The sequence below is a fragment of the Flavobacterium sp. GW823-FHT06G12 genome, from assembly GCF_058794775.1.
Genome location: NZ_JBXAHE010000002.1, coordinates 675,089 through 732,759, shown reverse-complemented (window position 1 = coordinate 732,759; position 57,671 = coordinate 675,089). Strand labels below are relative to the sequence as shown.

Here is a 57,671-nt window from a genome sequence, read left to right as displayed (position 1 = left end):
ATTGTTGTCGAAACCTCACTTGTTTCATTAGAAAACAAATTCTGGAAATCATTTGTACTCACAGAAATGATTTCATTTTTATTCTGAATTAAATTCCAGGAAACAGCCTTTTCTTCATCATAATAATAGAATCTCGAAAAATTTGCTTCACCTTCCTTAGTTTGAGCATGGATCTCGTGTTTGCTCTTACTTAAGTTGATTGGAAGGATTTTATTAATAAAATAAGCCAATCTATAATCTTCTAATGAAGTATGAATTGCCATTAAATAATAATCAATTTCGTCAAATTCGTCTAAATCCAATTTATGAATAGCCATGTCTTGAAAAATCAAGTTGTAAATATACTATTTCTAAACGGAGCATCAACAGTAATGACGCGCTTGTTTTGTTAAATTATAAACGAAAACGTTGTAGGCTTGTGATAGTTACAACATTTTTGCAGCTATTTCTTGTCAATTTTCTCTTGAAATGCAAAATAAGCTCTTTGAGATGCTTTTTCTTCTGCTTTCTTTTTTGAAGTTGCACGCGCTCTTGCGACAACTTTATCATCAATGCTCAATTTGACACCAAATAAACGCTGGCCGTCTATACCATTATCTTCGAAAATGTCATAATGAAAAACTCTCTTTTCTTTCTGACACCATTCGATAACAAGACTTTTATAACTAATAACTTTACCTTCTAGTCGAGCAATATCGACATAAGGAGTTACTACTCTTTTTTGGATAAATTTCTCGCAAAAAGCATAGCCTTTATCTAAATAAATTGCTCCAATTAAAGACTCAAAAATATTACCATGAATGTTTTCTCCAAAGTGCTGAATTGGCACTTTGCTCTCTACAAACTGTACTAAATTTAAATCTTTACCTAACTCGTTCAAATGCTCTCGGCTCACAATTTTCGAACGCATTTTAGTTAAATAACCTTCGTCACCATTTGGAGCTTTATTAAATAAATGTGCAGCAATCACGGCACTTAACATAGCATCTCCTAAAAACTCTAAGCGTTCATAATTTATAGGATGCCCATTTTGATCTAATTTATTTGAAGAGCGATGCGTGAAAGCTCTTCGGTAAAAATCAACATTTGTAGGCGGAAAACCAAGAATTTTCTGAATAGTGTCAAAAAAAATCCCGTCTTCTAGAGAACGGGATTTAGAAAATATTTTTTTGATAATATTCATATACAGAAAATTAATCAGCTAGTTTTTTAAACAATACGCAAGCATTGTGTCCACCAAAACCAAATGTATTACTCATAGCAACATTTACTTCTCTTTTTTGAGGCTTGTTTAGAGTAAGGTTTAAAGATGGGTCAATGTTTTCGTCAACAACTGTGTGGTTAATCGTTGGAGGAACAATTCCGTGTTGCATTGCCAAGATAGAAGCAATAGCTTCGATAGCTCCAGCAGCACCAAGTAAATGTCCTGTCATAGATTTTGTAGAGTTGATGTTGATATTTTTAGCGTGATCTCCAAAAACTTTACTAATTGCTTTTAACTCAGCAACGTCTCCTAATGGAGTAGAAGTTCCGTGAGTATTAATATGATCAACCTGATCAGGTGTCATTCCAGCATCTCTCAATGTGTTTTCCATTACTGCGATAACTCCAATTCCTTCTGGATGTGGTGCCGTTAAGTGATAAGCATCTGATGACATTCCGCCACCGCCAATTTCACAGTAGATTTTTGCACCTCTAGCTTTAGCATGTTCGTAATCTTCAAGAACCAAAGCTCCTGCTCCTTCTCCTAAAACGAAACCATCTCTAGTTGCATCAAAAGGTCTTGAAGCTGTTTCTGGACTTTCGTTTCTTGTAGATAAAGCATGCATTGAGCTAAATCCTCCCATACCTGCAATTGTAACAGCAGCTTCAGAACCACCAGAAACAATAACATCGCACATTCCTAAACGAATGTAATTGAAAGCATCGATTAACGCATTTGCAGAAGATGCACAAGCAGAAACCGTTGTATAATTTGGTCCCATGTACCCGTTACGCATAGAAATATGCGCTGGAGCGATATCGGCAATCATTTTAGGAATAAAGAAAGGATTGAACTTTGGAGTTCCATCACCTTTTGCATAATACAATACTTCATCCTGGAAAGTTTCTAAACCTCCAATTCCTGCTCCCCAGATAACACCAACTCTTTGTTTGTTTACGTTATCATTTGTGATTCCAGCATCTTTAATAGCTTCATCACTAGCAGCAATTGCATATTGTGCAAACTTATCTAATCTACGAGATTCCTTGCGATCCATGTAATCTTCAATATTGAAGTTTTTTACTTCGCAGGCAAATTTCGTTTTATGTTTCTCGGTATCATAATATGTGATCGGAGCGGCTCCGCTAACTCCATTCACAAGTGCGTTCCAATATTCTTGGATATTATTCCCGATAGGAGTAAGTGCACCTAATCCTGTTACAACAACTCGCCTTAATGCCATAAATATGTGTTTTGTACTTTAAACAAATAAAACCCACGCTTTCTTAACTTATTGTTATTTAAGAGCCATGGGAATTACAATAAAATATATCTTGTTTGATTGAAAATCAATCGAAATTTAAATTTTAAAAAAATAATAACACCCGACTCTTAAAAATTTCAAAAATCAAAAATCAAATTCCAACTGGAATTTGGAATTTCAAAAATTGGTACTTTTAGAAATCGGGTGTGGTATTATTATTTTTTTGCTTCTTCGATATAAGAAATAGCTTGACCTACAGTAGCAATGTTTTCTGCTTGATCGTCTGGAATTTGAATATCAAATTCTTTTTCGAATTCCATAATAAGCTCAACAGTGTCTAATGAGTCAGCTCCTAAATCATTAGTGAAGCTTGCTTCTGTTACAACTTCGTTTTCGTCAACACCTAATTTGTCTACGATAATCGCTTTTACTCTTGATGCAATGTCTGACATAATCTTTAATTTTAGAATTTAATTTGTTGGCAAAAATAAAAAACTTTATTTTAAAACAACTATTTAGTTTATAAATGTGACACTAATTTATAAAATTAATTTCAAGAAAGGTCTTTTAAAGCTATTTATTTTCGATTTTTATTCCGTTTTTTGCAGTCTTAAAACACACAACTTTATGAAAAAAATTATCGTTTTCGCCTCAGGATCAGGAACTAACACAGAGAACATTATAAAATATTTTTCGAACACCGAAATTGCGAAGGTTGTTTCGGTCTTTACAAATAATGCTTCGGCAAAAGTGATTGAAAGAGCAAAAAATCATCAAATTCCGGTCGAAATCTTCTCAAAAAACGAACTTTTAGAAAGAAACGTACTACAAAAAGTGCAAGAAATCGACCCAGATTTGATAATTTTGGCTGGCTTTCTATTAAAGTTCCCAGAAAACATAATCGAACAATATCCGAATAAAATAATCAACATTCATCCTGCCCTTTTACCAAGTTATGGAGGTAAAGGAATGTACGGAATGCACATACATAGAGCAATTGTAAATAATAAAGAAAAAGAAACCGGAATCTCTATCCATTATGTTAATGAAAACTATGATGAGGGCGGTATTATCTTTCAGGCAAATGTGGCACTAACCGATGAAGATACTCCAGAAAGTGTTGCAGAGAAGATTCATGAGCTGGAACAAAAACATTTTCCAGAGATTATTCATAAATTGTTAGATTCAAATTTCAACTAATCAAATCTCAATTTAAACAATCTACAATCTAAAATAATTAAATGTCTCACGAAGTACATATATATACAGACGGCGCAGCAAAAGGCAATCCAGGAAATGGCGGTTATGGAGTCGTAATGGAATTAGTCGGAACACCACATAAAAAAGAATTTTACGAAGGTTTTCGTCTCACTACCAATAATAGAATGGAACTTCTAGCAGTAATTGTAGGTTTAGAAAAACTGAAAAAGCCAAACATGAAAGTCCTTGTGGTTTCAGATTCCAAATATGTGGTCGATTCTGTTGAAAAAAAATGGGTTTTTGGTTGGGAGAAAAAAGGATATAAAGACAAGAAAAACCCCGACTTATGGAAACGTTTTTTAATTGCATATCGAAAACATCAAGTAGATTTTAAATGGATTAAAGGACATAATAATCATCCGCAAAACGAACGTTGCGATCAATTGGCAGTTATGGCATCGATGCAACCGAAACTTTCTGTAGATGTCTACTATGAAACCATTGGTTCTAAAGAATAAAAAAAAACGCATCAAATAATTGATGCGTTTTTTTGTACTAACTTAAATTTCTTATTTACTCTTTATCTAAATCTTTTGCTGTTTTAAATCCAGTCAAAAGTCCGATTCCTGCCATTATAAAAATAATTGAAGGATAAACGGCTCCATCATCTAGAGAAGTATAAGTTGTAATTAACAACGCTAGAAAAATTCCAACTCCACTACCTATTAATAAGAAAGCTATATTGACAACAAATATTTTCCATGCTGGAACTCCGTTACCTCTTCCCTGCAAAAAAATACTAGCATCTACTCCTTTTTCTATAAGAGCCAATCGCTCTCTGTTTCTTGTTGAATAAATTAAATAAACGATCCCGAAGATCATTAAAAAAAGACTTAGCGGTACTAAAACTTGTGGTCCCATAATTTTATGTTTTTATAATTGATTGATACTCCATATGACGACACCTTTTAAATTGAGGTTACAGCTTTTTTGAAAAATTTTTAAATTTTAAATTCAAAAATCCAAAAATCACTGATTATCAGCTATTTTTGAATATATTTTTCGCAAACAAACCTTGTCAAAGTCTTAAATTTTGACAAAGTATTATACTCCTATATATGTACATATAACAAAATTGGAATTTTGAATTTGTATTTAGAATTCATGCTTAAAAAAAATAGAATTTATTTTCGAATTTCTTGTAACCTAAACAAACAAACGGTCGTCCTATATAATATGAGCACAATACAAGATCAACATTATATCGATAAAGTTTTGCGGGGAGACACCAATGCATTTGGCGTTCTTGTAGATCGTTATAAGGATATGATCTTTACTTTGGCTCTAAAAATGGTTAAAAACCGTGAAGAAGCAGAAGAAGTTGCTCAAGACACCTTTATAAAGATTTATAATTCGCTGACAAAATTTAAGGGAGATTCCAAATTTTCGACTTGGATTTATAAGATTGCTTATAATACATGTCTAGACCGTTTGAAAAAAAATAAAAAAGAAGATCTGAATATTTCTATTGATGATTTTTCTTCTCATTTAATTAAAACCATGGACAATGCTTTGAGCGCATTAGAAGAAAAAGAACGAAAGCAAACCATTCAGAAATGTTTAAATTTATTGCCAAGCGATGAAAATTTTCTTTTGACCTTATTTTATTTTGATGATCAAAATTTAGAAGAAATTGGAAAAATCATGAATATATCGGCCAACAATGCCAAAGTAAAGTTATTTAGGAGCCGACAGAAATTAGCTGTGATTTTAAGACAGCAGTTAGAACCAGAAATAATAGAATGTTATGAAAGAGAGCGATAAAAATATAGAACAACTTATTGAGAAAATGATGGCTGAAGAAAAACTGCAGTCGCCATCAATAGATTTTACTTCTAAAATAATGGCTGAAGTTCATCTTTTAGAAGAGAAAAAACTCAAAGCATACAAACCTTTAATTTCTAAACCAATCTGGATTTTAATGGGATTGGCTTTAATTGCTTTGGTGATTTATGTTTCTCTATTTACTGCATCACAAAACAATTTGGAAATTGGCAAACAGTACGCTGATCAAGTGGCAAGTCTATTTTCAGGAATTCATTTTTCCAAAAATATCTTGTATGCCATCTTAATTGTTCCAATTATGATTCTGCTTCAGGTTGGAATTTTGAAGAATTATTTTGACAAAAAGTATCAATTATAAATTTAAAGATGAGAAACAATACAACAACTTTTAAGCAAGTTCTAAAAGCAAAAAGAATACCTATATATATTCTCTTAATGTTGCTGTTTTTTATCACTACTCATACATCAGCAACTCCATCAAACTTTACCAGTAAAGACGTAAAATTTGTTAGCGAAGGCATTTCACTCGCTGGAACTATTTTTACGCCTAACAACATGCAAGCTGCTGTTGTGATTGTTCACGGATCTGGACAAGAAAAAAGAATGATAGACTTTGCTACAACTCTAGCCAATAATGGAATTGCAGTTTTAACGTATGACAAACGTGGAGTCGGAGAATCAGGCGGCGTATATGCTGGACCAGAAGTAGGAACTAATAATGTCGATTTCTCAAATCTAACTCTTTTGTCTCTAGATGCAAGTATGGCTGTAAACACTTTGTCAAAATATTTATCAAATGACAAAATATCAATTGGTCTTATAGGCGGTAGTCAAGCTGGATGGATAATTCCATTGGCTGCAGAAAAAAATAAGAAAGTCAAATTTATGACCATATTTAGCGGAGCTCTTATCACGGTTAAAGAACAATTGAGATTCCAATTTTATACAAATGGGAATCAAGATTTTTGGAATACGCATTCAGAAGAAGAAGCAAGAAAGCACGTATTCAATGATCCAGACAAATATGAATTTGTTGATACAAATCCTAATGACGCTCTTTCTAAATTATCAATTCCAGGATTTTGGATTTTTGGAAGCAAAGACATTCAAGTGCCAGTGAAACTATCAATTGAATACCTTGATAAATTAAAATCTAAAGGAAAGCATTACGAATATAAATTATTTCCAAACTTGGGTCACAATACAGCATTTTCAAACTCCGAAGAGCCTATGAAGGATACAATCAATTGGATTAAAAACATAAAATAATTTAAGAATCATACGCAAAGATTTTTTTTGTCTTAATCAAAAAAAGAAAATCTTCTTCATTTAAAAAAACAAGACAGAAGAATGAGTTGTAAATTATTCGCAATTATTTTCAAAAAAGTTGCATCTTAAATTCAAAAAACCTATTATAAACACTGCGAAAAATAAATTTTAACCAATTCATTTACAATAGTTTTACTCCGAAATCGTTGTCATTTTTTTAAGAAAATTTTGAGAACCTAAACCGTTGCAAGATTGTAACTTATGAAGTATCTTTGCACCCTAATTCGAAATTCATAAAATGAATAAACTATTGATTGTTGGAACAGTTGCTTTCGACGCGATTGAAACTCCTTTCGGAAAAACAGATAAAATATTAGGTGGTGCTGCAACGTATATTGGTTTATCAGCTTCATTTTTTAACTTGCAATCGGCCATTGTTTCTGTAGTTGGCGACGATTTCCCTCAAGAACATTTAGATCTTTTAACTTCAAAAAATATTGATATCTCTGGTATCGAAATTGTAAAAGGAGGAAAGACTTTTTTCTGGAGCGGTTTATACCACAACGATTTAAATTCTAGAGACACTCTTGTAACGGAGCTGAACGTTTTAGCTGATTTTCAGCCAAAAGTTCCTCAAAACTACAAAGATGCTGATGTTGTGATGTTAGGAAACTTACATCCACTAGTACAAAGCAGTGTTTTAGATCAGATGGAGAAAAAACCAAAATTAGTAGTTTTAGATACTATGAACTTTTGGATGGATTGCGCTCTTCCTGAATTATTAGACGTTATTAAACGTGTAGATGTTATTACAATCAATGACGAAGAAGCAAGACAACTTTCTGGCGAATATTCATTAGTAAAAGCAGCTGCGAAAATCCAAGATATGGGGCCAAAATATGTTGTGATCAAAAAAGGAGAACACGGAGCACTTTTATTCCACAACAGAGAAGTTTTCTTTGCACCAGCTTTACCATTAGAAGATGTTTTTGATCCGACAGGAGCAGGAGACACTTTTGCAGGTGGTTTCTCTGGATTTATTGCACAGAGCGAAAACATTTCATTCAACAACATGAAGAATGCAATTATTTACGGTTCAAATTTAGCTTCGTTCTGCGTAGAAAAATTTGGAACTGAAAGGATGGAATCATTAAGCAAAGCCGAAGTAGCGATTCGATTACAGCAATTTAAGTCGTTAACTCAGTTTGACATAGAAATATAATGCCTAAGAGCCTCGATAAAACGGGGCTTTTTTATTACGAATACACACAACTTACAACAACACACAAATAACAAAAAACAATGAGCGACGCTTTAAAACACGAATGTGGTATAGCCTTAGTTAGACTACTAAAACCGCTTGAATATTATAAAGAAAAATACGGAACTGCGTTCTATGGAATTCAGAAAATGTATTTAATGATGGAAAAACAGCACAACCGCGGACAAGACGGCGCTGGTTTTGCTAGCATTAAATTTGATGTTGAACCTGGACAGCGTTATATCAGCAGAGTTCGTTCTAATCATTCGCAACCAATCCAAGATGTTTTCAAACAAATCAATGAGCGCGTTAGCGAAGAACTAAAAGCTCATCCAGAACTTGGAGACGACATGAAAGAACTAAAAGCAAACATTCCTTATGTTGGAGAATTGTTTTTAGGTCACGTTCGCTACGGAACTTTTGGAAAAAACAGCATCGAAAGCGTTCACCCATTTTTGCGTCAAAGCAACTGGATGCACCGTAACTTGATTTTGGCAGGAAACTTTAATATGACAAATGTTAAAGAACTTTTCGAAAATCTAGTTGAATTAGGACAGCATCCAAAAGAAATGGCCGATACTGTTACAGTAATGGAAAAAATTGGTCACTTCTTAGATAAGGAAGTAATGCAACTTTACCAAGACTGTAAAGCTGAAGGATATTCTAAAAGAGATGCTTCGCCAGTAATTGCAGAACGTTTGGATATTGCTAAAATCTTAGCTCGTTCTGCTAAAAACTTAGATGGCGGTTATGCTATGGCTGGTTTATTAGGTCATGGTGATGCTTTTGTTTTTAGAGATCCAGCAGGAATTCGTCCAGCTTATTTTTATCAAGATGACGAAGTTGTCGTTGTAGCTTCTGAAAGACCTGTTATTCAAACTGTATTTAATGTTCCTTTTGAAAGCGTTCAGGAAATTGATCCAGGAAATGCTTTGATTATCAAGAAAAACGGAAAAGTTACCATGAATCAAATCTTGGAACCAACTGTTAAAAAAGCTTGTTCATTCGAAAGAATTTATTTCTCAAGAGGAAGTGACGCTGAAATTTATCAAGAACGTAAAGACTTAGGAAAATTAATTTTACCTGCTGTTCTTAAAGCAATTGACAGCGATACAGATAACACTGTTTTCTCTTATATTCCAAATACAGCTGAAACTTCATTTTATGGTTTAGTTGAAGCTGCTCAGGATTTCCTAAATCAGAGAAAAAACAATTATATTCTAGAAAATAGAAATACGTTAACCGCTGAAACACTTCAGGAACTTTTAGCTGTAAAAATACGTACAGAGAAAGTTGCTATTAAAGATGCTAAACTTAGAACCTTTATTACAGAAGATAGCAGCCGTGACGATTTAGTGGCTCACGTTTACGATGTTACATACGGTGTAATTAAACCAGAAGATAATTTAGTAATTATTGACGATAGTATTGTTCGTGGTACTACATTGAAAATGAGTATCATTAAAATGATGGATCGTTTGAAACCAAAACGTATCGTAATCGTTTCATCTGCTCCACAAATTCGTTACCCAGATTGTTACGGAATTGATATGGCAAAACTAGAAGGTTTAGTTGCTTTTAGAGCAGCACTTGCTTTATTAAAAGAAAGAAACCTTTACCATATTGTAGATGAAGTTTATGCAAAATGTAAAGCTCAAGAAAATTTCCTTGATAAAGATGTTGTAAACTATGTAACAGCAATTTACGACCAATTTACACCAGACGAAATTTCAGATAAGATTGCAGAAATGTTAAGCTCACCGGAAATCAATGCTGAAGTAAAAATTATTTTCCAAACAGTCGATGACCTTCATAAAGCTTGTCCTAAAAATTTAGGTGACTGGTATTTCACTGGAGACTACCCTACTCCAGGTGGAAATCGAGTTGTAAACCGTGCTTTTATGAATTTTTACGAAGGGAAAGACGCTAGAGCGTATTAATAAAATACTAATAAAAGGTTAAATTGTGCATTTCGTCGGTTTTTTTTGCCGTTCATCCTATTTCTTTGGTGAAATTGAAAAGCTATGATACTTTTGAGATACCATAACATTAGTAGGTTAAGTTTATGGTAGATTTGGGGCAAAAAGGGTGGAAGCAATTCCACCTTTTTTATTGGAATTAACTCAACCAATTTATAAACAACCTATTACATCTCTTAATCGGATATACTTACCTTTCATCTGAAAAATTTTCTTCACAATATTATCTGCCATACATTTACTAAACCATAACATTAGTAGGTTAGTTTATGGTAGATTTGGGGCAAAAAAGGCGGAGTAACATCCGCCTTTTTTATTTCATTAAGCTAAAAATCTATAAATCAGACAATTAAAAACATTTCATCGAGTATAATTGCCTTTCATCTAAAAAATTTTCTTTATAAAAATACCTGCCATACATTTACTGAACCATAACATTAGTAGGTTAGTTTATGGTAGATTTGGGGCAAAAAAGGCGGAGTAACATCCGCCTTTTTTATTGAAATAAATTCATGATTTTCAAAAACAAGCTTTATACGTCTTTAATCGGATATTGTTGCTTTTTATCTGATAAGTTTCTATGAAAAAAATATCCACCATACATTTACAAGACCATAACATTAGTAGGTTAAGTTTATGGTAGATTTGGGGCAAAAAAGGTGGAAGAATTTCCACCTTTTTTATTTTTCTTTTTTTGAGAGAATAGATGAAAGAAAATAGAACAAAGATTATAGACGAAATATGTACAGATAAAAAAAAAAGACGAGCACAGCGCTCGTCTTTTTTCTTTATTCTTCACTCTATTTTCTTATTTGTCTAAAGCAAATCTTCTAGCAACTTCTGTCCAGTTAATTACACTGAAGAAAGCTTCAATATAATCTGGTCTTCTGTTTTGGTAGTTTAAGTAGTAAGCATGCTCCCAAACGTCCATTCCTAAGATTGGAGTTCCACCGTGACCAGCAACTTCTGGCATTAATGGATTATCTTGATTTGGAGTACCTACAACTTCTAATTTTCCTCCTTTTTGAACTGTTAACCAAGCCCATCCAGAACCAAATTGTGTTGCGCCAGCTTTAGCAAATTTTGCTTTAAATTCTTCGAAAGATCCGAAAGAAGCTTCAATTGCAGCCAATAAATCTCCTGTTGGCAAACCTCCTCCGTTTGGAGACATTACAGTCCAGAACAAGTTGTGGTTGTAGAAACCTCCACCATTGTTACGAACTGCAGCGTTAGATTTATCTAAGTTGATTAGGATATTTTCGATAGTTTTTCCCTCTAAATCTGTTCCAGCGATTGCTGCGTTAAGATTTGTAGTATATGCATTGTGATGCTTTGTATGGTGGATTTCCATTGTACGTGCATCAATATGTGGTTCTAATGCATCGTATGCATATGGTAATTGTGGTAATTCAAAAGCCATGGTATTATGATTTTTATGGTTTATAAATAATTTATCCCAAATTTAGACATTTAACTTTGGAATTGAAAATACTATTTCGTTATAATTGAATTTAATTAACTGATAATTTACATTTTCATCGCATAAACACCTGAAAATCTTTATTTTCCATTAAAAGTTGTCATAGTGTTTTCTAAACCTGCTGTTCCAAAAGTTCTAATTATTTCGGCAGAGGTTTCTAAACGTTCTGGCAGTTTTGCTTCTTCTTCAGCATTCCATTCTCCTAAAACATAATCCACCTGCTGTCCTTTTTTGAATTGATCGCTGATCCCGAATCTAAAACGAGTATAATTTTGCGTATTTAAAACCAAATTGATGTTTTTAAGTCCGTTATGACCTCCATCACTTCCTTTTGGCTTGATTCTAATTGTTCCGAATGACAGGTTTAAATCGTCTGTAATGACCAAAATATTCTCTAGAGGAATATTCTCTTTATCCATCCAATATTTTACCGCTTTACCGCTTAAATTCATGTAAGTGTTTGGCTTTAAAAGAAAAAAGGTTCTTCCTTTAAATTTGTATTCTGCCATTGAACCTAATTTTACGGTTTCGAATGAAAGGCTTTCTTTTTTAGCTAAAAAATCAAGCACTTTAAATCCGATATTATGTCTCGTGTTTACGTATTCAGCTCCGATATTTCCTAATCCTACGATTAAATATTTTTTACTCACGTTTTTTATATTGTTTTTTTTGTGTTCGTGAACCTCCGGTTTCATAATGTCTTCTGCGTTCTCTTCTTTTGGTATTGATGAAAACAGTTTTGTTATCCATTTTATCATTAGGCAAAAATAAGACTAATTATTTTTAACCGCAAAGAGCGCGAAGGATTTACGCTAAGAAATAGTTTCTATCGAGATGTGCAAAGAACACAAAGAGAGTTCTCTCGCAGGGTTAGTTGATCATACCGATTTATCTTAATTCCTTATTTCGTGTTGTTAGGCTGAGCGAAGTCGAAGCCTAACAAGAAACTCGACAATCTAAATTCCATACTTTGCGCGGGCTTCGACTTCGCTCAGCCTGACAACGATGAAAAAAACTTAGTCTCTCAGCATCTTAGAAACTTAGAATCTTCAAAAAAAAAGCCCCAATCGTAAGATTGAGGCTTTTTGTATTGAGTGAAAAAAATTATTTTTTCTTTCCTTTTGCAGGAGCTTTTGCAGCTTTTGCAGCTTCTTGAGCAGCTTTCATAGCAGCACGAGAAATTCTCACTTGACAAACAACTGTGTTGTCTGGGTGCATAATTTTGTACTCTGGTTTTCCAACTTTAGTAACGTATAATTTGTTACCCATTTCAAGTGGAGTGATGTCAGCTTCAACGAAATCAGGAAGATTTGCTGGTAAAGCTTTAACTTTTAATTTACGTTGGTTCAAACGTAAAACACCTCCCGCAAGAACACCTTTAGATGTACCAACGATTTTCACAGGAACTTCCATAGTGATTTCTTTATCATCAAATAATTGGAAGAAGTCAATGTGTAAAATTTTGTCAGTAACTGGGTGAACTTGGATATCTTGCAAAATTGCATTGAATGATTTTCCTTTTCCAAGCTCAATCACAACTGTGTGTGCATTTGGAGTGTAAACCAAGTTTTTGAACGCTGCAGCGTCTGCTGAGAAGTGTACTGCTTGATTTCCTCCGTATAACACGCAAGGAACCGCTCCAGCATTACGTAAGGCTTTAGTTGACACTTTGCCCACGCTTTCTCTTTCTGATCCTTTAATTGTAATCGATTTCATTGTAAAAAAATATAGTTATTAAATAAATATTCTATTTTGTTGAAGCTTTAAGCAATATGCTTTAGGCTTTTTTATGCAAAGTAAATAAGCTTACGGCCTAAAGCCTGCAGCCTACTGCTTTTACATAATGAATTTTCCACTGATGGAATTGTTGTGGTGAACCATCTGCATTACCTCAGCAAATAAAGGCGCACAGCTTACCACTTTTATTTTCTTTGATTCTCTCTTTAACGGAATTGAATCTGTTACGATTAATTCTGTTAGTTTTGAGTTTTCAATTTTCTCGTATGCTCCGCCTGATAAAATAGCGTGCGTACAAATTGCTCTTACACTTAGCGCTCCTTTTTCGATCATTAGGTCTGCCGCTTTCGCTAAAGTTCCTCCTGTATCGATCATGTCGTCTACTAAGATTACGTTACGTCCTTTTACTTCACCAATAAGCTCCATAGTGTCGATAACGTTGGCTGCTTTTCTTTGTTTGTAACAGATAACTACATCTGATGCTAAAAACTTAGAATAAGCATATGCTCTTTTTGAACCTCCCATATCTGGAGATGCAATTGTTAGATTTTCTAAATTTAAACTTTCTACGTATGGTAAAAAGATCGTAGATGCAAATAAATGATCTACTGGTTTTTCAAAGAATCCTTGAATTTGGTCTGCATGCAGATCCATTGTCATGATTCTTGTTGCTCCTGCAGCTGTTAGTAGGTTTGCTACTAATTTAGCTCCAATCGGAACTCTTGGTTTGTCTTTTCTATCTTGTCTTGCCCAACCAAAATAAGGCATAACAGCTGTAATATGTCTTGCTGATGCGCGTTTTGCTGCATCAATCATTAACAACAATTCCATCAGATTATCTGCACTTGGAAAAGTTGAACACACGATAAAAACGCGTAAACCTCTGATTGATTCTTCGTAAGATGGCTGAAATTCTCCATCACTATACGTTGACATCGTTACTTTTCCTAACGGAATCCCGTAATCTTTTGCAATTTTTTCTGCAAGATAAACACTTTGTGAACAAGCAAAAATTTTAGCTTCTGGTTCTAGGTGCGACATTGTAATTTGTTGTTTTATTCCGTTACTTTTAAAAAATTCAACTTTATATTTCAATAAAGTGGAATGTGTATAAATGTCTCGGATGTAGTTAGTTGTGTGTGCTTCGTTTTAACGAGCTGCAAATTTATAAAATTTATTGAACACTGAAAGCAAAAATTTAAGTATTTTTAGTAGTTCGTTTAAAATTATTTTTTACATTTGCACCGTGTTAAAGGAATGACGCCATTTATGACTTCATTCTATTGCGTTAAAATAACTGATTTATCATTTATTTTTTCGTCTGCTACGCCCGGATGGCGGAATTGGTAGACGCGCTGGTCTCAAACACCTGTGGGAAACCGTGCCGGTTCGACTCCGGCTCCGGGTACTTAAAAACCTCTTCTTAACGGAAGAGGTTTTTTTATTACCTTATTTCAAAACAACACTCCTGTGTCTAATCCTTTGGTTTATGGATATGAGGTTTTAGAATTGGATGTTTTGGTTGATTTGGAGGAGTGACCCTTCTTCTTTCATCTGGTGTCCCGTCTGGTGTTTTAGGTTTTGGGCCTGGTTTAATTGCTTGAATTGCTTCCATAATTTAATTGTTTTAAAGTTAAAAAATCTTTCGTCGAGATTTAATAAATCTCTAAAGCAAATAACCCGAATAGTCCCTTTAGAATATTACGGAAAACCATATTGATTTTTATTTTTTAAACTACTTTACAACTCGCCTCATGCAAAACAGGAAAATTGCATGAATTAGCAATAAAACATAGTTGGTTTGCTTTTTTATGAAGTTCTAAAGCCAATTCTATTTTATCTGAGTTTCCAATCGTAACATTTGGATTCAATCTAACTTCTGTAAAACTTCCACTTCCATCTGCATTTACTTCAAGAATGGCTTCAGCGTTATCTGAATATTCTAAAACTTCTATTCCGTTTTGGGAGCAGACATATAAGTATGACATCATGTGACAAGAAACTAAACTGCTTAACAATAAATCTTCTGGATTATATAATGACGGATCGCCTTTGAAAGCTTTTGCTGCCGAAATATCTAAAACGGGTTTTCCTTCAATTTGAATTTGATGGTTTTTGGTGTAAATTTTTGAAGTTGTATTTTCTGAACTTTTGTTTGAAATCCAATTTAATGATGCTTTAAATAGATGTTTAAATGCCATTTTTTACTTTTTTACAATTGCAGAATATACTTTAGTATGTTTTACCTCTTTAAACTAAAATGCCCCTTAAAGATTCTTCCGTCTTCTAGTTGAATTGAATACCAATAATCTGCTGAAGGCATTTGCTGTCCTAAATATGTTCCGTCCCAACCTTCTCCTATTGGATTAATTTGTTTTATAAATTTACCATAGCGATCAAAAATTTGTACACTAGTCTTTGAGGTGAATATAGGATTTATTCCTTTTAAATTCCATGTATCATTATACCCGTCTTGATTGGGAGTAAAATAATTAGGAATTCCTAAAATTGCAACTTCTTGTGCAACAACACCGCAACCATTTAAGTCTTTAACAAAAACATTGTGTATTCCTGCAGGCACATTTGTAAATATATTGCTTGTTTGATAATCACCATTTTTATCATCCAAAGAAAAAACATAATCGCCAGCACCAGTAGCCAATACTGTTATCGCATTCTCTGAAGACATATCGACAACCTCTATTTCTAATGTTGCTTTATCAGATGCATTTACTGTAATGGTTCTTGTTGCAGAACACCCTTCATTATCAAGCACTTCTACTTTATAAATTCCTTTTTTATTTACAGTCAAATCATAATTGTTTTCTCTTTCAATTAAATTTCCATTAAATGTCCAGCTATAGCTATAATTTCCTTTTTGAGTTTCATCTAATAAACCTGCATTGATAATTTTTGTAAAAGTTGGCAGATCGCTGCACACCAGCTCCTCTCCTTCTAATTTAATAACCGGTTTTGGTCGTACAATAAACGGAATAATTGTACTGGCAATACAAGAAGAATTTAAAGGGTTGCTAACTTCAACCTTTATATTTTGAGAAGAAGTAATAAAAGGGTTGGGCAACGGACTCGGCAATTCAATATTATTACCATCTGAATATTTTACAATCATTCCAGTTTGTCCTCCAAGAATTGTAGTTTCAAAATCAGAAGTGTCAAACGCGTATTTTCCGTCTTGCAGAGCTGGATCTACTTCATCATCACAAACAGTAGTTAAGGATGCGTCAATAGGAAAAGCTTGAGGCAAGTCATCAACGATAAACTTCAAGGTACTTGCAAAAGAACAAGATGGTAAATTATTATTGCTAACAACAACACTTATTGTTTGTGTCGATGTTATAAAAGGATTTGGTAACGGACTTGATAACTCATTATTATTTTGATCAAAATACGAAACTGTAACATTGTTCAAACCATTCAATAAATTGCTTTCAATTGCTGATGTATCAAAGGCATATAATCCGTCATGATCATCGTCACAATGAATTTGTTCCATTGATTGTATTAATGGAATTGGTTCAACTGTAAGGGTAATGCAATTTTCTAACCCTAAACAGTCATTACTTAATTTATTATCTACACGTACATAAATATCTTGAGCATTTGGAGATCCTGTATTTCTATAATTTGAGATGTCTAAAATATTATTTTTCTCTGCAAGTGCATCCGATAAATTTGTATAAAACGTAATATCTAACTGCTGTCCCGCTGGAAATATATTTTGAATTTGATTGGTTACATCACTAAAATCAAAAGATGCAATTCCGTCTGTATTTGTCCCTAAAATTGCATCATCACATTGCACAAAGCTTTTTCTAAAAGATTTCGGTATTTGAGTTGTAGATACGATAAGATTTAATTGTGCGGTTCTGTAACATCCATTTTTATTGGTTACACGAACAAATACTCTGTCGACACTAGCAACCTGATTAATATAATTTGTTGTATTCAAAATAGGATTAGTGCCATTTTGTGCATCTTGGGCAGTTTTAAAAAAAGAAATATCTTCATTGTTTACATTGGAAGTTATTTTACTGATGGATTCTTCTAAATTAAAAGCACTAAAACCATCAATATTATCATCACATTGCTTTAAATCAATTGCATTATTGATATCTGGCAAAACCAAAACTTCAATTTTGAATGAAGTAACCGCTACACAATTGGGATTATCTTTATTAACCAATTTGACAAAAATAGTTTCTTTTAAGTTTGTGTTTTGATAATTCTCTGGAGTAAGAATAGGCTGTGTTAAGGTTTCATCTTTATAATAGGATAAGAGAAATTGTATCGCTGAGTGCCCGTTTAAAATAGCGGTAGCTCTTTGAGTCAAATCAAAAATAACTTTACCATCATTGTCACTTCCAAAACTTGAATTATCGCATGAAACTAAATCCTGAATTGCTGTAGATAAATTAGGAAATGGCGTATCAAATACATCAATTTTAAAAGTTGTGATGCTTTTACATTCTGTATTGATTTTATTTGAAACTTCGGCAGTTATAGTTTCCTCCTGATAAGAAACCGAATTAATGTAATTTTCAGGTGAATCAATTATTTTATTATTAGAAAAATAATTTACTATAAACAAATCAGGATCTTGTCCATTTAATATAGCTTTGTTCTGCGTAGTTAAGTCAAAAGAATACAACCCATTATTATCGTTGTCGCAAACTAATACGTTTTGAGGTTGGGTTGCTACAGGTATTTCTGAAATATGAACCTCTTTTTTCCTTTTGAGGTTTTTTCCAAGTGCACTTGTAGCAGATACAGAGACAATATATTTTCCTGCTGAAGTATATGTATGAGAAGGATTTTTATCTGTGCTTGTAGTCCCATCACCAAAATCCCAAACTATAGACACAAGATTTTGACTGCCTGTTAATGAAAACGAGGTGTTTTCTCCCAAACAATTATTCTTTGTTTTTATTGAAAAATCAAGTACTGACCTTACAAACTGTGGGAGATCTGCATTGGTTTCTCCAAAGATATTAAGAGCTGCAGGATTATAATTGCAACTAGGCCCCAGGTTATCAGGATCATTAATAACACCTAAGGCATAAGAATTGGTAAATGAAAGATATATTTTGCCATCAGGAGCATATTGCAAGGACGACATAGAACCGTAAAATCCCATATTGTGACCGCTACCTATAATTTTTTCAGTAGACTGAATATTTGAAGCCGTTAAATCGTATTGAATTAATTGATTTTTATATATATCTGATCTGGTTGTATATAAAACATCTCCTGAAGGAGAAAATTCAACTCCATAACAGTCATAATGATTATTTATAATCTGTGGATTAGATATTAATCCGTTATTGACATCAAAGTCAAATAAAGTTGTTCCTGCACCATAGGCTGCCATTGCAATTTTTGATCCATCTGGTGAAAACTTTAAATATCCTGAAAAAAACAAACCTCCGTCATTTGCAGATTTAGAGCTACTTACTATTGGATTAGTGATAATTCCCGCAGAAGTAATACTGTAAACATAAAATTTGTCATCAATTTCATTATGAAGAATAAACCAGTAATCGATATCATTTGGTTTTTTTATAGCCGCTATATTTCTGCAAGTACCAGTTGCAATTGGTACATTTTTATTGACAGTCACATCTCCTAATCCGCCATTTAAATTCATATCTACTTCTGTATATTTTGTAGACGAATTCATGTTTATATCTAATCCAGGACTTGTTATTATATAATAAATATTATTTGATCCTGGTTTGGGAATTATAATTGTTGATTGGCCTATTACATAACTGCCTCCTAAATTGCTTCCGTTTGACATTTTATTATGAAGCTTGTCCCAAACAACCACTCCGTTAGTATAAAATAACAATTCTCCGTTTGCATTAGAAATACTCGAACATCCGCCATCTGCATACATTTGGCTGTCTTTTAAAGAAACTGGTGATACACCATTAAAATCAACCCCTGACAAATCTCCAAAATACCAAATGTTTGCCTCACCTTGTGCATAACAACCTAACGATAAAAAGAAAATTACGGATAATATTTTTAGCATAAATGATATAATAATTCGCGTAAAAATAAACATTTACACTAAAGAATATCAAATAATAATTCCTATTAAGATCTTCATTTTTTCTTAAAATTAGAACTAAACAATTCTTTTGAACAGAAACCTTAAAAATAGTTTTTGTTTTATAATTTTCTGATAGATTTAAAAACCGTTGCTGTAAAATTTATTTCAGCAAATTATCTTTTTAATGAAAAATGTCCTGAAAAAATAGTCTTATTATCAAAATTAGCTCTAAACCAATAATCATCTGTCGGCATTTCTGCTCCATTGTAGAATCCGTCCCAACCTAGATCATTTGCAAAAAGTTCTTTCAATAATCTGCCATATCTGTCAAATATAGATATTTTTGAATTTGGGTATTTTTTACTACTTGTTATCTGCCAAAGATCATTATGGCCATCGCTATTTGGTGTGAAAAATTTAGGATAATCAATTACTGTAACTTCTTTAGTGTCTTCACCGCAACCCTCTTTATCTCTCAGATAAGAAATATAAGTTCCGCCCTGAACATTAGAAAAATAATTACTATCCTGATAGTTTATTCCGTCTATAGAATATTCTAGATTTCCTTCGAATGTTGGGATAATTTCAATAAAATTGTTATCTGACAATTCCTTGTATCTTACTTCTTTAATAGTTGGAAGAGTCGATCGTATCAATTCAAACTCAAATTTGTTTTCACAATAAATATCGTTTTGAATTTTTCCAACCACAAGAGTATACTTTCCTGCATTTACCAAATCTGCTTCGTTAGTATTTGAAATAACATTATCCTCGCCAAATTTCCAGCTGTAACCATCTAAATTATTCTCAACATTTACATGTAAAGAAGTCTCTAGATTACATAGAAAATATGTTTTTTCGACCTTTACAGTAGGCAATTCGTTCACCAATAAATCAAAACTTGTTTCAGAATTGCAAAGGCTATTGGTTTGGTTTTCTACTTTTACTTTTATTGTTTGGGATTTTGACTGTGTATTTCGAAATAAGGCTGGAAATGGGCTTGCCAATTGGTTTCCGTTATTATCAAAATACATTACTTTAAGCCCTGATTGATTTCCTATAATTTCTTTTTCTATTCCGGACATATCAAAAGTGGCAAAACCATTTCCTTCATCGCAGGCATATTTATTGGATGGTTTATTAATTTGAGGTTGCGAAGTTGTTTTTAAAACTAATGTCGTTTCCTTATAACAATTGGTTAAAATATTAGTTACTCTAACAGTTATTATTTCTTGATTTTTAGTTGCATTTGTATAAGGATTTGGCAACGGACTTGCTAATGGATTTCCATTATTATCAAAATAAGAAACTTTCATTCCTTGTTGATTTCCTAAAACGGTTAATTCAACATTTGAAGTGTCAAAATATTCCGAAATTCCATCATTGTTATCATCACAGCCTATTAATTCTTGTAAAGAATTTGCAGCAGGAACCGGACTTACTATTAGGTTAAATGTCGATTCATTATAACAATTCGTATTCGTATTGACAACCTTGACAGTAATTTTTTCTTCTTTGGCGATTAGATTCGCAACTGCATTTAATGAACCTTGTATCTTCTGCCCGTTTTGATGATAAAATTCAGCTTTTAAGTCAGCAGAAGTTTCTAAAATTGTCTCTATTGGTTTTAAATCAAATTGGGCAAAACCATTTCCATTATCACAAACAACCAAATCTGAAATTGGAGATAAATTTGGCAATTGATTTACAATTAAATCAAATGTAGTTTCAGAATAGCAACAAGGATTGTCATCGTGACTTACCCTAACAGTAATCGTTTCTCTATCTTTAACTGTATTTGCGAATGGGTTTGGCAATGTTTCATACTTATTGCCTTTGCTGTCTATGAAAGTAACTATTTTTTTAGTTTGAGTTCCCAAAACCTGCTGCGTAACTGTTGAAGTATCAAAAGAGGTAGAAAATCCTGTGTTTAAACTATTTTCACAAGCGTAAATATTATTGATTCCATATGCTTTAGGCGGTTCTTTCACATCAATTGTTTCCGATAAATTTTCAACAGTTCCATCTTTGCCAGTAACCTTGGCGGTAATAGTATATTTTCCATCGGCCGAAAAATCATGAAAGGGAGATAAATCTGTAGAAACATTATTTGCTCCTGAATCTGGATCTCCGAAATCCCATATAATTGAAGCAATTTTTGACTGATCACTAACACTAAATTCTTTTAAGAATTCAGAACATATATTCGAAATGTTCATTTCAAAAACATTATTTTTAACCTTATTTACATTTCCTGTCACGTTGATATAAAAATTGGCTTGCGGTTTTCCAAAATCAGCAGTCGAAACATAGCCATTTCCAAGATCAGGATATCCTACTAGTGTTGTACAACCTCGTTGCCATGACACGCCCTCACTTTGTGTTGTACCCGCTATAAAGGCAACTCCATCTCCATAAACAATTCCTTTATGAACTTCTACCAGAATTTTTTTTACACCAGCTGGAATTTTGATTGGTTTATCAAAATCTACTTGTATAATCTGAGAGTTCTCATCAATACTCGGCCGCAGCTCTTCATATTGACTGCTTCCTATTAATTTTTTTTCAGAGAAAGAACATGGGAAATTATCATCAATTTCATAGATATTAAAACTAATTTCAGCTAGCCAACCTGTTTTGTTAATTCCAACTTGCCCAGAATTAATTATAAATTCCTCATTATTTGATATACCAAAATCTTTTAAGTTAAAAGTTCTTGCCCAATAAATATATGCCGATGTACATGAATGTATACCAGTATCTATTAATTCGTCATTGAGGTTATGTGAGATTCTAGTGATTGGTCCTAAACTTTTTGTATCAAATACTTCACCCGTCACATTGATATAAAAATTTGCATCTGGAACAGGAATAGTCAAATCTGTAGTACGCGATAGTCCATGATTTAAGTCACAGCCTAAATACCACGATTCTCCATTGTCTTGTGCAGTACCCGCAATAAAGACTTCTCCCGACTTTGGATTATAAATATCTTTTATTTTATGCACTGTGACCATTATTCTTTTAGTTCCAGCCGGAACAACTATTGGTTCATCAAAATCAAACTGGAAAATTTCTGGAGCACCATTAATAACTCTCGTTGGATTAAAACTACGGCTTCCAAGCACCGTTCTTGGAAATGAAGAATAAAAGAAAACAGGAAAATTGTCGTCGATACTATAGACAGTAAAATATAAATTTGAACCTTCATCAGATTTACTAATTCCAATTTGTCCCGATCTAATAACAAATTGTTCGTTTGGTTTTATACCAAAATCTGATAATGTAAATAACTTCGACCAGGCTTCATCTCTATCGCAAGTATACATACTAGTCTTAACAAGTGTTGTTCCAACATTATGGGTCAATGTTATTTGCGCATTTATGCATTGGAAAAACAGAAAAAATAAAAACGAAATTGCTGTATTAAATTTGTTTTTTTGATTTATAGTTATTCTCATTTAAGTAATTTTTGGCCTCTCTTTTAAATTTTTAGGTTTGATTATTAACTCCAAATATAAGAATCAAATGACAGAAATAGGGTTGAAAAAATATTTCTTTGAAACTAAATAATCTTCAAAACAAAAAACCCCGAAAGTCAGACACTTTCGAGGTTTTTAGAGAATTACTAAACTAATTAACAGATTCTAAAACTATTTTTTTACCGAGAATTTAAAAGTAGTTTTAGTTTTATAATTTTCTCCAGGGTTTAGAACCGTTGTTGGAAAATTTTTCTGGTTTGGAGAATCTGGATAATGTTCTGTTTCTAAACATAATCCTGTTCTATGTGCAAAAGTTCCTCCGTTTGGCATTGGCAAGGTTCCGTCAAGGAAATTTCCAGAATAGAACTGAATTCCAGGCTCGTCTGTTGTCATTTCCATAACTCTTCCGCTTGCTGCGTGATATACTTTTGCAATGATTGTTTTTCCTTTTTCAGGGTTATTCAACACCCAGCAGTGATCATAACCTTTTCCTTTTTCTAATTGATCATTTTTAGCATTAATGTCTTTTCCAATTAATTTTGGCGTTCTGAAATCGAAGGGCGTACCAGCAACATCTTCTAATTTTCCTGTCGGAATCAAATCTGCATCAACTGGAACTAATTTATCTGCATTTAATGTCAATTCGTGATCTAAGATTGTCTTGGTGAAATCTCCAGATAAATTGAAATATGAATGCTGCGTTAAGTTAACAACCGTTTTTTTGTCTGTTGTTGCTTCGTATAAAACTTCTAACTGATTGTCATTTGTCAATGTATAAGTCACAAAAACTTTTAGGTTTCCAGGATATCCTTCTTCCATATCTTTACTTAAGTAAGATAATTTTAAAGAAGCTGTATCGCCAGATTTAACCTCATCAGCTTTCCAAACCACATTAAAAAATCCTTGCGGACCACCGTGCAAAGCATTTGGTGCATTGTTAATTGCCAATTGATAATCTTTTCCGTCTAATGAAAATTTACCTTTTGCAATTCGGTTTCCGTATCTTCCAATTAAAGCTCCAAAAAATGGATTTTCTTTTTCGTATTGCGCTAAAGAACTGAATCCGATTACTACATTTTCAGAAACACCTGCTTTATTAGGCACTTTCAAATCCGTAATTCTTCCACCAAAAGTGATGATGTCTACTTCCATCCCGTTTTGGTTTTTCAGTTTATAGCTTTCTACTTTTTCGCCTTTAGCAGTAGTTCTGTATTCCGATTTATCAATTGTAACTAAAGCTTTTGCATCGGTTTCAGCTTTTTCTGTATCAGCTTTTTTATCGCCTTTACACTGAACTGAAACTATGGCAATACCAAGCATGCTTAATATGAAAAGAGAGCGTTTTAATACATTCATAAATTGTAGTTTTTTGGTTTGTAAAAGTTAGATGTTAGATATAAAATGTCAGATGTGAAATTTAATCATTTTATAAATGTAAAAATCACCTTTTTCTTTTTTTTTCACATTTAACATCTAACAAATTACGTTTTACTGTCTTATAGTCCGTGTTGGAATAAATGGAAATATGCTTCGTTAGCATTGATTTTATCTTTAAACTCTCTTACGGTTGTTTTTTCATCAATTACCAATAATTCGATTCCAGCAATATCTGCGAAATCTTCCATATATTCTGTTGTAATAGATTGGCTATAAACCGTGTGGTGCGCTCCTCCAGCTAAAATCCAAGCTGTTGCTGCAACTTCTAAATTTGGTTTGCAATCCCATAGAACACGTGCAACTGGAAGTTTTGGCAATTCTGCCATTGGTTTAACTGCTTCAACTTCGTTTACAATTAAACGGAAACGAGTTCCCATATCAACCAAAGAAACATTGATGGCGTCTCCTGCAGGAGAATTAAACACCAAACGAGCTGGATCTTCTTTTCCGCCAATTCCTAATGGATGCACTTCGCAAGAAGGTTTTCCGTCAGCAATAGATGGACAGATTTCTAACATGTGAGATCCTAAAACGTATGATTTTTGTGGTGTGAAATGATATGTGTAATCTTCCATAAAAGAAGTTCCGCCTTCTAAACCAATACACATTACTTTTAAAGCTCTAACCATTGCAGCAGTTTTCCAGTCTCCTTCTCCACCAAAGCCATAACCATCGGCCATTAATCTTTGTGTTGCAATTCCTGGCAATTGTTTCCAAACGCCAAGGTTTTCAAATGTATCTGTGAAAGCTCCAAATCCTCCTTCTTCAAGGAAAGCTCTTAATCCTAATTCGATTTTTGCTGCTTCTACTAATGAACTTCTTTGTGCTCCGCCTTCTTTTAAAGAATCTGTTAAGTTATAAGAAGACTCATAAACTGCCAATAAATCAGCTAATTGCTTGTCTGTTACTTTCTCAATATGTTTTGTAACGTCTGAAGAATCGTATCCGTTTACAGACATTCCGAAACGAATTTGAGCCTCAACTTTATCACCTTCTGTAACGGCAACTTCACGCATATTGTCTCCAATACGAGCTACTTTTAGGTTTTGAAGTTCATCCCAACCCAAAACCACTCTTGACCAGATTCCTAGTTGTTTTTGAACTCTTTGATCTTCCCAATGTCCAACTACAACTTTACGTTTTTTACGTAATCTAGACATCATGAAACCAAATTCACGATCTCCGTGAGCCGATTGGTTCAAGTTCATGAAATCCATATCGATGCTTCCCCACGGAATTTCAGCATTGTATTGTGTATGCAAATGGCATAATGGTTTTTTAAGAATATTTAATCCGCCAATCCACATTTTTGCTGGAGAGAAAGTATGCATCCAAGCAATAATTCCGATACAATTTTTCTCAGAATTCGCTGCCAAACAAACATCTAAAATTTGCGAAGGAGATTTCACCACATCTTTGTAAACCACTTTTACTGGAATTGAAGATGAAGCATCTAATCCTTTTGCCATTATTTGAGAATGTTCTGCTACTTTTCTAAGTGTTTCTTCACCGTATAATTCTTGGCTTCCTACTACAAACCATACTTCTTTTTGAGATATATCTATCATGTTGTTTAATCGTTTATTTGTTTAACCGTCAAATCGTTTTTCTTTGTCTAAAAGTTCACGATTAACGAAAGTCTTTTCTCTATGTTCTTTATTCTATTTTCTTTAATCTAAAATCTGCACTCTAAAATCATTTACTGTCCGTAGTACGAATCTTTTCCGTGTTTACGGTTGTAATGTTTCTTAATTAATGAATCTTTTAATCTTGGTGCATTTGGGTTTATTTGCAAAGTCAGGTACGCCATTTCTGCGACAACTTCTAAGACTTTACTGTTGTAAACCGCTTTTGCAGCATTTTTTCCCCACGCAAATGGGCCGTGATTTCCAATTAAAATCATTTCTACTTCTTCATAAGAAAGATTTTTTTCTTTGAAGCAATCTAGAATCTGAATTCCGGTATTGTGCTCATAGTTTCCTTCAATTAAAGAATCTGCCATTGGCGGTGCACACGGAATATCAGCTGTTAAATGATCGGCATGCGTTGTTCCGAAAATTGGAATATCTTGCTGCGATTGTGCCCAAGCCACAGAATAGGTTGCGTGTGTATGCGCAACGCCTCCAATATTTGGCCAGTGTTTATATAAATAAGCATGCGTTTTAGTGTCGGATGACGGACGCATTGTACCTTCAATTACGTTATTATCAAAATCGACAATTACGATATCTTCGGGTTTTAAATCTTCGTAAGGAACACCGCTTGGTTTAATGGCAAAAACACCATTTTTTCTGTCCACGGCGCTCACATTTCCGAAAGTATAAACAACCAAATTCAATGCATTTAACTGCATATTGGCTTCATAACATTCTTGTTTTAAATCTTTATAAAGAGAACTCATTTTGAGAAATTTTAATAGTTGGATCTGCAAAAGCACTTAATTTTTCGTACCCTAAAAGCAGTTTATGATACGCTTCAACTTTATCTGTTTGAGGGAAATATTCTCCGTCAAAATCACTTCCGATTTTCTGGCTCGCTTCGATTACGTTTGGATAAATTCCAGCTGCAACTGCTGCATAAATTGCTGCACCTAAAGCAGGAGTTTGGTCTGAAGCTGCCACTTTAATTGGCTTGTTTAAAACGTTAGCCAAAGTCTGCATAATAAAAGGAGATTTACGAGCAACACCGCCAATTCCGATAACGCTGTCGATTTTTACTCCTTCTTCTTCGAAACGATCTACAATTTTCTTCGCTCCAAAGCAGATTGCGTTTACTAAAGCTTTAAAAATATGAGGCGCTTTTGTTCCTAACGAAAGGTTCGAAATCGCGCTTTTAACTTCTTGGTTTGCATCTGGAGTTCTACGTCCATTAATCCAATCTAAAGCAATTGGAAGACTTTCTGAAACTGGAATTTTCTCTGCTTCTTTCGTTAATTCAACAATTAATTTATCGCTGAATTCTTCTCTTAATTGTTCTTTTTGAGCATCATTTAAAACAGAAGAAGTTTGTAATAAATGCTCTGTCGGCCACATTAAAAGTTCTTTGTACCAAGCTAATAAATCACCAAAAGCAGATTGTCCTGCCTCTAAACCAATAAATCCAGGAATAACAGATCCATCAACTTGTCCGCAGATTCCGCGAACGGTTTTTGTTCCAACCTCATCATAAGAACCAACAAGGATATCACAAGTTGAAGTTCCCATAACACGAACTAAAGTATTCTCTTCGATTTTAGCTCCAACTGCTCCAGAATGCGCGTCGAAAGTTCCAACAGCCACAACTGTTTCTGTCGAAAGCCCTAGACGATCTGCCCATTCTTGGCTTAATTTTCCAGCAACTAAGTCTGACGTATAAGTCTCATCATATAAATTGCCACGTAAAGTCGCTAAATATGGATGCAGTTTTTCTAAGAATTCAACTGGCGGTAATCCGTTCCAGTCTGCGTGCCACATTGCTTTATGTCCTGCTGCGCAACGGCTTCTTTTGAAGGTTTTTAAATCTTTATCTTCAATTAACAAATACGTCATTAAATCGCAGTGTTCCATCCAAGTGTGTGCTGCATTTCTAACCGCTTCGTCTTGTCTTGCAATATGAAGAATTTTTGCCCAAAACCATTCCGAAGAATAAATTCCTCCAACGTATTTTGTTACGTCTTCTCCACCCCAACTTACTGCCAGTTCGTTAATTTCGTTTGCTTCATTTATAGAAGTATGGTCTTTCCATAAAACCATCATGGCATTTGGATTTTCTTCAAAACCTTTTGTTAATGCCAATGGCGTTCCATCTTTTGTAACTGGAACTGGAGAAGATCCTGTTGTATCAATACAGATTCCGCGAACCAATGCCGGATTAACATTACTTTCTTTTACAACATTTTGAATTGTAATTTCCAATCCTTCGATATGATCCAAAGGATGCTGACGAAATTGGTTTATAGAAGCGTCACAATATTGCTTGTTTTTCCATCTTTTGTAATGAGAAACATTCGATGCCAACTCCTGCCCATTTTCTGTGTCAATAAGCACCGCACGAACAGAATCTGTTCCGTAGTCCAATCCTATTACATAATTTTTCATTCGTATTTTATTTTAAAATATTGACAAATATAATTATTAAAATTTTATAAGTGTACAAAAAACACTTAATAAAATTCTGCTCCTTAATTTTTACAAAAAATGCATCAAAACAAAGATTTAAGCCTAAAACAGAAAATAAATGTCAATGTTACATTTATAATGTTGCGATTATTTCATCTTAATCTTCAAAATGGTCACAGAATAAGCTGGAAAATTGTACTAAACTTTACTTCCATTTACTTTAAACTGACCTACTTTCGGACTAATTTTCGTCATTATTATTTGACGTTTTTAGTTAAATTCGAATATTGGTGTATCGTTTTTATCAAATTTTAATTTCATCATTCTTGCATGACGATTAGGATCATACAGCGGATCTGCAATAATTTCTTTCAATGGTCTTTTATCTGTCGCAGGCACAACTTTTGGATCGCCAACAGCTTTTTCGTAATCTCTTGCATGATAAATTACTAATGGCTCTCCGTTTCCATCTACTGTAAATGAGTTATGTCCTGGTCCATAAATTTTCTTTGCTTCGTTGGTTTTTAATACTGGATATCTGGATTTTTTCCAAGAATTTCTATCTAGTAAATCAGCGTTTTCATCTGCTTCCATCATTCCCATACTATAACAAGAACCTGTAGCACTTGCCGAAAAAGTAATGTAAATTTTCCCTTTATGTTTAAGAACTGCAGGACCTTCATTTACCCAAAAACCTATGCGTTCCCAATCATAATCTGGAGTCGTTAGCATAAATTGAACTGTTTTTAGTTTTACGGGCGATTCCATTTCGGCTAAATACAGATTAGAAGCGGCGAACTGTCCACCTGTTTTTTCTGCCCAACAGAAATAGCGTTTATTTTTATGCTCAAATACAGTCCCGTCCAGAGAAAAATCGGTAAAACTTTTTGGATCTGCGTCAGCCGCCTGCATTTGTCCAAGTTCAATCCACTTATCATGTAAAGGATCCTGACCTGTACACTCCAAAACATACGGTCTTAATTTCCAAATATCATTTTCTTCGCTTGCTGCAAAATACACGTACCATTTTCCATCTAAATAATGAATTTCAGGAGCCCAAACATGACGGCTCATTGGTCCGCTCTTATGTTTTTCCCATACTCTAAAGGTTTCAGCATTTTGAAGTTCATCAATAGACTTGGCACGTCTTAACTCTATAGCATCGTAGGTTGGTATCGATCCTGTAAAATAGTAATACCCATCTGTATGCTTATAGATAAAAGGATCTGCTCTTTGCAAAACAATAGGTTTATTAGTTAAGGTTGTTTTTGTAGTGGCCGCTTCTTTTTTAGACAACTCTTTTTCTGCTTTTTTATCTGTACAGGAAGAAACACTTACAAAAACAATGGCTGAAAGTGCCCAATTTTTTAATAGGTTTGTTTGCATGTTATACTGGTTTGTTTGTATTTAATTTATTGGTGAGGAATTAATTCAGTCTTTAAAATCAATCCACACTTTCATTTTCCCAACTCCGCGATTTGACCAAGAATAATATGGAATGGCTTTAAATTTTGAATTTTCGATGACATTTACACCTTGCAATAAGTTGGCTTCTTTTCTTACTTTGAAAGTATCTGAAGAAGAAATATCGATTTTATCAAAGTTGTTTTTATTGTCGATTTCTTCAACCGCATATACTAGCGGACCGTATTCTAAAGACACTTTGTTTTTGTTTGTTTCAACTTTAGAATTAGTCTCTACTTCTTGAACTTCCATCGGGAAATTAAGAGCGATTTTGTCTCCTTTTTTCCAATTTCTGGTCACATTGAAATAGCCATTTTCAGGCTGAATTGCCAATACTTCTCCGTTTACAGTAATAGTTGGTTTTTGAGTCGAAGCTTTTTTGTACGTATATAAATCTCCTGGCAAAACTTCATTTCTTGCCCAACCCGGAACTCTAAGTTTAATCGTGAATTTGCTTTCTTTTTTTGGATTAACTGAAATCCCAACTTTTCCGTTCCAAGGATAAGAAGTCTGTTGCGAAATCTGTAAATCTGTTTTTCCTAATGTGAAAGAAGCATTGTTTGAAGCATATAAATTCACATACAAATCGTTTTTTGTTTTCGAATAAATCAATCCTGGAATTGATGGAATAAAACGAATTAAATTTGTCGGACAACAAGAACAATCAAACCAACCTTGACGTGTACAAGAACCTCTGTTTGATTTATAAACACCATCTGCTTCTAAGGCATTTGGATAGAAAAATTGTTTTCCGTCAAGCGAAATACCCGAAATTAATCCGTTGTACATGGTTCTTTCGATGACATCAAAATACTCTGATTTTCCGTATAAATTATGTAATCTGTGATTCCAATACACATCACCAATTGCTGCACAAGTTTCATTGTAAGCCGTTAGATTTGGCAATTCGTAATTAGCTCCAAAAGCTTCTCCATCATGTCTCGATCCGATTCCGCCTGTGATGTACATTTTTTTGTTCACCATATTATTCCATATCGTATTTACAGCATTTTCATAGGCTTTATCCTTAGTCAGTGCCACAATATCGGTCATTCCTGCATACATATAAACGGCACGAACGGCATGTCCTACGGCTTCTTTTTGTTCTATAACCGGCATGTGATCCTGAGCATATTCTCCATATAATTTATGATTATTAGGATTTCCGCGATTGTCCAAATAGTATTTTGCCAATTTCAAATAATCTTCTTTTCCTGTAATTTGATATAATTTCAATAACCCAGTTTCTACAATCTGATGTCCCGGAACTCCTTTTACTTGACCTGGATTATCTCCAAAAGTTCTTACCAACATATCGGCAGCTTTTATGGCAATGTCTAGGAAATTGGTTTTTCCTGTTGCTTCGTAATGCACGATAGCAGCTTCAATTAAATGTCCCGGATTATACAATTCGTGGCTAATCTGTAAAGATTCCCAACGTTTTCCTTCGATTACAGGAACCCAAGGTGCTGGCGGTTTTGCTGGATTTATAGTTCTCCAAGTGGTAATATATCCATCTGGCTCTTGACCAATTTTTACAATAGCAATCATAGAATCCAAAACTCTTTCCAATTTCGGATTTGGTGCACTAATTAAAGTATTCGACGCGCCTTCGATAATTTTGTACACATCGGTATCATCAAAAGGCATATCTCCTCTTGTTGTTCCTGTTTTTTGTTTTCCGGCAATTAAAAAGTTTTCAAAACGACCTTCTTCGTCACATTTTTTAATAGCGTATTCTATCGTTACTTCCTGTACTCTTTTAATAATTGGAAGCCAGAAAGAATCGGTTAGTTTTACATTTTGAATGTTAACCGGTTCGATTTCGTAACCTGCTTTTAAGGCCGATGTTTTATTCTGCACCACATTGTTTTTGGTCTCTTTACAGGAAACCAAAACTAGAAGTGACATGAAAATCGTTAAAATTGGTAAGTTGTATTTCATCATTACTTTTGTATTCTATTTTAAAACAGGCCATAAATCGGCATCCCATTGCATTTCTCGAATTACTAATCTTGGCGTTCCTTTGGTTTTCTTTTCATAAGCATGGTAAAACATATAATCTTTTCCGTCAAAAGTATAAGCGCTGTTATGTCCTACGCCAAAATAGTTTTCGTCGCCTTGAACTACTAAACTTCCTCCGCCTTGATCGAGTTGTTTTCCTTCTTTATCCAAATAAGGTCCCGTTACATTTTTAGATCTTCCAACAACGACTTTATAAGTGCTTTTTTCTCCGCGACAGCATAAATCCCAAGAGAGGAATTGATAATAATAACCATTTTTCTTAAAGATAAAAGGAGCTTCTAGCGCGCCATCTCCTGGGTCTGAATCTGCTAATTCGAAAGTTCTTTTGCGTTTTGCAATTGTATGCCATTCTTGAGGCTGAGCAATTGATTTTAAATCGGGATTTAATTTTACCAATTTCAATCCTTCCCAAAAAGAACCAAATGAAAGCCAAGGCGTATTGTTTTCATCAAAAACCAAATTGGGATCAATGGCATTCCACATATCTCTGTTTGGCTGTGATTGAATTACAATTCCCTGATCGACCCATTTGTAGTTTTTATCTTTTGGATCTAAAGTCGTATTAGTGGCAACACCAATTGCCGATGTATTTTTAGCAAAAGCAGAAACAGAATAATACAAATAATAGGTGTTGTTGTGAAATGAAATATCCGGCGCCCAAATATGATTTTTAAAATCAGCCGCAACGCCATCTGCCCAAATTGGTTTTTCGGCAAAAACCTGTGGTTCTTTATTCCATTTTTTCAAATCTTTTGAACTGAAAACACTGATTCCGTTTCCTGTACAAAATAGATAATAAGTGTCTTTTTGTTTGAAGACCACTGGATCGTGAACTACAATTTCCTGCGCAAAAGAAACTGAAGCAATTAGCATCAAAAAACCAGAAAGTGTATATTTTATATTTTTGTAAACCATATAAGTAAGTTTAAGTTTGGTTGCTGAAAACTGCGACCGTGACTGTCTTCGACTTCGCGCAGACCGACAATCTATTGAATTCCTTCAGAGGTCATTACAACACGCTTCATCGTTCCGTCTTTGTTATAAAATAATTTATCTACACAAACCGATCTTCTAAAACTTCCTCCATTTGGTTTTGATGCTCCGTTGTGATAAATGAAATACGATTGTCCTTTAAAATCAATAATTGATTGATGATTCGTATTACTGTTTCCTGCTAATTCATTCAAAATCCCTTTAAATTCCCAAGGCCCTGTAATTGATTTGCTCATGGCGTAGGCAATTTTCTCTGGAAACTCATAAGCGTATGACAAATAATACCAGTCTTTGTGTTTATGAATCCACGGTGCTTCGGTAAAATTTGGCAGTTTTATGTGATGAATTTCGCCTTCTATTTCCGTCATGTTTTCTTTTAATTTAGCATAATGACAGGCGGTATTTCCCCAAAATAAATAGGCTTGTCCATCTGTATCGATAAAAACTGTCGGATCGATATCGTCCCAGCTTATATCGCTAAATTTGGTCATATCGTTGGTAATTAATGCTTTTCCTAATGCATCTTTAAAAGGTCCAAGCGGATTATCTGCCACAGCAACTCCGATTGATTTTCCTGGAACAGTACCATGTTCAACTGTTACATACCAATAAAATTTTCCGTTTCTTTCTATTACCTGAGAAGCCCATGCGTCACTTTTTGCCCATTTAAAATCGGTTACTTTCAGCGGAACCGGATGTGATTCCCATTTTTTCATATCAGAAGAAGAATACACCAGCCATTCATTCATTTTATAAAAATTAAAATCGTTTGGTGCTTCATCATGGCCTGCATACAAATACACTTTGTCTTTGTAAACCAATGCTGCAGGATCTCCAGTATATTTATCTGTAATAATAGGATTGTTGAATTTTACCGATTGTGCAGTTCCTGCAATCGATAAAAACAAAATGGACAGGCTTGTAAATAGGTTTTTCATTGTTACTTTATTTTTTTGCCACAGATTACATAGATTTATTTTTAAAATCTAAGTCTGTTTTTTTGCCACGAATTGCACCAATTTTCTCGAATTAAAATTTGTGGAAACTCGTGAAATTTGTGGCTATTTTGCTTTACACAGATTTTTTTTTTAATCTTTTTAATCTGTGGCTCTATTTTAATTTATTTTTTTACCCCAAACGGATATTCCTGCATTATTGATTCCAGTATAGGTTAAAGTCACTTTTCTGGTTGCCGACTCCCAATCCCAAGCGTCAACTACATTGCATTTCACTCCGTTTATGGTTGCTATTTTTTTTGCGGGATCATAAGACCAAGTTCCCGTTATATCTCCGCTTACTTTTTTATCGGCAGTTAAAAAAATCGTGACTGCTTTCTGCATGGTTTTGTATTGGTAATTTAGCGTAATCTGTTCCCAAGTTCCAACTAGATTCCCTTCTGCAAAAGTGGTTGTTGGCACTCCTGCGTAACGTTCTGGTTCTATTACAGGCCAGCCATCTTCTGTCCATTGAATGCCATGAACGTGCCCCATCATGACTGCATTAGAAACGGCAATTCCGGCAACTCCTTCTGGCAAACGTGCTTGTGAAGCATAAAACCATTGTTTGGTGTCTGGGTTTTGAAAAACCGCGCAGTGCGAAAATCCAACCCAACCTGTATGATTTTTAAATTGATACGGATGTGTTACCAATGGATAGCATTCCGCACCATTTGTAATGCTCATTCCTGTATTGGTCACATAAGGCCCAAGAATATTTTTGGAACGTGCCACACGTGTATTATACGCAACCGATAATTCATCATAAGCTAAGAACAAATAATAATATTGCGTCTCTGGATTATAGATAATTTCTGGCCCTTCGAGCGCCTGCCAACGGTTTGTATTTACATTTCCGCGACCTGCAATTCGAACTCCGTAATCGTCGATTGTTTTTAATTTATCTGGTTTTCCTGTTGTCGGATTTAATTTTAAAGCTGCAATTCCAGAATGCCATGAACCGTAAATTAGATATTGTTCGCCTTCGGGAGTTTCAATAAAACTCGGATCAATGGCATTGAATTTAAAATAAGCATCCCAATCGTTTCCTCCGTTTCTAACATAACTTTTTACACCGTCAGGTTCTGAACAGACTACCATTCCTTTGTCAACCCAATTATTAGAAGCTAAATCTGTTGTTTCAGCCAAACCGATAAAAGCACGTTCTGACCAAGAAGTATTGGTATCTGTTCCTGTAATTGGGTTTGTTACTACAATGCTATAATACATTCTGAAAACATTCCCTACTTTTCGAACACAAGGCGCCCAGAATCCGTAATTTGGATTTTCTATAGGAGGAAGTGCCGGACTCATTCTCGCTCTTTTGTTATTTAAAGAATCTTTTACCCAAGCTGGAGCCTGAAGCATTGAAGGCCCCATAAATTCCCAGCTGATTAAATCTTTGGATCTTCTGTAGAAAAAATGTCCTTTGCCATCATGCGCATTTCCGTAAGAAGCATCTGTTTGATACATATAATAATATTCTCCTGATTTCTCCACTGATGGATCGTGTACATTTGCCAAATTCCATTGTGACCTACTTGCCCAACTTGCAAATGCAGTATAATTGTCAGCATAAGTTGGTCCGTTAAACGTTGGTGTCACCACAGGAGGCGTCACCACAGGATCTGGATCTGGTGTTTTTACCGCTGGATCGTCTTTGGAACAACTTGTAATTAAAATCGTTGCAACAAAAAATCCGACGAACGAAATGGTTTTTAAAATGAAGTTTTCTTTTTTCATTTGCCTCTATTTTATTTTCCTTCTAAAACAACTATTGAGAAAGGAGGAATAGTGATTTCAAGTTTTCCTTTTTTGTTTTCGAAACCTTTAAAAACTGTCGGAACAATTTTATTTGGATTTTCGAATGAATTGTAATCTTGTAATTTAGCCGATGTTATGACCGTTCCTGTGAAGTTTTTTGCACCTAAATCTTTGACATCTATTTCGATTTTGTTCTTATTTTTTGCATCCACATTTACTAATGAAATATGAATCGCTCCATTTTTATCTTTTGATGCTGATGCTGAAACCGCAGGAAGTTTTTCTCCGTTAAATGTATAATCTGGTGATGTAAAACTTACTGGCAATAATTTTGCATCTTGGTGCACGCTGTACATTTTCATTACATGGTATGTTGGCGTTACAATCATTTTAGCTTTATCAGTAAGAATTACGGCTTGTAAAACGTTAACACATTGTGCTAAGTTTGCCATACGAACACGGTCTGAATGGTTGTTGAAAATATTAAGAGTTGCTCCAGCTAAAACTGCATCACGCATTGTATTTTGCTGATATAAAAACCCTGGATTTGTTCCTTTTTCAACTTCATACCAGCCTCCCCATTCGTCAACAATCATGGCTACTTTTTTCTCAGGATCGTATTTGTCCATAATAGCAGAATGTTTCGTAACCAATTCTTCCATTTTTAAAGCTGACTGCATCGTTTTGAAATAACCTTCTTCAGTAAAATTTCTGTCATCTCCTTTTTTACCCCAATCAATTACAGCATAATGGTGAACTCCAACTCCGCCTAACATATTTAGCGGAATTCCTTTCATTAAAACTTCTGTCCAATTGTAATCTGCACTGTTTGATCCTGAAGCAATTCTTGTAATTCCTCCCGTATTTTCCCAGTCAGACATGAAAGTCGCATATTTTCTGTATTCTCCTGCATAGTATTCTGCAGTCATATTTCCTCCACATCCCCAAGCTTCATTTCCAATTCCCCAGTATTTTACTTTCCAAGGTTCTTTTCTTCCATTTTTAGCACGTAAATCACTCATTGGACTTTTACCGCTGAAGTTTGTGTACTGAACCCAATCTGCCAATTCTTGAACAGTTCCGCTTCCTACGTTTCCAGATAAATATGGTTCTGCTCCTAAAAGTTCGCACATATTCAAGAAATCGTGTGTTCCGAAACTATTATCTTCGGTTACTCCGCCCCACCATTTGTTTACAATAGTTGGTCTTTGCTCTTGTGGTCCAATTCCGTCTTTCCAATGGTATGTATCCGCAAAACAGCCTCCCGGCCATCTTAAGTTTGGAATTTTTAAGTCTTTTAAAGCCTTAATAATATCATTTCTTACTCCGTTTGTATTTGGAATTTTTGAAGTGTCTCCCACAAAAAATCCTCCGTAAATACAACGGCCTAAATGTTCTGCAAAATGACCGTAGATATTTTTGTCAATTGTAGGTGCATCAGCAGAATTTTTAATGGTAATTGTCGTCTGCGCGAAATTCAGCTGACTACAAAACGAAATAAGAAATGAGATTAAAAGTGCTTTTTTCATAATGGTTTTTATTGTAGAGGAAAGCCCGAAGACTTTCCTCTGAATTTTAGTTTTTTAATAAGAAAGTGTTGGCCATCCAGATGACCAAGTAAAATATACGATTTCGAGTTTTGGGTTTCCGCTGTCAGCTCCGTCATAATAATGAACAGATCCTTTCTGCGTTCCTGTAATTCTAGACAAATGTCCAGGACCAATATAATTTCCTTGCGTAGCTAAAACGGTTGTACCTCCGCCATTGGTTAATGCCACTCCGTTTTTATCAACGAAAGGTCCAAACGGACTTGTAGAACGTCCTACTACAATATAATAAGTACTGTTTACACCATTACAGCAAGTACCTCGGTTTACAAACATATAATAATAGCTTCCTTCTTTAAGCAAACAAGGAGCTTCCCAAGATGCGCTGTTTCCTCCAGCGACAATCGTTCTGCTTCCAGTTGTTTTTCCTGTTGAAGGATTAATTTGGATAACTCCAATGCCTGCATGCCACGAACCATAAGCCATATAGACATTGCTTCCATCAACCAAAATAGAAGGATCTATTGCATTCACGTCTGATGCTGATGACGAAGAAACGACTACCCCTCTATCTGTCCATGTTGTTCCTGCACTCTGCGAAATAGCTGGCGTTGTAACCAATCCGATTGCTGATGTCGCCGAACCAAATGTTGAGCATGAATAATACATATTCCATCTGTTATTAAACCAAGCAACATCTGGTGCCCAGAACGTTTTAACAAATCCTGGAACATATCCTGTAATCCAACTTGGAGTTGATGAAAACACTGATGTTCCCCATGTCCAGCTGGTTAAATTTGTTGAATAAGTCATTGGAATATTATCTCCCGTAGTAAAAACATAATAATTAACACCGCTTTTTACAATCGTACTTGGATCGTGCGATGGCACATTTCCGCTGACTGTCTTTGCTGTTGAATTGGTAACCTGTGAATCCTGAGCATTTACAACTGTTGTTGTTCCTTCTTGTGTTGGGACAATCTCTTCATTTTGACAACTCCCAAATAATATCGCTAATAAAACCAAACTTGTAATTGTTTTCATTGTTCTAATTTTAGTTACTGTTAAAAATTAATTCTCTTGTATTCCAAATTCTAAGGCATAATATCATGTGAAGAATCCACACCTTCACATGATATTAGGTATTTAACTAACTCAAAATATTTTTAGTCTCAGTTTTCAGTTAGAGTATACAGAACCGAGACTGTAAACTTAATAACTGTCGTTTTGGATTGTTCCTGGATTGTTATCCATTTCTAATTGTGGAATTGGGAAATATTCTCTTCCTGCTGTATACGAATTAAACTCAGCATCTCTCGATTTTAACCAAGCTAATTTAGTTGGATCCTGAAGCCATCCCCAACGACGAATATCATCAAAACGGTGTCCTTCAAGAGGGAATTCTAAGAATCTTTCGTGGCCAATTTGTTCTCTCATCTGTGCTTGAGACATTCCTGGTTTTGCAGTTTCCAGATCAGGAAGATTTACTCTATCTCTCACCATTTGAATGTATCTATAAGCTCCTGGTGTATCTCCTGTTTCATTTAAGCATTCTGCATACATTAAAAGAATATCTGCATATCGTAATAAACGCTCATTGATTCCTGAACGCCAATCATTTTCGTCAGCAAATTGTCCGTCAGAGTTTTGATATTTTCTACAGAATATATCGTTTAAATCGGCTGGACTTGAAGCATAAAATGTGGCAAAATCTTTTCCATACAATTGCATTCCGCCTGGTTTGTTATAGAAAATTGTGGCATCCAAACGAGGATCATCTTCTCCTGTTTTTGTTTTTTCTTCCTTAAATTCATTAAATAATGCCCAAGTTGGTTGCACATCTGTAAATCCGAAAACACGTGGTGCATATGTAATTGCTCTTGCAGTCGTTTTTCCCCATCCAGACTGAGGAGCTCCTCCCCATCCTAAATCAACTCCTCCTGCATCTCTGCTAAATTGAACTTCAAAAAGAGATTCTGAATTGTTTTCGTTTACTGTTGTAAAATTATCTCGATAGTTACTTACTAAAGAATAAACTCCTAAATCTATTACTTGCTTAAAAGTAGTTTTTGCATTAGAAAAATCTTTAGTAAACAAATACGCTTTTCCTAAATATCCTAAAGCAGCACCTTTTGTAGCACGTCCTTTTTGTCCTGCATCTAGTCCTGATATACCATTATAAGAGTTTGGAAGCAATTCTGCTGCAGCTTTAAAGTCTGATATAACTTGTGCCCAACCTTCTTCTTGTGTTTTTTGAGGATAATAAACCGCCAATTCTGTTGGAAGAGGTACATTTTTAAACATGTTTACGGCATGAAAAAAGAACAATCCTCTTAAGAAATAAGCTTGTCCTATAATTCTATTTTTTAAAGCTTCGTCTTCAAAATCAATTCCTGGTACGTTTGTCAATACTTGATTCGCACGGTAAATACCTTGGTAATACGTTTCATAAGCCCATCCGTAAATAGCCGCATCTGCAACATTTGAATTGAAATGTCCAACGTTATACATTGATGGCCAAGGGCTATTTGTACGCGAATCATCTCCTTTTACATCTAACAATAATGGTGTACTTCTCATGTAAGTACCATCTGTTAATAAACTTCCGTAAGCAGCATTTACACCTTGTAATGCGTCTTCATCTGTTTTCCAAAAATTATCGACTGCATCATTATTTGGATCTAATTGAGTCAAATCTTCGTTATCAACACAGCTTGTGGTTACCATAGCTAGTGAAAGGAAAACGGTTATATAGCTAAAAATTTTAGATTTCATTTTAATACGTTTTAATGGTTAGACCTGATTAGAAGCTCACTTCTACTCCTAAAGAAATTGTTCTTGGATTTGGAAAAGATCCTGCATCATATCCTCTTGAAAGCAATCCGTCGCTATTAAAGTCTGGATCATATCCTTTGTATTTCGAAATAATCAACAGGTTTTGACCATTTAGGTAAACCTTAGCTTTTTCAATAAATTTATCTTTGATTGGAATATTATACCCGATTTCCATTGTTTGCAGTTTCACATAATCACCGCTTTCAATAAATCTGTTTGAATCTCTGCTATTTCCGTTTGGATCTCCAATAACTGGAGCAGGAATATTTGTATTGGTATTAGTTGGTGTCCAGTAATTTAATTCGTCTGTATGGTGGTTTGTATATTGTCCGATCATTAAATTTCGGTACATAGCATTAAATACTTTATTACCACCTGCTCCTTGCCAAAACATTGAGAAATCAAAGTTTGAATAACTTGCACTAAAATTAAGTCCGAAACCATATTTAGGAATTGTTACCCCTTGAAAAGTTCTATCTGCATCTGTTATCGCTCCGTCGCCATTTACATCTCTAAATTTTACATCTCCAGGAGCTGCACCTGTTTGGGTTGGAGAAGATGCAACTTCAGCAGCATTTTGGAAAATTCCAATTGCTTCCCAAGCAAACATTTCACCCACAGATCTTCCTACTTCAGTTTTAGAAACTGCTCCATAAATAGGATTTCCATTTACACCAATTTTAGTAACTTCATTTTTAAGTGTTCCGAAGTTTCCAGAAATATCATATTTAAATTTATGATGATGATTGCTATAAGATGCTGTAAATTCTACCCCTGAGTTTTTCATTGCTCCCGCATTTGTTGTCACACTTGCAGGAAATGCTCCTGTTGAATATGGAAGCGGAACTCCTAATAACAAATCGTTTGATTTCTTGATGAAATATTCTGCTGTAAACTGTAAATCGTTGTTTAAGAAACCTAATTCAATACCAACATTTGAGTTTGTAGATTTTTCCCATTTTACATTTGGGTCAAGTGCTGCTACTACAGTAGTTCCAGGAGCAAGCTCATTATTAAAATCATAACCTGCAAAACTGTTTACTGTTGAAGCAAAGAAATATTGAGAAATAGTATTATTACCTAAAGTACCATAACCACCTCTTAGTTTAATATTGCTTATCCATTCTGGTAATGTCCAGAATTTTTCGTTACTAAGTTTCCATCCTCCTGAAAAAGAGTAAAAGTTTGCTGAATTATTTTTTTCACTAAAAAGAGACGTTTTGTCTTGTCTAAAGTTAGCTTGCACTAAATATCTATCATCATAAGAGTAGTTTAATCTACTGATATACGATATTCCTGTAATTGTAAATTTATACTCAGAAGCGTTTCTAGAATCTGCATATTGAAGCATCGGAATTTCGTTTGGAGTAAAACCTACACCTCTCATATTATATCTGTGATAATCTCTTTTTTCTTGAATCCAACCTGCAAGAGCATCAATTTTATGCTTGCCTAAAGTAACTTCATACGTTAATAAATTGTTCAAGAATGTTCTTAGCTCATTACCATTTTCAACATCCAAAGATGCTTCATCATTTGTTGTAACATAATACCATCCTAAATCACTTGGCGGAATAAATTTTCTGTTTTCCCAGTCCGTTCTATCATAACTTACATCCAATTTATACTTAAGACCTTTTACAATTTCAATTTCTCCCCAAGCATCTCCAATAAAACGGTTTCTTTTTCCATTATTAGTAATTAGATTATTGTATCCTATTGGATTCATAGAAATAGCTCTCTGAGTTAAGTTGTCTGTACCACCATAACCTCCAAGTCTATTTGCATCATAAACTGGCATAGTTGGAATAGCTCCTAAAATATCGCTAACAATAGTTTGTCCAGCATTATATTCATTAAAAATTTCTTTATCAGATTGTGTGTAAGCTATTTTTGCACCATATTTAAATTTCCCTTTTTTCCCATTTAAATTTAAATTCGTTGACAATCTCTCATAGTCCTGAGGTGTTTTAATGTAACTTGTATTTTTAAAATAGTCAACATTAAAACTATATGCAATACTTTCTGCTCCTCCAGTTAATGTCAAAGCTTGATTTTGCACAACACCTGTCTGAAAAGATTCTTTCTGCCAATCTGTATTTACATTTGAAATATAAGATGGGCTATTAGGATCATTTCCTGGAGCGATACTTACAGGAACGCCTGCTCTAATATCTCTATTTCTTTCTGCCTCGCTAGTGATTTTTTGATAACCCTCGCGATCTGTAACATCCCATTTTTTAGCAACATTTTGAAGACCAACAATAGACTTGAATTTAATATCCATTTTGCCTTGTCTTCCTTTTTTAGTCGTAATAATTACAACACCATTTGCACCGCGCACACCATAAATAGCAGCAGAAGAAGCATCTTTTAAAACCTGCATCGATTCTATTTCTCCTGGAGCAAAATCATAAGGTGAATCGACCATAATTCCGTCGATTACAAAAAGCGGATTGTTGTTACTGAATGAAGTTATACCTCTAATCTTCACATTAACAAAACCTCCCGGTTCTCCCGAAGACTGTACCGTAACACCCGGAACTTGTCCTTGAAGCATTTTTGCAGCATCATAAGTAACGACCTTTTTAGCCGATTCTAAATTAACGACACTTACAGAACCTGTTAAATCAGATTTCTTTTGAGTTCCGTAACCAATAACAACTACTTCATTAAGTTTATTGGTATCTTCACCTAAAGCTATATCAAGTTTAGATTGACTTCCTACAGCTATTTCTTTATTCTGAAATCCTATAAATGAAAAAACTAAAACATCAGTTGGCGATGCTTTAATCGAATACTCTCCATCAAATCCAGTTGTAGTAACTGTTTTGGTTCCTTTTATTATAATGTTTACACCCGGCAAAGGAAGGTTGTCTTGTGCCGATGTTACAACTCCTGTTATCGTTTTGCCTTGAGCAGACATTTGATTAACAGAGAATAATAGCATTAATACTGCTAAAATCCAATTTGTTTTTGGCAATAGAAAATTGCAATACAAAAGTAATTTTTGTTTTGTAATCATAATGGTTTAGTTAAGATTGGTTAGTGGTTTAGTTAATAAGTGTTAATCTTACATTTGTAAATTTAACTAAAAAAAAACCACGTAAACAAATTAATATCACAAAAAAACAGCCTAAAAAAAACACATATCGCAAATTAAGTGTTGAATTAACATTTAAAAAATCAAAGTTTTTTCAAAAAAACGGCCGTTTTATTGATTTTAATTGTGTAAAAAATACACTTTTAATCAAAAAGTCGTTTTTTAAGCAAAAAAAGAGGTAAATGAAAAAAAGCATAAATAATCTGTTTTTTAATGCTTTGAATTCGAAAAAAAGAATATTTTGTAAGTAAAAGATTGTTTATTTTGGTGGATTTCTAATTAAACAGAACCTATTTTTGCAAAAAACTATCCTTGACTGTCCTGTTTTTTTCTTAAAAAAATCTTAAAAAACAGATTTGTATGTTATTTTTATGTGAAAAGTAATTTTTTTAAGGCTACATTTGAGTAGTTAATTATGTAAGTGTAAAATCTACATTAATAAATTATGATACGTTTTAAGAAGTTCATATATTTACCCATCCAAATTAATTATATATGCTAAATAGTTATAGCTCTGCTGATAAAGTTTTACTGGCAGTAGACTGCATCATTTTCGGATTCGATAATGATGGTCTGAAAATCCTTTTGATTCAAAGAGATTTTGAGCCTGAAAAAGGAAAATGGTCCTTAATTGGAGGGTTTCTAAAACGAGATGAAGTTTTAGACGCTGCCGCAACTAGAATCTTAAATACCTATACAGGTCTTAACGATATTTATATGGAACAGCTGTATGCTTACAGCGAAATAGATCGTGACCCGGTAGAAAGAACCATTTCGGTTTCTTATTTTGCTTTAATTAATATCGAAAACCATAATGCAGAATTGATTCAGAATTATCATGCAGAATGGTTTCCTATTAATGATGCGCCAAACTTAATTTTTGACCACAACGAAATGGTCGAAAATGCAATAAAGAGACTTCGCTACAAAACTTCTATCAAACCTATTGGTTTCGAATTGCTTCCGGAGAAATTCACAATGCGTCAGCTTTTAGAATTGTACGAAGCTATTTTGAGCAAAGAGTTAGACAAAAGAAATTTCATTAGTAAAATAAACTCTTTGGAAATCTTAAATAAACTAGAAGAAAAAGACATGCAGTCTTCTCGAAAAGGTTCTTATTTATATACTTTCAACAAAGAAAAATACGAAGAAAAACTACTAAATAATTTTGTATTGAATTTATAAACCTTATTTATTCTCTCGCAGATTTAGGAGATTTGGCTGATTTAATAAAAAAATCTCCTGCATCTGCTAAATCTGCGGGAGAAATTTATAGCGAATTACGCAATATAAGAGCAGATCTATTTTCGATCTGCTCTTTTGTTCCTTTCAAAACCATATCGGCCAAAATTTTTCCCATCACTTCAAAGTTGGTTGAAATTGTAGTAATTCCGTTTGCTGCAATTTTCTTCAATGGAGTTTCATTATACGATATAATTCCAAAATCTTCACCTAGCTTTAAGTTTCTATTAATCGCATTTTCTATTACCAAAAGTAAATCGCGATCATGCGGAATAATATATAAATCTCCTAAAGCGATAGACTGATTGCTAAAATCTGAAATAATTGCATAATCGAAACCAAACTCTTTACAAAACGATTCAAAGCCCAATTTCATTCCAGGAGGTTCTCTAAAACCAGGGAAAATTAAAATTAGTTTCTTGTATTTTGATAATCTTGATTTGCCTTTCATCAAACCTTCATAAATATCTTTTTGGTGATTTTGGTAAATCGCAGGAAACATTTTCAAATCCGAATTGGTCTGATCCAAAATAATTACGTCGCTTACTGGTAGGGTTTTTATAGAATCTACGACATCGTTTAAGTTTGTCGGCATAATAATATATTTTGTATAATTTCCATTGCTATCATTTATAAGTTTTTTGAAAACCTGAACATTAAAATGATGAAAGAAAATATCGACCTGAACATTTTTTCCAATATTTTTTAAAAACGAATTATAAATATCTTCTTTGAAAATATTCAATTCATCAAAAAGTAAAAAAACCTTCTGAGTTATAGTGATTTCAACGCTTTTAACGTAATATCCCTTTCCTGGAATGGCGTAAATAATACCTCTTTTCTTCAATTCGTCATACGCCAGCAAGACCGTATCTCGCGATAAAGAGAAAGCCAAACAGACTTTATTTACCGACGGAAGCCTATCTCCTTTAATTAAATTTCCCTCTTCAATCGCTTTTTCGATTGAAAGAATAATCTGCTTATATTTTGGCAGACCAATGTTATTTTGGATTGAAATAATGTTCATAATAAAAGTCATTTTGACTATAAAGATTAAAAACTGGTAGGTACTGGTATGCAAAAATAATAAATGTTTCTATTTTTGGATTTCATTTTTGGTAAAAATTATATGGAAATAAAACACATATCGCATTTAAAGGAGACTCACAATTGCAAATTGTTTGGTTTAATGCCCAATAAAGAAGAAATTTATTCTTTTGATCTGGTTAATAAAAATGGAATGAAAGTTCAAGTCATCAATTATGGTGCAACGGTAACTTCGATCCAAATTCCAGTAAATGGAAAACTGGTAGATGTTGTTTTAGGCTTTGACAATCTAGAAGCATATTTAGAATCTTATAATTTGCCAAGCGCTCCTTATTTTGGAACTACAGTTGGCCGTTACGCTGGTCGTATTCATAATGCGACTTTTAGCCTTGCTGATAAAAAGTTTCAGCTAGACGGAAACAATAATGGCAACACGCTTCACGGAGGAGTTATGGGATTTGGAAGAAAAGCTTGGAGTGCTGTTAATGCAACTTCTGGTGAAAATCCATCAATTACTTTTGGTCTTTTGAGCGAACATTTAGACGAAAATTTTCCTGGAGAAATGACCGTTTATTTAACGTATACTTTAACTGAAGAAAATGAATTGAAGTTAGAATATAAAGCAACTTCAACAGAAGACACAGTTATCAATTTAACGCATCACAGTTATTTTAACCTTGATGGACATGACGGAAATGTTTTAGAACAGCAAATGTTTATTAAATCGGCTAAAATGCTAGAAACTAATGCAGACAATATTCCAACTGGAAACTTTACCGATTTAACCAATCATGATTTTGATTTTAGAAATCCAAAAAGCTGTCCGTTTCCTATTGACAACTCTTTTGTAGTAAATTCTAAAACAGAAATCGTTGGACAATTAATCAGCTTAAAAAATAAACTGAGAATGAATGTCTACACCGATCAACCAAGTGTACATATATATGTAGGCGGAAATTGTTTCGGAAAACTAAAAGGAAAAGAAAATGTAGATTATCATGCACAAAGCGGAATTTGTTTCGAAACTCAAAATTTCCCAGATGCTCCAAATCAGGCTCACTTTCCGAATGCAGTTTTGAAAAAAGGCGAAGAATACACGCAAAAAACACTTTACAAATTTGAAAATTTAAACTAATACAATTCCAAAAACCACAATACACTAACTATATAATGAATGATATTTTAATACAGAATACCGTTGCTTTTTTTGAGAAATCTTTTGGATCTTCTCCTCAAAAAACGGTACTTTCTCCTGGTAGAATCAACATCATAGGAGAGCATATTGACTACAATGATGGTTATGTTTTACCTGCTGCGATTGACAAAGTAATTTGTTTTGCTTTTGAAAAAAACAATACCAAAACTTCTAAAATAATTGCTATCGATTTGAATGAAGAATTTGAAATCGATTTGACTCAAGAAGTAAAGCTAAGTGATGTAGTTTGGACTAATTATATTCGTGGTGTAATTAAACAATTACAGGATAACGGATTTTCTTTTGACGGTTTCAATTGCGTTTTCAGCAGTAATATTCCAGTTGGTTCTGGATTGTCTTCTTCGGCGGCTTTAGAATGCGGGATGATTTTCGGAATCAAATCTCTTTTTGATTTAAAAATTGAGAAAAAAGACATTTCGTTATTAGGACAAAAAGCAGAACATTGGGTTGGAATCAACTGCGGAATTATGGATCAATTTTCGAGCGTTCACGGCCTCGAAAATAAAGTAATTCAATTAGATTGCAACAGTTTAGATTTTGAATATCACAATGCCGACTTCAAAGATTATTCTCTAATTTTATTTGATTCTAATGTAAAACATTCTCTTTTTACATCAGAATACAACACTAGAAGAATCGAGTGCGAAGAAGGTTTATCGATTATAAAAAGTCATTTTCCAGAAGTAAAAAGTTTTAGAGATGCGACCGAAGAGCAGGTTTTAAGTCTTAAAGATAAAATGACCGAAAAAGTATTTTCAAGAGTTCATTTTGTTGTAAAAGAAATTAATCGCGTTATCAAAGCCTGCAAAGCCTTAGACGAAGGAAATATCGAACTTTTAGGCAAATTGCTTTTTGAAACGCATTATGGTTTATCTCAAGAATATGAGGTAAGCTGCGAAGAATTAGACATGCTTGTAGATACAGCAAAAGAAGACGATGCCATTGTTGGTTCTAGACTAATGGGAGGCGGTTTTGGAGGCTGTACTATCAATTTAGTTAAAAAAGGAAATGAAAATGAGGTTAAGCGTAAGTTCTCTAAGCTTTATTTGGATACATTTGGAATTGAATTAAAATTCTATGATGTAAAAATCTCTAACGGAACAACGCTACTTTAAAACCACACACTGTACAATGAAAAATTTTGACATTAACGAAGATCCGCACAGACGCTTCAACCCATTAATTAACGAATGGGTCTTAGTTTCACCTCATCGTGCGAAACGCCCTTGGCAGGGACAAAATGAAACTATTTCAACCGAAGAACTTCCTAAATACGACCCAACTTGCTATTTGTGTCCAGGAAATGTTCGTGCCAACGGAATGAATAACCCACAATACGAAAGCAGTTTTGTCTTTGAAAATGATTTTGCCGCAATGAAGCAGGACGAAATTATTTTTGAAGAAGATATTAAACATACATTCTTTAAAGCAAAACCAGAACAGGGAATTTCTAGAGTAGTCTGCTTCTCGCCAAGACATGATCTAACTTTACCTGAGATGGAAATTGCTGATATTGAAAATATAATCAGAACTTGGCAGAAAGAATATACCGATTTAGGAAATATTAAATTCATTAACCATGTTCAGATTTTTGAAAACAAAGGAAGCGTTATGGGTTGCAGCAACCCGCATCCACACGGTCAGATTTGGGCACAGTCGTCTCTTCCTACTCAGGTTGAAAAAACACAGAACAGCTTAAAATTATACTACGACAAAAATCAAAAAACATTATTAGAAGATTATGTCAAAGCTGAACTAAAAGCTGGTGATCGTATCGTAATCGAGAATGATCATTTTGTTGCATTGGTTCCTTTCTGGGCAATTTGGCCATACGAAACCATGATTATCAGCAAAAGAGCTGTAAACAAAATTACCAATTTTACAGCTGACGAAAGTACCGCTTTCGCGAAAATCTTAAAGCAACTTACAACGAAGTATGACAATTTATTTAATACTTCATTTCCATATTCTTCAGGAATTCACCAATCTCCAACAGATGGTTTAATTCACCCAGAATGGCACTTCCACATGCATTTCTACCCGCCATTGTTAAGATCGGCAACTGTAAAGAAATTCATGGTTGGATATGAAATGTTAGGCGAATCGCAACGTGACATTACACCTGAAAAAAGTGCTGAAATTTTAAGACAGCTTTCTGATGTACATTATAAAAGTTTGGTAAAAGCCTAACCGTTTAATGTTGTAATAAAGCCAAAAAATAAAAATTTAACACAATTACCCGCGAATAAATGTAAAAAACACATTTGCTAATGGTTGATTTTTAAATTTTTATTTTACATTTGGCTTCTGCTTTTATTTTCGCAAAAAAATAACAGAAATAAAACACATCTTGCATTTTTAACAAGATTTAACAACATAAAAACTGATTTAAAACCACATAAACAAACAACCCTATAAATAATTATTTAAAATACTACTAACAATGAACCAAAACCTCGCTTTCGCAGACTATGCGGTTTTTATTATCTACTTTATCGTAGTCTCGGTCTACGGTTACACAGTTTACCGTAAACGTAAACAAGACGAACAAGATGCTAAAGCTTACTTTTTGGCTGAAGGAAATTTAACATGGTGGGCAATTGGAGCTTCTCTTATTGCTTCTAATATCTCTGCAGAACAGTTCATCGGAATGAGCGGTGAAGGTTTCTTTTTAGGAATCGCTGTTGCTGCTTACGAATGGCTTGCTGCTATTGCACTTATTATTGTTGCTGTATGGTTTATTCCTGTATATCTTAAAAACAAGATCTACACGATGCCACAATTCTTAAAAACACGTTACAACGAATCTACTGCTTTGATTATGGCAGTTTTCTGGTTGTTCTTGTATGTTTTTGTAAACTTAACTTCTATTTTATATTTAGGAGCTGTTGCTATTAACGGTCTTGCTGGAGGTCAATATCTTCACGCAATCATGATCGGATTAGCTGTATTTGCATTATTTATTTCTCTTGGAGGAATGAAAGTTGTAGCTTATACAGACGTAATTCAAGTTGCTGTATTAATCATTGGAGGTTTAGTAACTTCTTATATTGCTCTTACAACTGTTGGACAATATTTTGGCGTTGGCGAAAATGCAATTGCTGGGTTTAAAGTTTTAATGAAAGAAGCGCCGGAGCATTTCAAAATGATTATTCCAAAACCAACTGCTGCATCTTCACAGATTGAAATCGATAAATATTTAACTTTCCCAGGATTGTTATCTTACGCTGCTGGTATCTGGATCATCAACTTAAACTATTGGGGATGTAACCAATACATTACACAAAGAGCGCTTGGAGCAGATTTACAAACAGCTCGTACAGGAATCTTGTTTGCTGGTATGTTAAAATTATTAATGCCACTTATCGTAATGTTACCTGGTATTGCTGCTTATGTTTTATACACAAACGGACATTTGCCTCAATTGGTTGGAGGTAAAGATGGTGCTTATTCTGCTGTATTAACTTTCCTTCCAACAGGATTAAAAGGACTTTCAGTTGCTGCTTTAACAGCTGCGATCGTAGCTTCTTTGGCTGGAAAAGTAAATAGTATTTCTACAATCTACACATTAGACGTTCACAAAAAATACATTCAAAAAGATGCTGGCGAAAAACAACAAGTAAACATTGGACGTCTTGCCGTTTTTGCTGCCATGCTTTTAGCTGTTTTATTTACTTGGAATGACGTTTTAGGAATTGGTGGTGTTGGTGGATTTACATACATCCAAAAATATACTGGATTCATCAGCCCTGGAGTTTTTGCTATGTTCTTCTTAGGTATGTTCTGGAAAAGAACTACTGGAACAGCTGCAATCGTGGGAGTAATTCTAGGATTCTTATTATCTGTTTTATTCAACGAATACGCTCCAGCTTTATTTGGAAACGATACACTTTTATACACAGCATACTCTAATGGAAAAGGAGCTTTTGAAATTCCGTTCCACATCTGTATGGGATTATCATTCTTATTTACAATGATTGCCATGATTCTAATAAGTTTCGCTGGACCAAAAGTAAACCCTAAAGCATTCGAGACAGAACCTGGAATGTTTAAAGTTAAACCGCAAACAACAGTCTTAATCGTAATTACGTTATTGATTATTGTTGCGCTTTATGTTAAGTTCTGGTAATAAATTATCAGTTCTATTCTCTCTATTTTTACAGCTGTTGTTTGTCATGAACAACAGCTGTAAATTTTTTAAAGTATATTCATTGAATAAAAAATATAGCCACGAATTTCACTAATTTCCACGAATTAATTTTCCAAATAAAAAATTCGAGTTAATTCGTGTAATTGCTTCGCCTATTCGCTATCGCTCGAGTCGTGGCAAAAAAAACACATTGAAGAGAAAAAGAATCATTTTAATCCTTTTAATCTGTGGCAAAAAAACTGAATTACAAATTATAATATATTAATACCATGCAGTTATCATTAACCCAAAAAATCATTATCGTTACGGGAGGCGCAAAAGGAATCGGTTTAGGAATCGTTAAGGTTTTAGCCGAAGAAAATGCCATTCCGTTTATCGTTGGACGTAACGAAAATGACAACATCAAAGCCGTAGAAGAATTAAAAGCCATTGGAAAAGAAGCGCACCAAGTTGCCGCCGATTTAACAAAACCAGAAGACTGCAAAAAAGCCGTTGAAGCTGTAATCGCAAAATTCGGAAGAATCGACGGACTAGTAAACAATGCCGGCGTTAATGACGGTGTTGGATTAGAAAACGGAAATTATGAAGATTTCGCTGCTTCTCTTCACAAAAATTTGGTGCATTATTATTTAATGGCACAACACGCTCTTCCGTATCTTAAAGAATCAAAAGGAGCAATTGTAAACATTGGTTCTAAAACTGCCGAAACTGGTCAGGGCGGAACCTCAGCTTACGCCGCTTCAAACGGAGGTAGAAACGCTTTAACCAGAGAATGGGCAGTTGAATTATTAAAATACAGCATCCGTGTAAATGCCGTAATCGTAGCAGAATGTTACACGCCGCTTTACGAAACGTGGATCAATACTTTTGAAAATAAAGAAGAAAAACTAGCGGCAATCACCAAAAATATTCCGCTAGAAAACAGAATGACAACAGCAGAAGAAATCGCGAATATGGTGGTTTTCTTATTGTCTGAAAAATCAAGCCATACAACTGGACAAATTATTTATGTTGATGGTGGTTACACCCATTTAGACCGATCTATTTAATTTTTTTTGCCACAGATTAAAAGGATTAAAATGATTCGCTTTAGTTTGTCACCCTGAGCGAAGTCGAAGGGCGCCTCAATTGGACGTGGGCTTCGACTCCGCTCAGCCAGACAAAACTGGATGTAAAAATCCTTTTAATCCTTTTAATCTGTGGCAAAACTAACCTTCGCATTATTCTTAAAATCGGTCGGCGTAATTCCTTTAACTTTTTTGAAGAGTTTATTAAAGTTTGAAGCTGTTTTATAACCGCATTCATACGCAATTTCAGACATGCTTTTATCGGTTTCTAATAACAATTTGCAGGCATTCGAAATTCTAATTTCGTGCAGATAATCTATAAAATTCTTTTTCGTTTTTACCCTGAACATTCTACAGAAAGACGTTCTTGTCATATTCGCGACAGCGGCAATTTCTTCTAACGAAATATTCTTTTTGTAATTTTTATTGACGTATTGAAAAACCTCCGAAAGACGATCTACTTTCGAATCTTTCTGCATCAAAGAATAAATTTCATCATTGATATAAATTATATCCTGACTTTCAGAAAGAATAGACAAAATCTCAAAAAGTCCCACAATAACTTCAAAGTCTTTTTTTGAAGTTAATTTCTCCAGTTTTTTTGCAATCTGTTTATTCGTTTTTCCGATAATCGAAATTCCCTTTCCAGCCTGAAAAAAAAGTTCATTGATTTTTTGAGTTTCTTTTAATTCGTAAAAAGTCGGTCCAAAAATATCTTTATGAAAATATACGACAATCGAATTGGCTTTTAAATCCTCAATTCCCTGATAATATTTTTCATCATTCAGCCAAACATGCGGAATATCAGAACCTAAAAAAACCATATCGCCAGGCGCAAAAGGCATAACCGAATTTCCAATAATTCGCTTGCCATAACTCTCTTTTACATACACCAATTCCAATTCTGGATGCGAATGAAACGGCGCTTGAAAAAAAGGTTCAATACGATTTAAGACCGAAACCTTCGTGTTAAGATATGACGCTATTTTCGTTTGTTCCAATTTCATACTGCAAAGATAATTAAAGATTAGATACGGATAATATTAGACTATTAACCAATGTGTAAAAAAGCTAATTTTATTATTCGTTAACTGCCCGAATTCTATACAAAATCAAAGGATTAAATTGTTTTAAAACGAAAGCGGTGACATCAAAAAAAGAAAAAAACAACAACACAATGTCTGACAATAACACAAAAAAACTGGTTGTAAAACTGCATCCAGACGATAATGTATTGGTTGCCTTAACCGATCTTCAAAAAGGCGAAACCATTCATTTTGAAAACGAAACTTACGTTTTACAAGACCTCATCAAAGCCAAACATAAATTCTACATGCAGGACATGAAGCAGGGAGAAGAAGTGAACATGTATGGTGTTTTGGTTGGAAAAGTGCAAAACGATTTGGCAAAAGGAAGTCTAATGACAACCGAAAACCTAAAACATGCTGCAGATCCTTATGCTTACAGAAATGCTTCTTACGAATGGAATGCACCTGATGTTTCAAAATTCGAAAACAGAACTTTCAAAGGTTACAAAAGAAAAGACGGACGCGTTGGAACAGCAAATTACTGGCTTTTCATCCCGACTGTTTTTTGTGAAAACAGAAATTTAGATGTCATCAAAGAAGCCTTACACAAACAATTGGGTTATGCTGTAACAGACAAATACAACCAATTTACACACGAATTACTGGAAGGTTATTTGAACGGAAATGACATTAACGACATTAATATTGAGTTGAATCCGACGCCAAAAAACAAACGTGTTTTTGAAAATGTCGACGGAATTAAATTCTTAAATCACCAAGGTGGTTGCGGCGGAACGCGTCAAGATGCTTCTACTTTGAGTGCTTTATTGGCTTCTTATGCGAATCATCCAAATGTGGGCGGAATCACACTTTTGAGTTTAGGATGCCAGCATTTACAAGTTCAAGATTTTGTAAATGATGTAAAAAGACAAAATCCAGAGTTCGACAAACCATTGTTTATTTTTGAACAGCAGCAGACAGAGAGCGAAGAAGTTTTGATTACCAATGCCATCAAAAAAACGTTTGAAGGTTTAATCGAAATCAACAAATACGAAAGAACCGATGCGCCTTTGAGCGATTTATGTATTGGTGTAAAATGTGGCGGAAGCGATGGATTCAGTGGTGTTTCTGCAAATCCTGCTGTGGGTTATACTTCTGATTTAGTCGTAGCTTTAGGCGGAAAAATTCTTTTGGCTGAATTTCCAGAATTATGCGGTGCCGAGCAGAATTTAATTGACAGATGTGTTACCGAAGATAAAGCTAGAAAATTCATAGATTTAATGGAATCTTATGATGAATTGGCGCATAAAGTAGGTTCAGGCTTTCACATGAATCCGTCTCCAGGAAATATCAAAGACGGATTAATTACAGATGCAATCAAAAGCGCTGGAGCAGCCAAAAAAGGCGGAACGTCTCCTGTTGTTGATGTTTTAGATTATACCGAATTGGTTACAAAACCAGGTTTAAGTTTGGTTTGTACGCCAGGAAATGACGTTGAAGCAACAACTGGAAAAGCGGCTTCTGGAGCAACTTTAATTTTGTTTACAACAGGATTGGGAACTCCAACAGGAAACCCTGTTTGTCCTGTAATTAAAGTGGCAACAAACTCGGTTTTGGCAACCAGAATGAAAGATATTATCGATATTGACTGCGGACCAATTATCAGCGGAGAAAAATCTATTGAAGAAATGGGCGAGGAAATTTTAGAATATTGCATCAAAGCAGCAAGCGGCGAAATTATTCCGAAAGCGGTTCAATTAAACCAAGACGATTTTATTCCGTGGAAACGCGGCGTATCTTTGTAAAAGACTATTAAAAACAACTCATAAAAATTTATATCAAATGTTTTCATTACAAAATAAAAAAGCAATTATCACGGGCGGAGGAAGCGGAATTGGAAGAGCTATTTCGGTTTTATTTGCGAAACAAGGAGCTGAAGTTCACATTTTAGAATTGACGGAAGAAAGCGCAAAAGAAACGGTTGAAGAAATCAAATCAAATGGAGGAAATGTTTTTGCTCACGCTTGCGACGTTTCAAACCACGAACAAGTAAATTCAACTTTCCAAAAAATCGGAAATATCAATATTCTAGTAAACAACGCGGGAATTGCTCACGTTGGAAAAGTAGATACAACTTCAGAATCTGATTTTGACCGTATTATGAATGTAAATGTAAAAGGTGTTTACAACTGTCTTCATGCTTCAATTCCTGCATTGAGAAGCTCTGGCGGAGGTGTAATTTTAAACTTGGCTTCAATTGCTTGCTGGGTTGGAATTCCTGATCGTTTTGCATATTCTACAGCAAAAGGTGCTGTTATGGCAATGACTTTATCGGTTGCAAAAGATTATTTGAATGATAAAATCAGATGTAATTCTATTTCTCCGGCGAGAGTTCACACGCCTTTCGTAGACGGATTTATCGCTAAAAATTATCCTGGAAAAGAAGAAGAGATTTTCGAAAAATTATCACAATCACAGCCAATTGGCCGTATGGGAAAACCAGATGAAATCGCAACTTTAGCATTATTCTTATGCAGCGACGAATCGTCTTTCATAACAGGTTCTGATTACCCAATTGATGGTGGATTTATTAAATTGAACAACTAAAAATTATTTAGCCACAGACTTAAAAGATTAAAACTACTCGATCTGCTAAATCTGCGAGCAAAAAAATAAAGCCACAGATTTAAAGGATTAAAAAGATTTTTATTTCCTGCTTTTGTCAGGCTGAGCGAAGTCGAAGCCCACGTCCAATTGGAACGCCCTTCGACTTCGCTCAGGGTGACAATCTAAAAGAAATCATTCTAATCCTTTAAATCTGTGGCAAAAAAATAAACACATTACTAAAAAAATTAAAATATGAAACTTATTAGATTCGGAGAAGAAGGAAAGGAAAAACCAGGAGTTTTACTAAATGAAAAAAGATACGATGTTTCGTCTATTGTAACAGATTACAACGAAGCTTTTTTTGAAAATGATGGTTTAGCAAAATTAGAAGAAGCCTTAAAAAATAATCCTTCTTTACCAGAAGTTAGCGATTCAGTACGTTTAGGTTCACCAGTAGCGCGTCCATCAAAAATTATCTGCATCGGATTAAATTATGTGGATCACTGCGAAGAAACAGGCGCTGCAATTCCAGAAGAACCAATTATTTTCTTCAAATCTACGACTTCTTTATGCGGACCAAATGATAATTTGATTATCCCAAAAAACAGCGAAAAAACAGACTGGGAAGTGGAATTGGCTTTTGTTGTTGGTAAAAAAGCAAGCTACGTTTCTGAAGAAGATGCACCAAACTACATTGCAGGATATTGCCTTTTGAATGATTACAGCGAAAGAGCATTCCAAATCGAGCGTGGCGGACAATGGGCAAAAGGAAAAGGTTCTGATACCTTCGCTCCTCTTGGACCAATTATGGCAACTCCAGATGAAGTGGGTGATGTAAACAATTTAAAAATGTGGTTGACTGTAAACGGAAAAACTTTCCAAAACAGTAATACATCAAACTTAATTTTTAAAATTCCTTTCTTGGTTCATTATTTAAGCCAATTTATGACCTTGCTTCCTGGCGATGTAATCAGTACAGGAACGCCTCCGGGAGTTGGATTAGGAATCAAACCAGATCCGATTTACATTAAAGCGGGTGATGTAATCGAATTAGGAATTGAAGGTTTAGGTACAAGCAAGCAAACTGCTGTAGCTTACCAAGGATAAATTTTAGATTATGGCAACACAAAAATTCTATCTGGCTTTAGACTTAAAAGATGATGCAGATTTAATTGCAGAATATAAAGAACTGCATGAAAATGTATGGCCAGAAATTAAAAAAAGCATTCAAGATTCTGGAATCGAAGTTCTAGATATCTACTGCACAGGAAATCGATTGTTTATGATTATCGAAGCTGATGCAGATTTTACTTTCGAAAAGAAAGACAAAGCCGACACAGCAAACGAAAAAGTTCAGGAATGGGAAGCTTTAATGTGGAAATTCCAGCAAGCTTTACCTTGGGCAAAGCCAGAGCAAAAATGGATTTTAATGGATAAGATTTTTGGATTGTAACATTAACATTCAATAAATTTTTAAAAGACTGTCAATTGTGGCAGTCTTTTTTTTAAAACAATATCCAAGAAAAAGATTACTTTTTTAATGCTTGCAATTTAAATCCTTTTAATTATTTTAGCCCACAAAAAAACTAATCAATTAACCAAAAAAATGAAAAAACTAATTATTGCATGCTTCTTTATTTCAGGAGCGATGTTTGCTCAGGACATTAATATTGTTCAAGGCAATTTTGACTTTTTAAAAGATCAAAAAGAAATCAATACCGTATTTGATTATAGTAATTTTACTATGATGAAGGAGAAAAAGTCTGAAGCGCAATACGTAAAAGAGCACAAAGCAGATTTAGATGAAAAGGCAAAAGGAAATGGAAATCTTTGGGAAAAAAGATGGATCGTGGCAAAAGATCAAATATGGACCCCAAAATTCTTAGAAATTGCAAACGTTGTTTTGACTAAGGAAAAGAAAGAATTAAACTTTCAAGAAGGATTAAATACTCCTTATACTTTAATTGTACAGGCAGTTTGGATTTATCCAGGTTGGGATGCTGGAATCATGAAACAGCCAGCAAAAGTAACAACCAATTTAAAGTTTGTTGAAACGGCTAACAAATCAAATGTCTTGTTAGAAATTAACAGTGAAGAGGCTCCTGGAGATCAATGGGGAAGCAATTTTAATAATGAAACCCGAATTGGCGAAGGATTTGCAAAAACTGCAAAAACAATGTCTAAACTTATTGTAAAAAAAGCATATAAATAAAAACATATTCCTACATAGTGAATTGTTTTTCAATAAAAAAAGCCC

General features: G+C 34.2%; 46 protein-coding genes and 1 tRNA gene (1 of these 47 cut by a window edge). 19 read left to right on the top strand and 28 right to left on the bottom strand.

All coding sequences use genetic code 11. The features are described from left to right. The 4 genes from AC1Q5Z_RS10105 to AC1Q5Z_RS10090 all read right to left on the bottom strand — a co-directional run. A protein-coding gene (locus tag AC1Q5Z_RS10105; RefSeq protein WP_198854955.1) for an IPExxxVDY family protein crosses the window boundary here: on the bottom strand, window positions 1–317 show its 5' portion. The gene continues 172 nt to the left of window position 1, outside the view; only the first 317 of its 489 coding nucleotides appear in the window; its start codon is at window positions 315–317; its stop codon lies off the left edge, out of view. A 125-nt stretch (window positions 318–442) separates the two neighbouring features. After that, a complete protein-coding gene (gene rnc / locus AC1Q5Z_RS10100) occupies window positions 443–1,183 on the bottom strand; it encodes a ribonuclease III (protein ID WP_198854956.1) in 741 nt (246 codons plus the stop codon). A gap of 10 nt (window positions 1,184–1,193) precedes the next feature. After that, the gene (fabF, locus tag AC1Q5Z_RS10095; RefSeq protein ID WP_111368511.1) at window positions 1,194–2,447 is read right to left on the bottom strand and encodes a beta-ketoacyl-ACP synthase II; all 1,254 of its coding nucleotides are present in this window, start codon (window positions 2,445–2,447) and stop codon (window positions 1,194–1,196) included. A 236-nt stretch (window positions 2,448–2,683) separates the two neighbouring features. Beyond that, window positions 2,684–2,920: an acyl carrier protein gene (locus AC1Q5Z_RS10090; protein ID WP_007137004.1), complete on the bottom strand. Its 237-nt coding sequence runs from the start codon at window positions 2,918–2,920 to the stop codon at window positions 2,684–2,686. A gap of 175 nt (window positions 2,921–3,095) precedes the next feature. On the opposite strand from AC1Q5Z_RS10090, the gene purN reads away from it, so the two are divergent. Next, a complete protein-coding gene (purN, locus tag AC1Q5Z_RS10085) occupies window positions 3,096–3,668 on the top strand; it encodes a phosphoribosylglycinamide formyltransferase (protein ID WP_492444624.1) in 573 nt (190 codons plus the stop codon). 41 nt (window positions 3,669–3,709) lie between these two features. Further along, on the top strand, window positions 3,710–4,186 hold the full coding sequence (gene rnhA / locus AC1Q5Z_RS10080; protein WP_198854958.1) for a ribonuclease HI: 477 nt from the start codon (window positions 3,710–3,712) through the stop codon (window positions 4,184–4,186). Window positions 4,187–4,241: 55 nt separating this feature from the next. On the opposite strand, the gene AC1Q5Z_RS10075 is transcribed toward rnhA, so the two are convergent. Next, on the bottom strand, window positions 4,242–4,589 hold the full coding sequence (locus AC1Q5Z_RS10075) for a DUF6249 domain-containing protein (RefSeq protein WP_198854959.1): 348 nt from the start codon (window positions 4,587–4,589) through the stop codon (window positions 4,242–4,244). 315 nt (window positions 4,590–4,904) lie between these two features. Between AC1Q5Z_RS10075 and AC1Q5Z_RS10070 the strand changes: the two genes are divergently transcribed. From AC1Q5Z_RS10070 to AC1Q5Z_RS10050, 5 genes are all read left to right on the top strand, one after another. Beyond that, window positions 4,905–5,492 carry an RNA polymerase sigma factor gene (locus tag AC1Q5Z_RS10070; RefSeq protein ID WP_198854960.1) on the top strand — a complete coding sequence of 196 codons (588 nt, stop codon included), beginning with the start codon at window positions 4,905–4,907 and terminating at the stop codon, window positions 5,490–5,492. Next, window positions 5,476–5,871 (top strand): hypothetical protein, encoded by a 396-nt coding sequence (locus AC1Q5Z_RS10065; RefSeq protein WP_198854961.1) that lies wholly within the window; start codon window positions 5,476–5,478, stop codon window positions 5,869–5,871. Before AC1Q5Z_RS10070 ends, AC1Q5Z_RS10065 begins: the two co-directional genes overlap by 17 nt. A gap of 8 nt (window positions 5,872–5,879) precedes the next feature. Beyond that, entirely contained in the window at window positions 5,880–6,782 is a 903-nt protein-coding gene (locus AC1Q5Z_RS10060; RefSeq protein ID WP_492444621.1) for an alpha/beta hydrolase family protein, read from the top strand. A 298-nt stretch (window positions 6,783–7,080) separates the two neighbouring features. Further along, complete coding sequence (locus tag AC1Q5Z_RS10055) at window positions 7,081–8,004, top strand: PfkB family carbohydrate kinase (protein ID WP_008465988.1); 924 nt, start codon at window positions 7,081–7,083, stop codon at window positions 8,002–8,004. Window positions 8,005–8,084: 80 nt separating this feature from the next. After that, the gene (locus AC1Q5Z_RS10050; protein ID WP_198854962.1) at window positions 8,085–9,983 is read left to right on the top strand and encodes an amidophosphoribosyltransferase; all 1,899 of its coding nucleotides are present in this window, start codon (window positions 8,085–8,087) and stop codon (window positions 9,981–9,983) included. Between the two features lie 847 nt (window positions 9,984–10,830). Here AC1Q5Z_RS10050 and AC1Q5Z_RS10045 read toward each other — a convergent pair. From AC1Q5Z_RS10045 to AC1Q5Z_RS10030, 4 genes are all read right to left on the bottom strand, one after another. Next, window positions 10,831–11,442, bottom strand: a complete 612-nt coding sequence (locus tag AC1Q5Z_RS10045) for a superoxide dismutase (RefSeq protein ID WP_091490394.1) — start codon at window positions 11,440–11,442, stop codon at window positions 10,831–10,833. Window positions 11,443–11,582: 140 nt separating this feature from the next. Then, a complete protein-coding gene (gene pth / locus AC1Q5Z_RS10040) occupies window positions 11,583–12,260 on the bottom strand; it encodes an aminoacyl-tRNA hydrolase (RefSeq protein WP_492444618.1) in 678 nt (225 codons plus the stop codon). A gap of 346 nt (window positions 12,261–12,606) precedes the next feature. Further along, window positions 12,607–13,218, bottom strand: a complete 612-nt coding sequence (locus AC1Q5Z_RS10035) for a 50S ribosomal protein L25/general stress protein Ctc (protein WP_026727205.1) — start codon at window positions 13,216–13,218, stop codon at window positions 12,607–12,609. Window positions 13,219–13,338: 120 nt separating this feature from the next. Next, a complete protein-coding gene (locus AC1Q5Z_RS10030; RefSeq protein ID WP_198854964.1) occupies window positions 13,339–14,280 on the bottom strand; it encodes a ribose-phosphate pyrophosphokinase in 942 nt (313 codons plus the stop codon). A gap of 287 nt (window positions 14,281–14,567) precedes the next feature. Between AC1Q5Z_RS10030 and AC1Q5Z_RS10025 the strand changes: the two genes are divergently transcribed. Next, window positions 14,568–14,647 (top strand) — tRNA-Leu (locus AC1Q5Z_RS10025). Window positions 14,648–14,713: 66 nt separating this feature from the next. Here AC1Q5Z_RS10025 and AC1Q5Z_RS10020 read toward each other — a convergent pair. From AC1Q5Z_RS10020 to AC1Q5Z_RS09940, 17 genes are all read right to left on the bottom strand, one after another. Continuing rightward, the gene (locus AC1Q5Z_RS10020) at window positions 14,714–14,854 is read right to left on the bottom strand and encodes a hypothetical protein (RefSeq protein WP_278019915.1); all 141 of its coding nucleotides are present in this window, start codon (window positions 14,852–14,854) and stop codon (window positions 14,714–14,716) included. A gap of 115 nt (window positions 14,855–14,969) precedes the next feature. Beyond that, window positions 14,970–15,440, bottom strand: a complete 471-nt coding sequence (locus tag AC1Q5Z_RS10015; RefSeq protein WP_492444615.1) for an OsmC family protein — start codon at window positions 15,438–15,440, stop codon at window positions 14,970–14,972. A gap of 41 nt (window positions 15,441–15,481) precedes the next feature. After that, window positions 15,482–19,294: an FIDD domain-containing protein gene (locus tag AC1Q5Z_RS10010; RefSeq protein ID WP_492444613.1), complete on the bottom strand. Its 3,813-nt coding sequence runs from the start codon at window positions 19,292–19,294 to the stop codon at window positions 15,482–15,484. Window positions 19,295–19,488: 194 nt separating this feature from the next. Further along, window positions 19,489–22,776, bottom strand: a complete 3,288-nt coding sequence (locus tag AC1Q5Z_RS10005) for an FIDD domain-containing protein (RefSeq protein WP_492444611.1) — start codon at window positions 22,774–22,776, stop codon at window positions 19,489–19,491. A gap of 192 nt (window positions 22,777–22,968) precedes the next feature. Then, window positions 22,969–24,153: an aldose epimerase family protein gene (locus tag AC1Q5Z_RS10000; RefSeq protein ID WP_492444609.1), complete on the bottom strand. Its 1,185-nt coding sequence runs from the start codon at window positions 24,151–24,153 to the stop codon at window positions 22,969–22,971. Window positions 24,154–24,293: 140 nt separating this feature from the next. Next, entirely contained in the window at window positions 24,294–25,802 is a 1,509-nt protein-coding gene (gene araA / locus AC1Q5Z_RS09995; protein WP_286971556.1) for an L-arabinose isomerase, read from the bottom strand. A gap of 131 nt (window positions 25,803–25,933) precedes the next feature. Further along, window positions 25,934–26,635 (bottom strand): L-ribulose-5-phosphate 4-epimerase, encoded by a 702-nt coding sequence (locus tag AC1Q5Z_RS09990; RefSeq protein WP_492444607.1) that lies wholly within the window; start codon window positions 26,633–26,635, stop codon window positions 25,934–25,936. Next, window positions 26,619–28,310 (bottom strand): ribulokinase, encoded by a 1,692-nt coding sequence (locus tag AC1Q5Z_RS09985; RefSeq protein WP_492444605.1) that lies wholly within the window; start codon window positions 28,308–28,310, stop codon window positions 26,619–26,621. Before AC1Q5Z_RS09985 ends, AC1Q5Z_RS09990 begins: the two co-directional genes overlap by 17 nt. 291 nt (window positions 28,311–28,601) lie before the next feature. Next, window positions 28,602–29,717: a glycoside hydrolase family 43 protein gene (locus tag AC1Q5Z_RS09980; RefSeq protein ID WP_492444603.1), complete on the bottom strand. Its 1,116-nt coding sequence runs from the start codon at window positions 29,715–29,717 to the stop codon at window positions 28,602–28,604. Window positions 29,718–29,762: 45 nt separating this feature from the next. Next, window positions 29,763–31,742, bottom strand: a complete 1,980-nt coding sequence (locus AC1Q5Z_RS09975; RefSeq protein ID WP_345156773.1) for a glycoside hydrolase family 127 protein — start codon at window positions 31,740–31,742, stop codon at window positions 29,763–29,765. 12 nt (window positions 31,743–31,754) lie between these two features. After that, window positions 31,755–32,735, bottom strand: a complete 981-nt coding sequence (locus AC1Q5Z_RS09970) for an arabinan endo-1,5-alpha-L-arabinosidase (RefSeq protein WP_492444601.1) — start codon at window positions 32,733–32,735, stop codon at window positions 31,755–31,757. Between the two features lie 71 nt (window positions 32,736–32,806). Further along, entirely contained in the window at window positions 32,807–33,751 is a 945-nt protein-coding gene (locus AC1Q5Z_RS09965) for a glycoside hydrolase family 43 protein (protein WP_198854973.1), read from the bottom strand. 177 nt (window positions 33,752–33,928) lie between these two features. After that, window positions 33,929–35,551 (bottom strand): arabinan endo-1,5-alpha-L-arabinosidase, encoded by a 1,623-nt coding sequence (locus tag AC1Q5Z_RS09960; protein ID WP_492444598.1) that lies wholly within the window; start codon window positions 35,549–35,551, stop codon window positions 33,929–33,931. A gap of 11 nt (window positions 35,552–35,562) precedes the next feature. Continuing rightward, the gene (locus AC1Q5Z_RS09955) at window positions 35,563–37,101 is read right to left on the bottom strand and encodes an alpha-N-arabinofuranosidase (protein WP_492444596.1); all 1,539 of its coding nucleotides are present in this window, start codon (window positions 37,099–37,101) and stop codon (window positions 35,563–35,565) included. 54 nt (window positions 37,102–37,155) lie between these two features. Beyond that, entirely contained in the window at window positions 37,156–38,163 is a 1,008-nt protein-coding gene (locus AC1Q5Z_RS09950) for an arabinan endo-1,5-alpha-L-arabinosidase (RefSeq protein ID WP_492444594.1), read from the bottom strand. A gap of 168 nt (window positions 38,164–38,331) precedes the next feature. Further along, window positions 38,332–39,894 carry a RagB/SusD family nutrient uptake outer membrane protein gene (locus tag AC1Q5Z_RS09945; protein WP_286968720.1) on the bottom strand — a complete coding sequence of 521 codons (1,563 nt, stop codon included), beginning with the start codon at window positions 39,892–39,894 and terminating at the stop codon, window positions 38,332–38,334. Window positions 39,895–39,922: 28 nt separating this feature from the next. Beyond that, complete coding sequence (locus AC1Q5Z_RS09940) at window positions 39,923–42,979, bottom strand: SusC/RagA family TonB-linked outer membrane protein (protein ID WP_492444593.1); 3,057 nt, start codon at window positions 42,977–42,979, stop codon at window positions 39,923–39,925. A 573-nt stretch (window positions 42,980–43,552) separates the two neighbouring features. Between AC1Q5Z_RS09940 and AC1Q5Z_RS09935 the strand changes: the two genes are divergently transcribed. Further along, entirely contained in the window at window positions 43,553–44,242 is a 690-nt protein-coding gene (locus AC1Q5Z_RS09935) for an NUDIX hydrolase (protein ID WP_198854979.1), read from the top strand. 85 nt (window positions 44,243–44,327) lie between these two features. On the opposite strand, the gene AC1Q5Z_RS09930 is transcribed toward AC1Q5Z_RS09935, so the two are convergent. After that, a complete protein-coding gene (locus AC1Q5Z_RS09930; RefSeq protein ID WP_198854980.1) occupies window positions 44,328–45,326 on the bottom strand; it encodes a GntR family transcriptional regulator in 999 nt (332 codons plus the stop codon). Window positions 45,327–45,428: 102 nt separating this feature from the next. Here AC1Q5Z_RS09930 and AC1Q5Z_RS09925 point away from each other — a divergent pair, with 102 nt between their 5' ends. The 5 genes from AC1Q5Z_RS09925 to AC1Q5Z_RS09905 all read left to right on the top strand — a co-directional run bounded on the left by AC1Q5Z_RS09925 (window position 45,429) and on the right by AC1Q5Z_RS09905 (window position 51,761). Further along, a complete protein-coding gene (locus AC1Q5Z_RS09925; protein WP_492444590.1) occupies window positions 45,429–46,481 on the top strand; it encodes an aldose epimerase family protein in 1,053 nt (350 codons plus the stop codon). A gap of 35 nt (window positions 46,482–46,516) precedes the next feature. Next, window positions 46,517–47,677, top strand: a complete 1,161-nt coding sequence (gene galK / locus AC1Q5Z_RS09920; protein WP_492444588.1) for a galactokinase — start codon at window positions 46,517–46,519, stop codon at window positions 47,675–47,677. 16 nt (window positions 47,678–47,693) lie between these two features. Further along, entirely contained in the window at window positions 47,694–48,752 is a 1,059-nt protein-coding gene (locus AC1Q5Z_RS09915; RefSeq protein WP_286968725.1) for a UDP-glucose--hexose-1-phosphate uridylyltransferase, read from the top strand. A gap of 253 nt (window positions 48,753–49,005) precedes the next feature. Next, window positions 49,006–50,691 carry a sodium/sugar symporter gene (locus AC1Q5Z_RS09910; RefSeq protein WP_198854984.1) on the top strand — a complete coding sequence of 562 codons (1,686 nt, stop codon included), beginning with the start codon at window positions 49,006–49,008 and terminating at the stop codon, window positions 50,689–50,691. Window positions 50,692–50,981: 290 nt separating this feature from the next. Continuing rightward, on the top strand, window positions 50,982–51,761 hold the full coding sequence (locus AC1Q5Z_RS09905) for an L-fucose dehydrogenase (protein WP_057115557.1): 780 nt from the start codon (window positions 50,982–50,984) through the stop codon (window positions 51,759–51,761). Window positions 51,762–51,904: 143 nt separating this feature from the next. Here AC1Q5Z_RS09905 and AC1Q5Z_RS09900 read toward each other — a convergent pair whose 3' ends face one another. Next, the gene (locus AC1Q5Z_RS09900) at window positions 51,905–52,786 is read right to left on the bottom strand and encodes an AraC family transcriptional regulator (protein ID WP_492444585.1); all 882 of its coding nucleotides are present in this window, start codon (window positions 52,784–52,786) and stop codon (window positions 51,905–51,907) included. A gap of 170 nt (window positions 52,787–52,956) precedes the next feature. Here AC1Q5Z_RS09900 and AC1Q5Z_RS09895 point away from each other — a divergent pair, with 170 nt between their 5' ends. The 5 genes from AC1Q5Z_RS09895 to AC1Q5Z_RS09875 all read left to right on the top strand — a co-directional run bounded on the left by AC1Q5Z_RS09895 (window position 52,957) and on the right by AC1Q5Z_RS09875 (window position 57,626). Next, on the top strand, window positions 52,957–54,612 hold the full coding sequence (locus AC1Q5Z_RS09895; RefSeq protein ID WP_492444583.1) for a UxaA family hydrolase: 1,656 nt from the start codon (window positions 52,957–52,959) through the stop codon (window positions 54,610–54,612). 37 nt (window positions 54,613–54,649) lie between these two features. Continuing rightward, a complete protein-coding gene (locus tag AC1Q5Z_RS09890; RefSeq protein ID WP_492444581.1) occupies window positions 54,650–55,414 on the top strand; it encodes an SDR family NAD(P)-dependent oxidoreductase in 765 nt (254 codons plus the stop codon). 252 nt (window positions 55,415–55,666) lie between these two features. After that, the gene (locus AC1Q5Z_RS09885; RefSeq protein ID WP_111423052.1) at window positions 55,667–56,521 is read left to right on the top strand and encodes a fumarylacetoacetate hydrolase family protein; all 855 of its coding nucleotides are present in this window, start codon (window positions 55,667–55,669) and stop codon (window positions 56,519–56,521) included. A 10-nt stretch (window positions 56,522–56,531) separates the two neighbouring features. Further along, window positions 56,532–56,867 carry an L-rhamnose mutarotase gene (locus AC1Q5Z_RS09880; RefSeq protein WP_492444579.1) on the top strand — a complete coding sequence of 112 codons (336 nt, stop codon included), beginning with the start codon at window positions 56,532–56,534 and terminating at the stop codon, window positions 56,865–56,867. A gap of 153 nt (window positions 56,868–57,020) precedes the next feature. Beyond that, the gene (locus AC1Q5Z_RS09875) at window positions 57,021–57,626 is read left to right on the top strand and encodes a hypothetical protein (RefSeq protein WP_278019942.1); all 606 of its coding nucleotides are present in this window, start codon (window positions 57,021–57,023) and stop codon (window positions 57,624–57,626) included. Window positions 57,627–57,671 lie beyond the last annotated feature (45 nt).

Coding starts and splice junctions, on each gene's coding strand:
- AC1Q5Z_RS10090 (WP_007137004.1), bottom strand. CDS start 2,920: ATGTCAGACATTGCATCAAGAGTAAAAGCGATTATCGTAGACAAATTA.
- AC1Q5Z_RS10070 (WP_198854960.1), top strand. CDS start 4,905: ATGAGCACAATACAAGATCAACATTATATCGATAAAGTTTTGCGGGGA.
- rnhA (WP_198854958.1), top strand. CDS start 3,710: ATGTCTCACGAAGTACATATATATACAGACGGCGCAGCAAAAGGCAAT.
- AC1Q5Z_RS09890 (WP_492444581.1), top strand. CDS start 54,650: ATGTTTTCATTACAAAATAAAAAAGCAATTATCACGGGCGGAGGAAGC.
- AC1Q5Z_RS10055 (WP_008465988.1), top strand. CDS start 7,081: ATGAATAAACTATTGATTGTTGGAACAGTTGCTTTCGACGCGATTGAA.
- AC1Q5Z_RS09965 (WP_198854973.1), bottom strand. CDS start 33,751: ATGAAAAACCTATTTACAAGCCTGTCCATTTTGTTTTTATCGATTGCA.
- AC1Q5Z_RS09990 (WP_492444607.1), bottom strand. CDS start 26,635: ATGAGTTCTCTTTATAAAGATTTAAAACAAGAATGTTATGAAGCCAAT.
- AC1Q5Z_RS09980 (WP_492444603.1), bottom strand. CDS start 29,717: ATGCAAACAAACCTATTAAAAAATTGGGCACTTTCAGCCATTGTTTTT.
- AC1Q5Z_RS09970 (WP_492444601.1), bottom strand. CDS start 32,735: ATGGTTTACAAAAATATAAAATATACACTTTCTGGTTTTTTGATGCTA.
- AC1Q5Z_RS09960 (WP_492444598.1), bottom strand. CDS start 35,551: ATGAAAAAAGAAAACTTCATTTTAAAAACCATTTCGTTCGTCGGATTT.
- AC1Q5Z_RS10050 (WP_198854962.1), top strand. CDS start 8,085: ATGAGCGACGCTTTAAAACACGAATGTGGTATAGCCTTAGTTAGACTA.
- AC1Q5Z_RS09975 (WP_345156773.1), bottom strand. CDS start 31,742: ATGATGAAATACAACTTACCAATTTTAACGATTTTCATGTCACTTCTA.
- AC1Q5Z_RS10060 (WP_492444621.1), top strand. CDS start 5,880: ATGAGAAACAATACAACAACTTTTAAGCAAGTTCTAAAAGCAAAAAGA.
- AC1Q5Z_RS09985 (WP_492444605.1), bottom strand. CDS start 28,310: ATGAAAAATTATGTAATAGGATTGGACTACGGAACAGATTCTGTTCGT.
- AC1Q5Z_RS09925 (WP_492444590.1), top strand. CDS start 45,429: ATGGAAATAAAACACATATCGCATTTAAAGGAGACTCACAATTGCAAA.
- AC1Q5Z_RS10015 (WP_492444615.1), bottom strand. CDS start 15,440: ATGGCATTTAAACATCTATTTAAAGCATCATTAAATTGGATTTCAAAC.
- AC1Q5Z_RS09935 (WP_198854979.1), top strand. CDS start 43,553: ATGCTAAATAGTTATAGCTCTGCTGATAAAGTTTTACTGGCAGTAGAC.
- AC1Q5Z_RS09945 (WP_286968720.1), bottom strand. CDS start 39,894: ATGAAATCTAAAATTTTTAGCTATATAACCGTTTTCCTTTCACTAGCT.
- galK (WP_492444588.1), top strand. CDS start 46,517: ATGAATGATATTTTAATACAGAATACCGTTGCTTTTTTTGAGAAATCT.
- fabF (WP_111368511.1), bottom strand. CDS start 2,447: ATGGCATTAAGGCGAGTTGTTGTAACAGGATTAGGTGCACTTACTCCT.
- AC1Q5Z_RS09880 (WP_492444579.1), top strand. CDS start 56,532: ATGGCAACACAAAAATTCTATCTGGCTTTAGACTTAAAAGATGATGCA.
- AC1Q5Z_RS10030 (WP_198854964.1), bottom strand. CDS start 14,280: ATGTCGCACCTAGAACCAGAAGCTAAAATTTTTGCTTGTTCACAAAGT.
- AC1Q5Z_RS09905 (WP_057115557.1), top strand. CDS start 50,982: ATGCAGTTATCATTAACCCAAAAAATCATTATCGTTACGGGAGGCGCA.
- AC1Q5Z_RS10075 (WP_198854959.1), bottom strand. CDS start 4,589: ATGGGACCACAAGTTTTAGTACCGCTAAGTCTTTTTTTAATGATCTTC.
- AC1Q5Z_RS09910 (WP_198854984.1), top strand. CDS start 49,006: ATGAACCAAAACCTCGCTTTCGCAGACTATGCGGTTTTTATTATCTAC.
- rnc (WP_198854956.1), bottom strand. CDS start 1,183: ATGAATATTATCAAAAAAATATTTTCTAAATCCCGTTCTCTAGAAGAC.
- AC1Q5Z_RS10045 (WP_091490394.1), bottom strand. CDS start 11,442: ATGGCTTTTGAATTACCACAATTACCATATGCATACGATGCATTAGAA.
- AC1Q5Z_RS10010 (WP_492444613.1), bottom strand. CDS start 19,294: ATGCTAAAAATATTATCCGTAATTTTCTTTTTATCGTTAGGTTGTTAT.
- AC1Q5Z_RS10005 (WP_492444611.1), bottom strand. CDS start 22,776: ATGAGAATAACTATAAATCAAAAAAACAAATTTAATACAGCAATTTCG.
- purN (WP_492444624.1), top strand. CDS start 3,096: ATGAAAAAAATTATCGTTTTCGCCTCAGGATCAGGAACTAACACAGAG.
- AC1Q5Z_RS09900 (WP_492444585.1), bottom strand. CDS start 52,786: ATGAAATTGGAACAAACGAAAATAGCGTCATATCTTAACACGAAGGTT.
- AC1Q5Z_RS09930 (WP_198854980.1), bottom strand. CDS start 45,326: ATGAACATTATTTCAATCCAAAATAACATTGGTCTGCCAAAATATAAG.
- araA (WP_286971556.1), bottom strand. CDS start 25,802: ATGATAGATATATCTCAAAAAGAAGTATGGTTTGTAGTAGGAAGCCAA.
- AC1Q5Z_RS09940 (WP_492444593.1), bottom strand. CDS start 42,979: ATGATTACAAAACAAAAATTACTTTTGTATTGCAATTTTCTATTGCCA.
- AC1Q5Z_RS10065 (WP_198854961.1), top strand. CDS start 5,476: ATGAAAGAGAGCGATAAAAATATAGAACAACTTATTGAGAAAATGATG.
- AC1Q5Z_RS09915 (WP_286968725.1), top strand. CDS start 47,694: ATGAAAAATTTTGACATTAACGAAGATCCGCACAGACGCTTCAACCCA.
- AC1Q5Z_RS09955 (WP_492444596.1), bottom strand. CDS start 37,101: ATGAAAAAAGCACTTTTAATCTCATTTCTTATTTCGTTTTGTAGTCAG.
- AC1Q5Z_RS09895 (WP_492444583.1), top strand. CDS start 52,957: ATGTCTGACAATAACACAAAAAAACTGGTTGTAAAACTGCATCCAGAC.
- AC1Q5Z_RS09875 (WP_278019942.1), top strand. CDS start 57,021: ATGAAAAAACTAATTATTGCATGCTTCTTTATTTCAGGAGCGATGTTT.
- AC1Q5Z_RS10035 (WP_026727205.1), bottom strand. CDS start 13,218: ATGAAATCGATTACAATTAAAGGATCAGAAAGAGAAAGCGTGGGCAAA.
- AC1Q5Z_RS10020 (WP_278019915.1), bottom strand. CDS start 14,854: ATGGAAGCAATTCAAGCAATTAAACCAGGCCCAAAACCTAAAACACCA.
- pth (WP_492444618.1), bottom strand. CDS start 12,260: ATGATAAAATGGATAACAAAACTGTTTTCATCAATACCAAAAGAAGAG.
- AC1Q5Z_RS09885 (WP_111423052.1), top strand. CDS start 55,667: ATGAAACTTATTAGATTCGGAGAAGAAGGAAAGGAAAAACCAGGAGTT.
- AC1Q5Z_RS09950 (WP_492444594.1), bottom strand. CDS start 38,163: ATGAAAACAATTACAAGTTTGGTTTTATTAGCGATATTATTTGGGAGT.
- AC1Q5Z_RS10000 (WP_492444609.1), bottom strand. CDS start 24,153: ATGAATGTATTAAAACGCTCTCTTTTCATATTAAGCATGCTTGGTATT.